This window comes from Chryseobacterium amylolyticum (genome assembly GCF_051011775.1).
In the GTDB taxonomy this organism is placed as follows: domain Bacteria; phylum Bacteroidota; class Bacteroidia; order Flavobacteriales; family Weeksellaceae; genus Chryseobacterium.
In genome coordinates, this window is record NZ_JBPCHX010000004.1 from 57,672 (window position 1) to 115,342 (window position 57,671).

Sequence of the window (57,671 nt, forward strand, 5' to 3'; positions counted from 1 at the left end):
TCAGAAACACTGATTAAAACTCTCTTTTTACTCATTTTACTTTCAATTTTTTACTTTTTACAGTTATTTCAAACTGTGTCCGGGTCTTTCACCTCCGGACTTACTTTTATTTTTTACTTAGATTTTTTGATAATGTAGCAATATATCAGTCTAGCAATGTAACAATACCTTCAACATTGGTAAAATTGGTACACTGGTACATTGTTATATTTATTAGTTTCCCAGAACCTTATTAATCGCTATCGGGAAAATTTCATATTCAATCTGATGAACTTTCTGAGCCAGTGTTTCAGGAGTATCATCTGCTGTTACTTGAAAAGATTTCTGAAGAATAGCTTCTCCTTCATCAATCCCTGGCGTTACAAAATGTACAGTCGCCCCACTCTCTACTTCTTTGGCTTCAATGACTGCATTGTGAACGTTCATTCCCCACATTCCTTTTCCTCCGAATTTCGGAAGCAAAGCGGGGTGAATATTGATTATTTTACCATTCCAGTTTTCACAGAATTCAGGCTTCAGAATGGATAAAAATCCTGCCAATACGATCAGATCCGTGTTTTGCGGGATTACTTTTGCCAATTCGCTGCTGAAATTCTTTCCTCTTGGGATGAGTATGTTTTCTATATTGTGATTCTTTGCTCTTTCCAATCCGAAACATTCTCTGTCAGCTACCACCAGAGTTACTTTTGCATTCTGGATTTCTCCTGAGTCAATAGTATCAAGGATTCTCTGCAGGTTGGTTCCTGAACCGGATACGAGTACAACGATGTTCTTCATTATTCAGATGTTAGATGTCAGATTAAAGATTACAGACTTACCGTCTGGTATCTAAGATCTGAAATCTGTTGTCATTTAAAATTTCAAATTGATTTTCTCTGCTCCTTCAGTGATTTCTCCTATTTCGTAAGCATCATCTAAAAGGTGTAATACTTTTTCAGCGTGTTCAGCGTCTACTACAACGATCATCCCAACTCCCATATTGAATGTTCCGTACATTTCCTCACGCGTTACTCCACCTCTTTTTTCAAGCTCAAGCATTACACTAGGAATTCTGATTTTTGAACCGTCGATAGATGCACAAAGACCTTCAGGAATAATTCTTGGAACGTTTTCATAAAGACCGCCTCCTGTAATGTGAGCAATTCCGCTTACTTTCACTTCTTCCAATACTTTATGAATATCTTTATAATATAGTCTTGTAGGAACTAAAAGGGTTTCATATAATGGTTTTCCTTCAAACTCTTCTTCAAAGTTCGGGAATACTTTTCTTACTAAAGAGAATCCGTTTGAGTGGAATCCTGAGCTTGGTAGTGCAATGATTTTATTACCTGCCTTAATGGTAGAACCATCAATAATCTGATCTTTTTCTACAATTCCTACACAGAACCCTGCCACATCATAATCTCCGGGCTGGTACATTCCCGGCATTTCAGCCGTTTCTCCACCGATCAGTGCACAGTTATTATCCTTACAGGCTTCCACCATTCCCAGAACAATTTCTGCAGCGATTTCTGAATCAAGCTTTCCGCAAGCCAGATAATCTAAGAAGAATAATGGTTTAGCACCATGGCAAAGAATATCGTTCGCACACATTGCAAAACAATCTACACCGATAGAATCATATTTTTGGGTATCTAAAGCTACTTTCAGCTTGGTTCCTACTCCATCTGTTCCTGATACAAGAACCGGGTTTTTGTATCCGCCGATTTCATAGAAAGCACCAAAACTTCCCAAGTGGTTCAGTACATTGGAATTGTGGGTTTCACCGACCGCTTTTTTGATCTTGTCAACCGTTTTGTATCCTTCTTCTTTGTCTACTCCTGCTGATTTGTAAGTGTTGCTCATGTCTGCTTAGATTTTTAGATTTCAGATCTCAGATCTCAGATTTCAGATGATACTTATCTTGTATCTGACATCTTGTGTCTTCTTATCTTTTAATATTTCAATTACTTTTATACTCAATTTTAGAAAACAAAAAAGCCGACAATCTTTTCAGATTATCGGCCGTTATTTTATCTCAGAATTTCAGAGTCCACAACTTTCCCTTTATGAGAAAAACATTGTTTATAGGAGGTCTGAATTTTCATCTCTTTTCTTTTTGCAAAAATAGTAATTTTAAATGAATATTCAAATTCTATTTTTCAAGGATGGTTTCAATAGCCGAAATCTTCTTAACTTTCTCTTTTAATTCATTGATTTTCTCTTCATTAGAAATTTTCTGAGTTTCTTTATCAAAGTTATCATTGAAGAAAGGAAGTGAAAAAGTATCCACCACATTTCCTCCGTGGAAAGGAAAACGTTTTGATGCAGCTTCCAAAACTCCTGCTCCGCCTCTGCCTCCCGGAGATGTAGACATCAATAGCATTGGCACTTCATTCCAAACCGTTCTGTCTTTGATTCTGGATACCCAGTCGAACACATTTTTGAATGCTGCAGAATACGTTCCGTTGTGTTCACCTAAAGAAACCAGTAATACATCGGCACCGTCAATTTTTGCTGCGAAATCATGAGCTTCCTGAGGAACACCGTTAGCCAGTTCTCTTTCATGTTTGTAGATAGGCATTTCGAAAGGATTTAAATCGATCACTTCTACTTCTGCATTTTCAAATAATGTTGATGCATAAGCTACCAACTGTTTGTTCATTGAAACTTCTGAGTTACTTCCTGCTATTGCTAAAATTTTCATATGTGAGGTTTATTTTTAAGATTACAAATTTAGTTTTTTATTTAAGATAAGACGGCAGTTCCATCGGTACTTCCATTAATAATACTTCAGTGTCTTCCACGGCTTCTATATTAAAGCTCTGAGTGTCCCAGATACCTAATCCGTCTCTTTCATTCAGAACACGGTCCCCTATTTTTGCACTTCCTTTCAGAACAAATGCATACACTCCGTTTCCTTTTTTGTTGAGCATATAATTTTTACCGTTTCCTTTTTTAAAGTTGGCCAGATTAAACCATGCATCCTGATGAATCCAGACTCCGTCATCATTTTTATTGGGAGATAAAATCTGCTGAAATCCGTTGATCTTTTCTCCTTCTTTAATACTTTTCTGATCATATCTTGGTTCAACATTAAGTTCTTTCGGGAAAACCCATATCTGGAGGAATTTTACTTCCTCATCTTTATTTTTATTGTACTCGCTGTGCATAACACCGGTTCCGGCGCTCATTACCTGGATTTCTCCTTTTCTGATCACCGCAGTAGTTCCCATGGAATCTTTATGTTCCAGGTCTCCTTCCAAAGGTATTGAAATAATTTCCATGTCCTTGTGCGGGTGTGTACCAAAACCCATTCCCTGAGAAACGGTGTCATCATTTAATACTCTTAAAACTCCAAAATGAGTTCTGTCTCTGTTTTGATAGTTGGCAAAACTGAATGTATGATAAGAATTTAACCATCCATGGTTGGCATGGCCTCTTGAGTCTGCTTTATGATATACTGTTTTCATTTCTGTGATTATTTATGATACAAATGTACGGCATGCAGGTGTTTAAATAGTTGATGTAGGTTAAGAAAGGAAATTTGGAGGTAAAAACAGCAAGAATGCGAAAAATAAAAGGGTTGTGAAAGCTAAAAAAATACACAAAGACGCGTTTTTTTCAGCTTTATAATGTTTTAAGGCGCGAGGAATTTATCTGCGATAAAATTTTATGCCCCATATTTTTTTCTAAAGATTGATGGATTGAACCCATTGTATGAATACGTGCAAACATCCGTGTTATCTGTGAAAACCTGCGGGAGATTATTAAGATCAAAAAACAAATAAGTATATGAAGGATAAATTTTAAGTTTTGGCTAAAGCCAATTGATGAATAATTAAGAAAAGCGGGCTAAAGCCCGCTCCTATTGATATTTAAAATTATTTAATTTTTAAAAATGTACCTGCTTGATTTCTTCTTCGATTTCCTTAGGGGTTTCATCTTCAGATTTAATAAAGATCATGGTAACTATAGCCCCAATGAGCATACAGACACCTCCTACTACCACATAATCCATGGCCTGCTTTCCAAAAATTCCGCTTACGACAGGACCTCCGAACAGACCATTGATGATCTGCGGAATCACAATAAAGAAGTTGAATATTCCCATATAAACGCCCATTTTTCTTTGTGGAATGACCTCAATAAGCATGGCATAAGGCATAGCCAAAATACTTGCCCAGGCAAAGCCTAATCCGATCATAGAGATCCATAAATTGTTGACATCTTTAATGAAATACATTGAAACCAGCCCCAACCCTCCACACAATAAAGCTAAAGCGTGTGTCTGCTTTTTACCAATAACTTTAGCAATTGGCGTCAATAAAAAGGCAAACGGAATTGCCCAGAGATTGTACATTCCAAAAAGTTTCCCGGTGAGATCTCCGGCATCATTAAATGCTTTGGAATGGGTATCTTCCGGAGAAAGACCAAAATGATGGGTGGCCAGTGCGCTGGTTGTAAAAACCCACATCGTAAATAAGGCAAACCATGAAAAGAACTGAACAATTCCCAGCTTTTTCATCTGCGGGGGGATTGCTGCAAAGTCTTTAAAAATATCTGAAAATTTAGATTCCTGTTTTTCTGCTTCTTTTCCATCTTCAAAATCAGCAAATTCCTGTGGAGAATATTCTCTGGTTGTGATGATGGTATACAGAATTGATATGATAAGCAATGCTGCACCGATGTAAAAGGAATAAATCACATTATCCGCGACAAATCCTGCCGGTGCTTCATTGGAAATCCCCATTCTTGTTAACCAATCCGGGAGATATGATCCTAACACCGCTCCGATTCCTATCAGAATGGTTTGCACTGAGAATCCTATTGTTCCCTGATGTTTCGGGAGCATATCTCCCACCAAAGCCCGGAAAGGCTCCATGGCAATATTCACCGAAGCATCCATCATGGCGAGAAATATTACGGCCAACAAAAGTGCATTGGCGGCAAACATCTGAGTAACAGAAGCTGCATTGGGAAGTAAAACCAATCCTATCGCACACAAGACAGCGCCAATCAGGAAATAGGGCTTTCTCCTACCCAGCGGACTCCATGTATTATCACCCATATGGCCGATAACAGGCTGAACAATGAGTCCTGTAATAGGAGCCACCAGCCAGAACCAGGATAATTCATGAACATCTGCTCCTAAGTTACCCAGAATACGGCTTGCATTTCCATTCTGTAATCCGAATGCCATCTGGATTCCCATAAATCCCATACTCATATTAATAATCTGGAGCATCGATAAGTCGGGTTTTATTCTTTTCCCTGCTGCTCCAGTATCATTTTTCCCCATCATTATTGCCATTATGATTTCAGTTTTTGAATTAATGCATCTTCAATAGGTGCTTTTTCTGTAACGACTTTATCTACTACGTCATTAGGAACCGTCACAGAAAGAACATATTGTTTTACCTTCCAGCTTCCGTTGATTTTCTCTACCACTCCGGAGCCTCTGCAGATCTTCATCTGGGTATCCAGTAATTCGTCAAACCACGCCAGTTTTCCATCTTTACTGAAATAAATATTTCTTTTAAGAGCTTTAAAGTTCCAGGTTTTCTTTTTGTCGAAGTAAGGTTTTGCCCAAACCATAAATGCTTTTTTATCCCAGATTTCGGTGGCATCTGTTCCGATGAAGGTCGATTCATCCGCAAACAGATTAAAATAGGCATTATAATCTGCCTTTGCCGCAGCTGCATTGAAGGTATCAAGCATGGTACTGATTTCCGATTTTTCTTTCTCAAATCCTGTTTTCGACTGTGCTGTAAGTAAAGAAAATCCCAGTAAAAAAAGGATCAGTGTATAAGCAGTCGTTAGTTTTTTCATATATAATAATTATTTTTCAAGTTCAATAATCAATGGAGTTTTTGCCGGAATGTTCATACTGTTTTGTAATGAAATCTCTTTTCCTGAAATAACGTCTTTTCCTTTTGTAAATCCGTTAAGTGATTCTGCAAACCTTTTCAAATCTAATGTCTGATCTTTTTTATTATTGATAACCACCATTACACTTTCTTTTTCATTGTATCGAAAATAAACAAAAACACCTTTCTGAGGAACATAATTTTTAGTTTTTCCACTATGAATTACCTCCTTACCTTTTCTCCAGTTCAATAATTTTTGAGTAAACCGTAAAAATTCTTTCTGTTTCTGAGTCAGAGTAGATGAATTGAAAGCATTCTGTTTATCTGACTTCCAGCCTCCAGGAAAATCTTTTCTTATATCTGCATCTCCTCTTTTTTTCTTATTTCCACGCATTCCTATTTCTGATCCGTAATAGATTTGTGGAATTCCTCTTACCGTTGAGATTAGTGCAAGTCCTATTTTGTAAGCTTCCGGACTCCCGTTAAAGATTTCATTCCATCTTTCGGTATCATGATTTTCAAAGAAGACCAAAGTATTATTGATATCCGGATACAGGAAATCGCTGGTAAAGGAGTCATAAATTCTGATCATCCCTTTATCCCAGCTTTCTTTTTCTTTAAGAGCTTTAGGCATATTTTCAAAGAGCATAAAATCCATCACCGATGGTAAGTTTGAATTATAATTTTCTATCGCTCCGATCTTTGAATTTTTCTGCCAGGCGGCAATCTGCGCAGCCGTATAAAGCCAGGTTTCTCCTACAATATTGAATTTCGGATATTCATCAGTAATTGCTTTAGCCCATTTTGCCATGGCTTCTTTATCATTGTAGGGATAAGTATCTACACGGAATCCTCCCAGTTCAGCATATTCGATCCACCAGATTGCATTTTGAATCAGGTATTTCAGGACCAGCGGATTTTTTTGATTGATATCAGGCATGGTCGTATCAAACCATCCGTCCAATGCATATTTTGTATCAATATCAGAGGCATTGGTATCAAACTGTGTGGTTGTTTTATAGTTGGAACGTTTAAATCCTTTTTCTCCTTCATCAAACCAGTGTATCCAGTCTTTGGAAGGCAGATCTTTGATCATCCAGTGTGATCCGCCCCAGTGATTGGTTACATAATCCATCACCAGCTTCATATTCCTTTTATTCAGCTCCTGGGATAATGTTTTATAATCTTCATTGGTTCCGTAGCGGCCATCAATTTTATACAGATCGGTTTGGGCATAGCCATGATAGGAGTATACTTTTTCGTTATCTTCATTCACAGGAGTAAGCCACACCGCTGTTGCACCCAGATTCTGAATATAATCAAGGTTGTTGATAATTCCGCGAAGATCTCCTCCATGTCTGCCATTGGGTAGGCTTCGGTTTGCCTTTTCAGTAAGTTCCGGTTTTGAATCATTCTTTTCATCGCCATTGGCAAAGCGGTCCGGCATGATCAGATACATGAAGTCTTTTGAAGTAAAAGACTCGCGGTTGGCAGATCCGGGATTCCTTTGTTTTAATTCATAGGTATATGATCCAAGATTCTTTTTATCTTTTTTAATATTGATAATAAACTTCGGGACGTTTATTTCATTGGTATCCACTGTAACAAAAACATAATTGGGATTATCCACTTTCCGGATGTCTTTGATCTGTACTCCATCTGAAAGCGCAATCTCGTGATTGGCTACTTCTTTCCCGTAAACAAGAATCTGAAGTTCAGGATTTTTCATCCCTTTCCACCAGAAAGCCGGCTCCACTCTTTCCAGATTTTTCTGGGAAAAAGCTAAAGAAGCTATCGAAAGGGCGAATGCTGCATATATTGTCTTCATATTAGTGTTCAATTTAGCATTAAATTTTCATATACACATTCAAAAATATGTAGGAAACCCTGTTTTTTGATCTTCAATCCTATGAAATGTCAAGATTAAACATCTTCATTTCGAATTCCACAAAGAATAATTAACTTTTTTACAAAAAATTCATATTTAAAATGAGTTTTAACTCCTTTTTATTTTTAGTTTTATAGAAAAAATGTTAGATTTCAGTAATATGTTCAAAACAGAGGGGCCGGATGTTGTTTACACCTGGACCATCCCTGTGTTTGCTGCTATTATTTTCATAGAAATGGCTTACAGCCACTTTAATAAGGAAAAAATCTATGAAACCAAAGATGTCGCAACAAACGTCCTGTTCGCCTTGCTTAATTACGGATTAGACATTATCATGAAAGGTTTTTCCTTATTCGTTATGATGTTTTTTTACCAGCACCGGCTTTTCGACTGGCAAGAGGGAATATGGTACTGGATTGCAGTATTCCTCGCCCAGGACTTTGCGTATTATGTTCATCATTATGTAGATCATCATTCCAGAGTTTTCTGGGCGGTACATATTACACATCATAATTCTGATTATTTCAACATCAGCACGGGATTCAGAAGTCCTGTCTTTCAGCCATTATACAGATATCTGTTTTTCTCTCCGTTAGCGTTTATGGGCTTTCATCCATGGCATATTCTGGTGGCTTATTCTTCCATACAGATTTATGGTACTTTTGTTCATACGCAATCCATTAAAAATATGGGATTTCTGGAATATATCCTTGTTACTCCGTCTCATCACAGGGTACATCATGCGTGTAATATCAAATATCTGGACCGTAATATGGGAATGGGCTTGATCATCTGGGATAAAATTTTCGGGACATTTGAAAAAGAAGATCCTGAAGTTCCTGTAAAATACGGTATTTATCCTAAAATGGAGTCAAAAGATCCGGCAACTACCTTATTCTATGAATGGCGGAGAATAGGAAAAGATCTCAGACAGCCGGGGATTTCTTTCAAAGATCGTATCAAGTACCTTTTTTATTCACCGGGATGGCGGCATGACGGAACCGGAAAAACGGTGAAACAGTATCAGAAAGAATATAAAGAAAAGAAAAAAGTTCAGATTCCGGTTCAGGTAAAAGAACAGTTATCCGCATCTGAGGAGCAATATCCCCAACTCATTCAACAGGCAGAGGATAAATAACTAAAAAATACCCCGGAACATTAAAAAATCAATGAACCGGGGCACCTTAGTGTATTTTAAAAATTATTTTACCGGCTTGATAGAAATTGCGAAACCGCCGCTTCTTGCCATTTTAAAATTAATTTTTGATTTACCTGTAATCTCTTTCTTGTAGATGTTATAGCTTTGAGGATTATCGATATAATCAGCGTCTTTTCCATCTTCATAGATTGTTGCTTCATATTTCTTTCCTTTATCCAGGAATGAGAAGTCTACTGTATAGTCACGTTTATTTTCATCGGTAATACCTCCCACAAACCAGTTTTCAGTACCTTTTGCTTTTCTTGCTGTCACCACATAATCACCAGGTTCAGCGGCCAGGATTTTTGTATCATCCCAATCTGCTGCCACATCCTTGATAAACTGGAATGCGTCCATATGTTTTTTGTAGTTCTCAGGAAGATCCGCAGCCATCTGAAGCGGCATATACATGGTTACATAAAGCGCCAGCTGTTTTACCAGTGTAGTTTTTACAAAACGGTTATCTCCGGGGAAGTAATAATCCAGCTTCGTCTGGAAAATTCCCGGTGTATAGTCCATAGAGCCTCCCATCCATCTTGTGAAAGGAAGAACCGTCTGGTGATCAGGCTTATTTCCTCCGAATGCTTCATACTCTGTTCCACGGGCTGCTTCTGCAGAAATATAGTTCGGATAGGTACGGCTTTCTCCTGTAGGACGTACAGATTCATGTGAGTTAACCATGATTTTATAGTCATTTGCTTTTTCAGCAATTCTATAATAATGATTAATGGTCCATTGAGAATAATGATGTTCTCCTCTAGGAATGATATCTCCTACGTATCCGGTTTTCACGGCGTCATATCCATATTTTTTCATTGTCTGGAACGCTTTGTCTGCCCATCTCTCATAGTTCGTTGCAGAACCTGAAGTTTCGTGGTGCATGATCAGCTTAATCCCTTTTGAATGGGCATATTCATTCAACATTTTGATATCAAAATCAGGGTAAGGTGTAATGAAATCGAAAACGAATTCTTTTGAATGTCCGAACCAGTCTTCCCAACCGATGTTCCAACCTTCGATCAGTAATCCCTGAAATCCGTTTTCTGCTGCAAAGTCAATATATTCCTTAACTTTAGTATTGTTGGCTGCATGTTTTCCGTTTGGAGTCAGCTTTGTAAAATCTGTTTTACCTAAATGAACATTTTCAGCAGTAGAATACGCCCACTGTGATTTTCCGATAATCATTTCCCACCAGACACCCATGTATTTTGTAGGATGAATGTAGGAAGTGTCGGTATATTTTGTAGGCTCATTAAGGTTAAAGATCATTTTGGAATCCATTACCTGCTCTGCTTTCGGCGCTACAATAATTGTTCTCCACGGAGTTACCGATGGGGTCTGAATATATCCTTTCGCTCCTTGTCTGTCAGCTGTTAAGTGGGTTTTGAATTTAAAATTCTGCGCATCTACTTCAAGATGAGAAGCCGGATAATCCAATACAGCTGCTTCAGCAACGTTGATATACAAAGGTTCTTTTCCTTCTTTTTTAAGCATCAACGGAGATTGAACTGCGTTTTTCACCAATGCCTGGGAGGCATTTGCATCATATGCTTTATCCCATTTTGCAGGAATCTCGGATACTTTTGTTTCCTGGTACTGATATTCCTGAGAGTCATAATCTGCCACGATCCACCATGCCTTCATATCGGTAGGAAAATCGATTTCAGAATCTTCTTCTCTGATCACAAAATAGTTAAGATTTTTTTGCTGCGGGAATTCATACCGGAATCCAAGCCCATCATTAAATAATCTGAACTTTACCACAATACTTCTGTCCGTAGAAGCCTGATTCAAGGTAACTGCCAGCTCATTATAATGGTTGATATAATTTTTCTTTTCCCCTAAAACCGGCTGCCAGGTTTCATTTTTGGAATCTCTTTTTTCATCTGTCTTTGCAAAACCGTTGTTCAGATCGTATTTTGCATCTTCTGGTTTGGCAATCTCAGAAGCGAATTTTATAGCTGTGTCTTTAAATAATCGCAATCCCAATTTAGAATCTTCAACCACTACCGCACCATTGTATTTCAGGTTGTAGTAAGGTATTCCTCCTTTCAGCTGGAAATTCATTTCGAACTTCCCATCCGGAGATTTTAAAGATTGGGCTTTCACACCTGTAAACATCATTGAGAGCAAAAGTGCTCCAACTGTAATTTTCTTCATAATGACTATTTATTAACTTAAAAAATAAAGTGCTGCGGTAAAGCAGCACTTTGCTTTATTTTTAGTTTAGTTTGATTTACAATTTAGTAACGGTTAATTTGTAGTATGCTGAATTGTGTAAATCCAGTTCAATTTTATAATTTCCTGCCTGCGAAACTTTATATGCAGGATCTCCTGTTACTGTATTCTCTGAACTTAAATAAGACTGAACAGCTGTTCCGGAAACCAAAGTCTGATCTGCATCTTTTGGCTGGAACTTCATTGCCCAATCATCATTGGCTCTGAATTTAAATACTCCGGTATTGGATAATGCAATTGAATTGATCACAAACGTTTTGGTTGCAGGATTGTATACAAAATCCGTATCCGATCCCCATCCCGTAGGTGTTGCATCCCCGATAACTCCGAAGTTTGCTAAAACTGAAGAATAGGTATTTGCAGCCCAATTTACCTTAATATAGTACGTTCCTGCAGCTGGCGCTTTTATATTATCTCCATCCGCTTTCAGTTTTCCTGTCTTGGTTCCATCATCACCTTTATTTCCCGGCCAGTCCTGGTTGATCGCAAATTTATATTTTCCATCCTCAGTACCAGCAACAGTATTGATCCAAATAAATCCTCTGTATTCGTCATTCTTTCCAGGAGAAAACAAATTCGGTGAGTTGGCCGGAGTCCAGTTTGCATAACCAGCTGCTCCAGCATAGCTACCAGGAACATTGATCTTAGGATATACCAAATCCGGATTTGGAGTATAAGGTGTTACTTTAAGCGCGATTACATTAGAGTAAAAAGCTGCTGATCCTACAGAGGTTTTCAATCTTACCTCGATATCGTTTACTACATCTGGAACTGCCCCGATAGAAAACATTGCGGCATTCATTGCTGCGTTAGTTACAACACCTGATGTCAAATCATTCGAAAAATCTATGACCGCACTTTTTTTGAAGCCATCACCTTTGATTCCGAATTCTACTTTTTGAGTAGGAACTACAGCAATATTGAAGGTGGGTTTGGTCCATGTAAAAGTGATTATGGCATCATTGGCATTAAGCTCATTAAGGATAACCGCGCTTTTATCAGCTGATATTTTACCTGCTGATGTTTCATTAATAACCGCCTGATCTTCATCTTTTTCACAGGAAAAAACTAGTAGTCCGGTAAAAACTAAGGCTAATATTTTGAACAAATTTTTCATTTTTAACAGGATTTTAAATTAATATCCAGGATTCTGAATCAGATTAGGATTGGCTACAATATCTTTCGCTGGGATCGGGAAAAGATTTCTATAGCTTTCTACGGCTTTACCATTTTTCACATTTCCTTTCCATGGCCATAAATAATCTCCTGTTGTAAACTTGTTGAAACGGATAAGATCACTTCTTCTGGTCATTTCCCAGGATAATTCTCTGGCTCTCTCATCTAAAATGAAATTCAGATTGATAGAAGAAACGTTTCCGCTTGTATCTCCATAAGCACGTTGTCTCAGCTGGTTAATATAACCAATTGCTGTTGCCTGATTACCGCCAGCGCCTCCTCTCAACACAGCTTCAGCATACATCAGATAGATGTCAGCTAAACGGTATAACGGGATATCAGCTTCAACCCAGTTGGTATGAGCACCAACAGATCCGTTACTTTTAACATTTTTAAATTTGATAAAAGCATAACCATCTGTGAATGATCCTAGATCATTAATTTCTAAATTCTGTCCGGCAGTAAAGAACCTTCCTCTTTTATCACTTCCATTAGTTGGAAACAGTCCAACAAATGCTTTTGTAGTTCTTAAGCCACTCCATCCGCCATTCACTCCAAAGTCAGCAGCTTTCATATCACCACCTATTGCAGCATGGACAAGATAAGTTGTCCCCCCATTGGTTTGTGTATTGATACCGTCAAAATTTACGCTTAAAATCTGCTCCGGGTTATTGATATTATTATCAGCAAGAAACAGATCATCATATTTCGGTTTTAAAGAATATCCTGCTGCAATCACTTTGTTACAGTATGTAATACAGTCTGTATTTCTTTGGGTTCCCGTATATACTTCTGCATTTAAATATAATTTTGCCAACAGTGCCCAAACAGCAGCTTTATCTGCTCTGCCATACTCATTTGTTTTAGGATCCTTTAACTCTCCTGCTATAGCAAGTAATTCAGACTCTATATAATTAAATAATGCTTTTCTTTCTATCCTTTGTGGCGGATTGACAGATCCCGGTAAGTATGATTCATCTACAAAAGGAACATTTCCGAACATGTCAATCGCATGGTAGTATGACTGGGCCCTCAGGAAACGTGCTTCTGCTCTCATCAATTTTGCCTGAGTCAGATTGTCTCCAGTAATATTATTGGATGCTAATTTTTCATCTGTAACATTTCTTAAGAACTCATTACAAAAAGCAATTTCTGTATATATTCTATAATACATGGCAGCAATAAACTCATTGGAAGCATCCCATGTCATCTTGTGCATAGTATGAAGATTTCCGTCATTCCATCCTATGACTGCTTCATCGGTTGTCACTACATTCAAAGTGTACATTAATCTTGTATACTGAGAAAAACCACCATTGATTCCATTAATATCACTATCCGGTTGATCTCCGTCTCCACTAATCTGACCTCCCATAGCAAGACCTCCGTAAAGTTTAGCCAAAACATTTTTATAGTTGGCAAAATCCTTATAAATACTGGCTGAAGTAACATCTGTAATAGGTTCTCTTTCAAGATCTTTAACACAAGAAGTTGCTGTCAATAAAAATACTGCTGAAAGTGGCAATACTATATTTTTAAGTTTAATTTTATTTAGTTTCATTGAATTCTTATTTAAAATTGGAAGTTAAAGCCTAAAGAGTAAATCCTAGGCATCTGATAATAACCATTGTCTATTCCACCAAAAACTTCAGGGTCTACTCCCGAATACTTAGTAATAACAAAAACATTCTGTGCCATTCCGTAGACTTTCAGATTGCTTCCTTTAGAAAAGACTTCACCAAAATTATAACCGATATTGATATTATCTAATCTCAGGAATGATGCATTCTCAACGTAAATATCTGATTTATACTGAGGAACAGAAAACTGATACTGTGGTGCTGTTGCAAATACGTTCTGAAGGTATTCATTTGTGGATGCTGACTGCAGCGAGCTGTTGGATGCAGCGTTATTATAAACATAATTTCCTAATACTGCTCTTGCACTTAATGCAAAATCCCAGTTTTTATGAGATACTTTGGTAGAGAAACCTAAAATGGCATCAGGTGTGGTAGATTTGTAATAATACATATCTTTTGTATTGATTACCCCATCTCCGTTTCTGTCTACATAAGCCCCGTCAACCGGTTTTCCATTGGTATCATAAACCTGCTGATACACCCAGAATGAATTTGGTGCATACCCTACTGCATGAGCCTGAATCCTGTTTCCGGAACCTCCTTCAATTCCTCCCACTTCCATATTGAATGATTCATCAGCCCTGTCTTTAAGCTTTGTAATTACAGGCTTGTAATGAGTAGCATTAAAACTTACTTCCCAGGTTGTATTTTGATTTTTAACCGGAATTACAGTAATACTTCCTTCAATCCCTTCGTTTTTCATATCTCCAACGTTCTGCCAGCTTGCATTACTTAAACCTCCTGCAGGTTCGTCAGCATATACAAGAAGGTCTTTGGTATCTTTTCTGAAAACATCTATCGACCCGGTAATTCGATTTTTATTAAAACCGAAATCTAATCCTAAGTTTTTGGTAGTAGTTGTTTCCCAGGTAAGGTTTGGATTATAGTTAGCAGGTCTGAACATAAAATAGAATTCATTTCCGAACTGGTAACCCGCTCCGGGATAACTAGGATTATAGGCTGCAAATGCCGGGTAGTTATTAGGTTTATTACCATTAATTCCCAACGCCGGCAGTTCCTGCTGTCCTGTTTTACCCCATCCTGCTCTTAGTTTTAATGTACTGATTGAGGAGATATTTTTGATGAAATTTTCTTCATTCAGCTTCCATGCTAATGAAACTCCCGGGAATACTCCCCATACATTATCTCTCGTTCCGTTAAAGAATCTTGAAGAACCATCTTTACGAACTGATCCTGAAATAATATATTTATTGGCTATAGTAAAAATAGCTCTTCCATAGAAGGAAATCAGAGTATTCTGTGTTTTAAAATCCAAATCAGGAGGTAGTGTTGTACCATTTCCTCTATAGGTTATCGCTCCAGGGATTGAAATATTAAAATCCTGGTAAGAATATCCTGCTGTAATATCTACACCTGTATTGATAGCATTGATATTTTTCACATAATTAAAGTAAGTTTCCAAAAGCTTGTTTTTCTTTTCCATAGAATAGAAATTTGAGCTTCCTTTATCTTCAAAACCCGCTCTCAGATTGCCATCTTTAAACTTGTGTCCCTCACTTTTTGTATAATCATATCCGGCATTTACATTAAAGTGAAGATCAGGAAGAAAGTGAAATTTATAATCTAACTGAATATTCCCCAATCCTCTGGTTACGGAAGAAACATCCCTGATACCATTAATCAGCCCAAGTGGATTTTTATTACCGTTTACATTATATCCTGTTGCAGATCCCGGATCCAGCCATTCATAATAGCCGCCATAATTAGAATTACCTGAGTATACCGGTTGTGTAGGGTCAAAATACGTAGCCGCCTTAATTACTTCTCCATCTACAAATCTGTTATCTGTAAATGTACCTTTTGCATTTACATTCACTGATAAATGATTGTCAAAGAATTTAGGATTTAAATTCAGCCCCACAGAAGTTCTGCGGAAAGAATTTGATTTTACAATACCATTCTGTTCGTTATACCCCAATGATAAACGGTATGGGAGACCTTTAATACCTCCGGAAAGAGCTACATTATTATCGGTACCCCAAGCTGCCTGGTAAATTTGATCCTGCCAGTCGGTATTGGCATTTCCAAGTTTCGTTTTATAACCAGCAGGCGCATATGTATTAACAAAATCCCTGAATTCCTGAGCATTTAATACATCCACCTTTCCCATTTTAGTAGAAACTGAAGTCACCGTTGAAAAGTTCAACTTGAACTTTCCTGCTGTCCCTTTCTTGGTTGTAACGAGGATCACACCATTAGAGGCCCTGTTACCATAAATTGCGGTGGCAGAAGCATCCTTAAGGATATCAAATGTTTCAATATCATTCGGATTAATTAATGATAAAGGATCTGACACCCCGTTCATTCCTACAAAGTCCTGAGGAACACCGTCAATTACAATCAAAGGAGAGTTCTCTCCACTTAAAGAAGAAGTACCCCTGATTCTGATTTTTGTACCCGAACCCGGCGCCCCACTGTTATTGGTAATCTGCACCCCTGGTGTTTTACCCTGTATAAGCTGCCCTGCAGACGTAGCTCCTCCGTTGAAGTCTTTCGCTGTAACAGAAGTTATGGAACCGGTAAGATCAGATTTTTTCTGCTTTCCATACCCGATCAGTACAACCTCATCAATTTTCTTCTCCTGAGGAACAGAGTCCTTTTTCTGCGCATGCATTACTGTACTGGCCAGTAAAAAAGCGGGCGCGATTTTTAATACTGTTGTAAAATTCTTCACAATCTTATTTTTTTTATAGTTTCGTTTTCAGTCATATTTTAGCCTAAAGCCAGGCTTGCAATTTAAAAAAAAATTAGAATTATTATAAATTTAATATAATTTTAGTTAAAATTATGTATATTACGAAACCCGTTTTAGCTAGTTTTTTAAGATACAATATTTTACAACGTCTTATGCTTTGCATACTATTTATTTCAATTTAGGAAAATGTTAAACAATTGTTTAACTTTATTTTAAGTTTAAGCTTTAAAATCTGCATTCTGTATCATAACACCACCACCAATAGCGGTATTCAACAGATATTCCTTATCTTTGCAGTCAAAACTTTACTATAAATGTCAAACAGAAAGATGATTACGGCAGCATTGCCTTATGCAAACGGTCCGGTTCATATAGGACATTTGGCAGGTGTTTATATTCCTGCGGATGTTTACGCAAGATTTCAGAGAAGATTAGGAAAAGATGTAGCGTTTATCTGTGGTTCAGATGAGCACGGGATTCCTATTACCATACGAGCCAAAAAAGAAGGGGTAACCCCTCAGGATATCGTTGACAAATATCACGGGATCATTAAAAAATCTTTTTCTGATCTGGGAATTTCATTTGATGAATATTCAAGAACAACGTCTAAAAAGCATTATGAAACCAGTCAGGATTTCTTCAAGGTTTTATATGAAAAAGGAAAATTCACTGAAGAAGTTTCTGAACAGTATTTTGATGAGCAGGCCGGCGAGTTCCTTGCTGACCGTTATATTGTAGGAACTTGTCCTAATTGCGGTAATGAAAACGCTTATGGAGACCAGTGTGAGAAATGTGGTACTACCCTTTCTCCTTCTGAGCTGATCAATCCGAAATCAATGCTTAGCGGCAATGTTCCTATCCTTAAAGAAACAAAAAACTGGTACCTGCCATTAAATGAATACGAAGATTTCTTAAACGAATGGATCATTGAAGGCCACAAAGATGACTGGAAACCCAACGTTTACGGACAGGTTAAATCATGGCTGAATGACGGTCTTAAGCCTCGTGCCATGACCAGAGACCTGAACTGGGGAGTTCCGGTTCCGCTTCCGAATGCTGAAGGAAAAGTATTATATGTATGGTTTGATGCTCCTATCGGGTATATCTCTTTCACCAAAGAATGGGCAGAGAAAAACGGAAAAGACTGGAAAGACTACTGGCAGAGTGAAGACAGCGATCTGGTACACTTTATCGGAAAGGATAATATCGTATTCCACTGTATTATTTTCCCTTCGATGATGAAGGCGCACGGTGATTATATTATGCCGGCTAATGTTCCTGCTTTTGAATTCCTGAATCTTGAGAACGATAAGATCTCAACATCAAGAAACTGGGCGGTATGGGCTCATGAATATGTGGAAGACTTCCCCGGACAGCAGGATGTATTGAGATATGCATTGCTTTCATCAGCACCGGAAACAAAAGATAATAACTTTACATGGAAAGATTTCCAGACTAAGAATAATTCTGAATTAGCTAATATTTTTGGTAACTTCATTAATCGTGTTGCTGTATTAATTAATAAAAACTTTGAAGGAAAAGTTCCTGAAGGAGATATTAATGCTCCCGAATTAGAAGAAATCAGTAAAAGAGCTGTTGAAATTAGAAACTTCCTTGAAAATTATGAATTCAGAAATGCTTTAACAGCATTCATGAATCTTGCAAGATTTGGAAACCAGTATTTACAGAATGAAGAACCCTGGAAAACTGTTAAAAATGATATTGAGAAAACCAAGAATACATTATTTATTGGAGCTCAGATTTCAGTTGCTCTAGCAAATTTAGCTGAACCATTCTTGCCTTTTACAGCTCAAAAGCTCTATGAAATTTTTAATGTTGAGCAAAAAGGATGGACTGAAATTGAAAACTCAAAAGTATTAATTGAAGCGGGTCACCCAATAATGGCTAATGCTCCAATTTTATTCTCTCAGATTTCAGACGACGTCATCGAAGCTCAGATCCAAAAGCTGGAAGACACAAAACAAAACAATAAAAAAACAAACCCTAACGCAAACCCTATGAAAGAGGAGATCACGTTTGAAGACTTTACTAAAATAGATCTTAGAACAGCAACGATTATTGAAGCTGAAAAAGTAGAAAAAGCAGATAAATTACTTAAGCTTACTGTAGATACAGGAGTAGATGTAAGAACTGTTGTTTCCGGTATTGCAGAAAGCTTCACACCTGAAGAGGTTATCGGGAAGCAGGTAATGATCCTTCTGAACCTTGCTCCAAGAAAGATCAGAGGAATTGAGTCTCAGGGAATGTTATTATTAACAACAAAACCAGACGGAAAATTATCTTTCGTAACACCGGACGACAGCAATGTTGAAAACGGGATTGAGATCGGATAATAAAATCCTTATAAAGATAACAGGCTGTTTCACTAGAAGCAGCCTTTCTTTTAAATAATAGTTATGGTCAATAAAAGTGTGTTAAGAAAACTTTCCAATCAGGAATTAGAGGGATATTTAAAAGAAGGCAACCGCTTTGTTCCTGAAGCCGTTCAGGTAGCTTTTGAAATTCTGGAAGAAAGAGAGCGTGTTTTCAGTGAGCAGGAAAAGACAGCTGTTCAGCAATTGATTCAGCACAAAAAGGAAGAAGAGGAAGCAAAACTTTCAGAAGAACATGAGCTTTGGAAAGACCATATTACTGAAGATGCAAATGCTATCAAACTTTTTCCTAGAGAACTTATTTTACTGATCGGCGGAATTTTTGGCACTGTTCCCGGAGCTTTATTATTAGGACTTAATTTTATTAAGCTTAAAAAATATGGAGCAGCAATTCTGACATTTATTTTCGGGGGTACCTTTTTGCCTTTTCAGAATTTTCTAGTTCCTCTTATCTACAAGGAAAGCACACAAGGCTTTTTTACTTACAGAAAAAGTCCGGAATTTTTCATGGCTGCTGTAGGTGCTTTACTTTTACTGGTATTCTGGGTATTATTTACACCAAAAAAGCTACCCTACAGAGCTGCTTCGTATATTTTCCCGGGTATTCTTTCTCTGATAATGTTAGCAATTATCATCAATTATCCCGAGTGGTTTTCCGGTTATTTTTTAGTAAGCTTTGCCAGGTAAGAATCTTCATCCTTCAAAACTCTTTCTATTTTAAAACCATTATTTGTGGCAGCATTTTTCAAAGTATTAAAGTCAAGATACAGCCAGGTAATCGGTTCTTCAGATTCACCTTTATAATGAACCACATAATCCAGTTCACCATAATATCCACCTGCAGGAATGTAGACACCGCCATCTTTATCACGGTCGAACATATAAAGGATATCCGTGCTGTCAATCAGGATCTGTCCTGTATCATTTAATAAGGTATGCAGCTTCTGAAGATAAGCATCAATTTTTGCCAGGCTTTCAAAAACCCCGGTACCGTTCATCAGCAATAAGATCGTATCAAAGGTTCCACCGGAAAAGTCAAGCATATTTTCACAAAATGCTTTTTTAATTCCTCTCAGCTTACAAACCTCAACAGATTTGGGTGAAATATCCAATGCCGTTACATCAAGATTTCTTTCATTCTGAAGGTATAACGAATGAGCACCTGCTCCTGCACCAATATCCAGAACCTTCCCTTCGGATAACTGCAGTGCTTTCTGCTCTATATCATTCATTTCTTCAAAATCCCGGAATAAATAATCCACAGGAAGCTCATCCAGCTCGGAAATTGACGTTTCAGTCTGCAAATCCTCCGGATTTTCATTGTAGTAGTAATCCCAGATCGCTCTGCCCATTAAATCTTTCATAAGTGCAAAGATAGGTCTTCAGGGTGCAAAGTTCAAAGTTTTTAATGTGGATTACGAGTTACAGGCTGAATCAAAGATTCATATTCAAATCCGGTTTCCGATATTCTTTGGAAACCGGATTTGAAATACTTATTTACATCAGGATTTTTACCTTCCTCATTTAAAATTCAAAAGTATAAGAAAGGTTGAATGTTCTTCCTCTTCCCTTGTAATTAAACAATTCCGGAAGTCCGTAAGTAGTGTATAGAACCTGGGAACGCTTGCTCCATATCGTCTGATAGTCTGTATTAAATATATTCTGGATTCCCAGATTGAATTTACCCCAATTGAACCTGTATCCTATCATCAGGTCTGAAGTATTGTAGCCTTCCACCACATTATTAAGCTCATCTTTCTGTTTGAAATTCTGCAGAGACTGGAATCTGAATGACCAGTTTTTAATGTTATAGCCGATGTAGGTTACCAGTTTTGAAGGAGAAGCATTATAAATCTCCTGTTTCTGCCATTCACCTTTGTTGTCTACTTCAGATCTGATCAAAAGCCCGCTCGCTCCAAAATACACTCCATTGTTTAAAGCATAGGAAACTTCAGCTTCAATTCCCATATTTCTTAATTTCAGATCATTTACAAGAATCTGGAACGTCTTTTTATCTACAGCAACAGTTTTATCAGAATTGCTCAGGAAACCGGCAACCTGTGCTCTTAAACCGCCTCTGTTGACACGGTATCCTACCTCAAACTGATTTGTTTTAATCGCCTGCAAAGGCTGTTCTTTCACATTGATACTGGATACGACATCCCAGTTGGTCCCTACAAGTTTATATTGACCGATCCCATAAAACTTAGCAGGATCTGCCAAGCTTGCTCCCTGGGAAAATGTTCCCCAAATCTGGTGCTGCTCATTAAACCGGTATAATAATCCGGCATTGGCCAATGTCACATTATAAGAGCTTTCACCACCTGGAATTGCAGATGCTGAACTTCCGTATCCCATGGCAACCTGCGTTTGCTGTTCCGAACCTACAAAATCATCCATTTTTACGTTGATATGCTGATAACGGATTCCTGCATTCAACTGCAGTTTTGGAAGAATGTTGTATTTTGCCTGAACATATCCTGCGTAGCTCTGCGAATGGTTGGTTGGATATCTTCCCAGACTGTATTTTGTTTCATTGACCAAACCTCCACTGGACATTGTTTTGGCAATATCGTAAACGGATTGTGTCCCTTCGAATTTTTCAAAATCAAAATCTGCTCCGTAGGTAATGTTCAGTCCGCGCCATGATTTTGATAATAAAGCTTTAATCCCGGAATAATAAGTATCCTGCTGAGATGAGGACATGTATGGTATTTTTCCTGTCTGTAAAGTAACATTTCCTGGAAATGGATAGAATCCTAATTTTTCGCCGCGGGTTGCCAGCTGTACATACAGGTCCTGTCCGCCTAAAATACCATTTCCGTTATAGGCGACTGTGGCCATATAACGTTCTGTACCTACATTTTTATCGGATGAGAAACCATCTTTCATTTCCAGTAAAGAAGGATTTTTTGTAGTGAAGGCACTTAAATTTTCACCCAAATATAAACTTCTGTCCCCATTAAATTTAGAATGGTAATACTGAACAGAAGCTGTTATTTTATGCTTATTGTTAAACTGATAGCCACCTGTTGCCAGGATATCAACTGACTGGTTATATTGAAGGTCTGTCTGGGTAATATCTGTAAACAGCTGTTTCTGATCTGCACCATATACTCCACCGTTCTGCTGATAAGCTATTCCCAGTCTTCCGAAGAACTTATCCCCTTTGGCGGCAATAGACTGAGCGGCACGGAAATCGTGGTCATCTTTCCCCATAAATCCTGTACGCACCCCAAGTTCTGTCTCTCCACTGATCCCTTTTTTGGAAGGTATCTTTGTGATAATATTGATAATTCCGCCGGTAGCATTACCTCCATAAATTGAACTTGCCCCTGAAAGCACCTCAATTCTTTCGATATTAAAAGGATCAATCGCATCCAGCTGACGGCTTATGGCACGGATACTGTTCAGAGAAACCCCATCAATCATTACGAGTGCAGAGCGTCCTCTCATATTCTGTCCGTAATTGGTTCTTCCCTGTGGGCCGATATCCATAGAGGGAATCAGGATTGACAACATTTCTTTGATAGGAACTCCGCTTTTGGCCTGCTCCCGGATCTTTTCTTTCTGTACTACCCAAACCGTTCCGGGAACTTCTGAAATCTTTGTAGGTTTTCTGGAGGCTACGATCACCACATCTTCAATACCTTTAGAGGCAATAGAATCTTTAACTGTCTGGGAAAACATCATTCCAGAAACTAAAAGACCTATGAACGCGTACTGCTTTTTCATTCTTTCTATTCAACGTTTATAATGCCGCAAAGATAATTCTTATTTAGAAAGAATAAAAATAAGAAGTGATGAAATTTTTCAGCTTTTTAAAAAGATGGATGGTGGAAGACGGGAGCTGGAGGTTATTTATGACCTGTAATTGATAGAAGTTACAATACTTTTTTTGAGATAACACAAACTATAAACCGTGTTTATCACTTCCCTCTTCCGGCATCCGGCTTCCCTGCCAAAATTGTAAAACCCCAGCCCAACAAAGGACCAGGATTTTACTGTGAAAAACAAGGTTATTTTTATACTGCAGGACCAGCTGCATCTTTTATTTCTTCCAATAATTTTTTTCTTTCACGAAGTCTCCTTCTGGCGATAACAGATTTACCGCCAAGAACTCTTATAAATCTTAAGTACTGGAAGCGTTCCCTGCCGAAATGATGGGTAAGCACATACACCAATACTCCGGTACCAGCCAGAATAATGTATCCAAACAGTTTTTTACCGGCTATAATAATCGCATTCAGTTGAATGGTTTTCATGTTGGAGACTACATGCTGCGGAGTAATCGTCATTCCATCCATATACACGGCAAGATCTCCAACTCCCATTACCTGAAAACGGTATTGAAACCAGGAATATATTGCTGAAAAAACACCCACCGCAAGGAATGTTCTCCAAACCAGTACAAGTCCGATTGCTGCCAGCATATCATCCATTTCAAGTTTATCCAGCGTATAAAACCAGACTGAGATAAACAGTGAACACATTCCGTAGCCTTTCAGAAGCATCGGTAGATACCAGTTGTCATAATTAAATTCAAGAACCATTGAAAAGTACATGATAATGGTATATCCCATCATGGCAGCAAAACCTGAAAAGATAAACATTTTCAAAGGTTTCTCTTTTTTAAACCAGAAAACAGCAATCACTCCGGCTATAATAATTCCGGGAATCATCATCATACTCAGCTTTGCATTGGTCACGGAGTCGTATCCTAAAACGCCTACTGCAAATGTATTCTGAATAGATGCGGTGCCTAAAAACATTCCCAGCCACAGTAGCATAAATAAACCGTGCTGTACATTGTTTTTTGAAAATATTTTAAAGGAAAGATAAGGTCTCTTTAATGTCAGCTGACGAATGGTAAGCAATGCAAAGCTTACAAACGCTGCAATGCCGGCATTGATGATATTGCCGGAGTTCAGCCAGTCCTGTTGTTTCCCAAAAGAAAATACGTACGCTGAAAACATAAACGTGGAAACAAAAAGCAGAATACTCAGCCAGTCGATATAATGTAAAGGAACTTTCAAAGCAAAATACTTGTCATGCATAAAAATCCAATGAATCAGTGCCAGTATCATACACAACACGGATGTCAGGATATAAAACTGCTGCCAGTTATAAGAAACAGCCACTTCAGCAGCATAATACGTTGCTACCTGATTCATCACCAGGACAAATGTATAAAACAGCCCGTAAAACATGCCCCGGTTTCCGATCATCATCATCAGCGGAAGAAAGAGTTCTATGGTAACCATCATTTTCATAAACCCGATAAGCAGAGAGGTAAATACGAAAACCATAGGCTGTAAGGTTGTTGCATTCACAAAGTTCAGAAATGCGAGAATTACCAGTAAAGCTACCATTTTATCTCTCACTTTGAACCTCATCTTCATTCTTAAAACGATGGGCATGCAGGCTCCCATTCCTATGGTGGTCGCATAATTGGCCCACATGAAATACTCCGTCATAGCACCGGTGCCACCTGTAAGATAACTGATATTCCCTGTATAAACTCCGCCGATAGGCATTACCACGGCAAGCAGCAATACAATCAGCAGGAGCTGTACGGGTTTCGGCACCCAGTCACTATATAATCCTTTGTTGTACATGATTTTTTAGGTAATAGATTTCAGATATCAGATGGCAGACTTTCAACGTTCAACCTAAGCTTTCCGTACACATATTGTCTGGAATCTGAGATCTTCCTTCTTTTAGTCTTTATTAATATTTACGTTCATATTCATTCCTGCACTCAGTTTATCCAGATCTTCTTTTTTATTGGAAGCCGTAAACTCTATCCTTACAGGAATTCTCTGCTGTACTTTAATGAAGTTTCCGGTAGAATTATCTGTCGGAACACTTGAATATCTTGATCCGGTAGCCGCTGAAACGGCAGTCACTACCCCTTCGAATTTTTTCCCGCCTAAAGCATCAGCAGTCATGGAAATCTTCTCACCGATTTTGATATTCGGCATCTGGCTTTCCAGGAAGTTGGCTGTTACCCATTTCTGACCGTTCAGAACGATTGTTGCCACCTGTTGTCCAGGCTGGATTAATTGTCCCTCAGAAATTGTTCTCCTTCCCATTACTCCATCATAAGGTGCGGTAATAACGGTATACGAAAGATTGATCTTTGCCATATCCAGTGCAGATTTCGTTCTTTTAATCTCTGCATCGTTTATTCCCAATCTGCTTTTCACCTCTGTAGTGGAAAGATTTGCGGATTGTTTTTGATTGACTAAAGTCTCATAAGCAGCCTTTTGTGCATCATATTCAGTTTTTACCTGATCGTACTGCTGTCTGGTTACCGCTTCTGCGGCCAGAAGGTTTTTGTATCTGTTCAAATTCTGTTCTGCGTTCCATAATCTTGCTTTTGCCCCTGCAATATTAGACTGCATAACGTTGATATTGTTGGAGACCGTATTAACAGAAGAGCTTGTTGCTGTTTTTTGAGCCATTGCATTCTGATAGGCTGCTTCAGCCTGCCCAAGCTGTGTAAGGATTTCACGGTCATCTAAAATTACCAGCGTATCCCCTTTCTTTACCCTTTGATGTTCAATAAATTTTATTTCTTTGATATAAGCAGAAACCCTGGTGTTGATAGGATTGATAAATTCTTCTACCTGAGCTGCTTCTGTATAGGTTTTGCTCCCGATATGGAAATAATCACGTATTAACCAGAATAATCCGAAACCGATCACCAGAAAAACGATGATATTGGAAATAATGGCTCTGATTTTATTGGTTTTATTTTTCTTTTTTTTATTCTCCGCATTAGATGCTGCAGGAGTTGGTGCCGTATTTTGAGTAGTTTGTTCCTTGTTTTCCATTGTGTTGATTTTCAGTTTTAAAATTAAAGTGTTCCTGTAGATTTCAAAAGGTTATAATACTGATACAGAACATTGATTTCTGCATTGGCATAATCAAGCTCTGACTGTAGTTTCTGGTTCTGGGCATCAATCATTTCTGCCTGTACAGCCAGCTGATTCAGGTATTTGGCTTCTGTAATCTTATAGTTTTCTTCTGCCAGTCTTTTAGCATCATTCAGGATATCGGCCTGCTGAATTGCTTCCTGATATTTGGTATAAGCTGCATTCACTCCCATATCCACATTCTGCTGTACCAGAGTCATTGCATCATTCGCCTGGTTCTTTTGCAGCTCACCTAATTTTACTTTTTCTTTCGTTTTATACAGCGCATCTATATTGTAGCTTAAAGAAACTCCTGTCTGCCAGCCTCCTGAATACATATCCAGAACAGGATTTCTTGTAGTGATCGGTCTTTGCAGTGTATATCCTCCGAATCCGGCAACGGTAGGCATATTATCCGTTTTAATAATCTCTATATTCTTATCTGCTACCGAAATATTTTTTTGAGCAGATTTCAGCAAAGGGTTGCTTTCATGCGCAAGGCTCATATAATAATCCATGCCTATTCCGGATTCTTTGTTCTCTAAGTTTTCTGTGGGAACAATTTCAGTGTCTGAAGGCAGTCCCAGAGCAATGTTTAAATTATAATTAAGGATTTTTTTATTGTTAGAAAGGGTCAGAATCCCCTGATCCAGATTTTTGATGGCCAGTTCTCCACGGATCACTTCATTTCTGGTCACCATTCCCTGCTGATAAAATTTCTGGATATTTTTAAGACGTTCCTGAGCCAGTTTTTTATTATTCTGAAACACTTCTTCCTGGTTCTGTATTTTATAGACATCTAGATAATTGGAAATCACCAGAAATTTAACATCCTGCTTGTTTTTTTCAAGATCAAGCTCGGAAAGCTGCTCACGGAGTCCCGCCAGTTCAATAGACTTATTCACCAACCCTCCTTTGAAAATCAGTTGTGTTGCCTGAACCGCATAAGAACTTCCGTAATGCGGCATCGGAATATTTGTAGCATTCGAAAAGTCTTTATCAATGGCTACTGCATCCCCTAAGTAGAACTGGCTTGTAGAAGCTGTAATTGATGGCAGTTTCTGAAGTTTTGCAACATGGGTATTCTGTTTTGCGATATCAATATTCTGAGCGGAAACTTTGAGCTGCTGATGATTCTGAACAGCGAGTTCCGCCACCTCATCTGCGGTCATCTGCCTGATCTGTTGTGAAAAAAACAGCGCAGGAAAAGCTGCTATCAAAAGTGATAGTGCTGTTTTTATTTTCTTTGTCATTTTACCTTGTTTTACAGATGCAAAGTTAGGTCAACAACAAAATCAATCAAATGTTTGATTTTTGGAAAAAGATGTTCAAATGTAAGATTTTAATTTTCGAACTGATGTCTGTATTGTGTAGGACTTACTTCCAGATGTTTCTTGAAAAAGTGAGAAAATGAGTATTGATCACTGAAGCCAAGGATAGATGAAATCTCCGACACCGGTTTGTTGGAAGAGTTTAAGAGAACTTTAGCTTCATTAATGACAATTAAAGCAATGATCTGACTTGCAGATTTACCTGTGATGGTCTTTACAACAGAAGAAAGATGTCTGGTTGTAATTGACTGCCTTTCGGCATAAAACTCAACGGTTCTTTCTGTAAGATGATGTTCAGCAAGATCGGTAAGAAATACAAATACAATTTCTTCCTGCCTGGACATCTGATTCATAGAACTGTTGTCTTCTTTTGAGATGATTCCCGCCATCTGATAACAGAAAACAGAGAAAAGATGTTCCACCATTTCTTTCTTATAGAGCATATCGGTATCAGAATCCAGGATATACTTCAGGAAGTTAACACTTTTCCAGACTACTTCCATTTCATCTTCAGGAAAAGGCACCCCTTTATTCATCTGCTGTCTGAAATACCGATAGGTAATCAGACGGTTAAACTTTAATGATAATGCTGAAATAAATTCCCTTTTATAGGAGACCATCCTTGACTGAAAGTCACCCGTCACTCCCACCACTTCATAGATGGTTTGGGGGTCGGTTACCATAAACATATTGGCAGAAACTTCCAGATCACTGAAATGCTGGCGGAGTTTTATGGTTCCGGATTTAATAAAGATAAAAGCAGGATTATCGGGACGAAAAGGCTTACCAACGGCTATTCGCTCGAAAATATTGCGTTCCGTAAAAATATCAACTCCGAACTTTTCTAAGGCAGACATAGGGCAAATGTAAGCAATCTTACCAGTGATTACAAAATTTTATTATTTTAGCATCAATCCAATTTTCTGTCAGTATGAGAAAGGTTGATCTATTATTTGCCGAATACAGTAAAAGCCATAGAAATCCTACCAACAAGTTCATTCACTGGATTTGTGTACCTCTGATTTTCTGGACGATTCTGGGGTTTGCCTCCCTGATTCCCGCACCTCATTTCTGTGCTTCCTATTTCGGATGCGTCAGTATTGTAAGCCTTATAGTGATTCTTCTGATTACTTTATTTTATATCAGGCTTTCTTTTAAGATCGCGGTAGTAATGCTTGCTGTAATGCTTGTTATGGAGCATTTCATTTATCTTACCAACATAAGTTTTGGAAAGCAATCCTGGGTAGTTTATCTGTCCGTATTCATCATTACCTGGATTTTTCAATGGATAGGCCACAAAATTGAAGGGCAAAAAACTTCTTTTCTCAAAGACCTTCAGTTTCTTCTGATAGGACCGATCTGGCTTTTAGGGTTTATTTTCAAAAAGGCAGGAATCAGATATTAATCTTCCAGGGCATAAACCGCAAAACTGGCCAGCCAATGGTCTCCCCCGTAATTCCCCTGGAAAAGCAGCGGCAAACCGTTAGCCAGGAATACATCTGCCTTCTTCCTGAAGCTTTTCTTCAGCGGATGATTGGCCGGAAGGGCTTTTGAAATCCCTTTCATACACCATGCTTTGGAAAAAGACAATCCCACCAGGTGAACCGTTTGGTAATCACTCAGGTCACTTACCACCGGAATTTTTTCAATATTCTCCAGACTTCTTTTTTCATAGAAAGCATTCAGCCACTGTACAAATTCCTTTTGAGGAAGTACTCTGCGCATCAGGTCTGCAATCTCAAGACTTGGAGAAAAGAAATCTGAGCCGTCCGGCTCCAGATAAGCGGGTGTTTTCTGATCTTTTAAGAAAAAGTATTTCGCTTTTTCCATCAGCTGATTTTCGAATTCTTTATCTTTATTGGCTCTTGCCCAATCTATAGCAAAAGCCATAGCAAATGCGGTATTCGGATGGACTCCGGTTCTGTTGGGATAAGTTTGTTTTGGAAGGTATGTTTTCCACGATTTGAGAATCTGATCTGTTAATGGTTTCAGATTCCTGTGCCATGTTTTAGCTTTCGGATGATCCCAGTTGGTGAGTTCTTCATCCAGTTTTAATATCCACGCCCAGCCGTAAGTTCTCTCGAAGGTCCCTGTCAGCTGAAATTTTGTAAAATAATCTGCTTCCGTCTGCAGCTTATCTTTCTGAAATGATTCATCCAGAATTTTTTCAATATCCTTAGCACTGGAGAGATTAGGTTTTGTTTTCAAAAGTCTTGCCAGCATCCAATGTCCGTGAACGGAGCTATGCCAGTCGAAACATCCATAAAAACTGGGATGGAGATCTTTAGGTGTCAAAGGAACTTCGCCCGCATTATTGATTATATGTGCCGTTTTATTAGGATATTCCTGATTGATGCAGTGAAGAGGTTTATCGGAAAGCTTCATTGCCATTTCGTCTGTAAGTTTCGGAACTTCCTGGGCATACATCAGAAATGGAGAAAACACAAATGCTAAAAGACTTTTTTTCATGAATTAAAAATAGAAATAATTTACAGTTTCAGCAATTTTTCCAATCGGTTTTAAAAGTTTTTTGTTCTGAATGTATGTCCAATTTGCAGTATAACTATTTTTAAGCACAATTTTTGATGATATCATCAGAAACTAAGCTATGAAAAACATTATTCTTTTTTTATCCACCCTTCTCCTGATCAGTTGCAGTAAATCCGGCAATGATAAATTTGAAGCGAAAGCTGACCTGATGGAAGTTATTCCTGAAGAGAAAGTTACAGCATTATCTTCTCCGGCTCCTGTTATTTCTGAGAAAACCGACAAAAATGAATCCAGCACAGAAAGCTATACCCGCAAAAAAGCCGATACTATTTCCAAAAAAATTATTAAAAACGGAGATATGAAGATTCAGGTGGGTGATATTAAAAAAGCGCAAAATCAGGTCAATGAAATTATCAGGAAAAACAATGCCTATATCCAGAAAGAAGAATACCAGAATACGGATATGGATGATAACCTTACACTGATTATCCGTGTACCTCACAAAAATTTTGATGCTCTTATCAATTCATTTTCAGATGGTATTGGATCTGTTCTGTCTAAAAATGTTTCATCTGATGATGTGACCGAGGAATATACCGATGTTGCCCTAAAGCTGACCAACAAAAAGATATATCTTGAAAAATACCGGGATATGCTTAAAAAGGCTTCCACAACGAAAGATATGCTGGAAATCCAGGAAAAGATCCGGGAACTGGAAGATGAAATTGACATTGCTGAAGGCAGACTTCGTTTTATTGATGACAGAGTAAATTACAGTACCCTGAATTTAAACCTATATAAAGAAAAAGTGAGAAGCTCAGCCACCTCTAAAATTGGCTTCGGAAGCCGGTTTATTGATTCTCTGACTGAAGGCTGGAACAGTTTTGTAAGCTTCCTGCTGGGAATGGTTTCACTGTGGCCGTTCTTTCTGATCATTCCTGTCATAGTTTTCTTTTGGAGGAAATGGAAGGAAAATAAAAAACAGAAAAGTTCATAAACTAAGAATCCGGGCATCTCCGATGCCCGGATTCTTACTGCATAATCAACAATTTACCTATTAAAATAGTCCTTTACTGTTTCCAGTACTTTCTCATCTGCCATTTTCTGTGAAGTTCCTAACGTAATTTTTAAATCTCTGAACTGTGCTGTATCATGCAGAAAATGTTTCAGTTCTTCCTGCATTACTCCGGGACCTGTAATATAGAGTTCCTGGGAATTGGTCAGCAGATGTTCAATTTCTTTAAAAAACTTGTTTCTGTTGGTGATTTCAGCATTATTTCCTGCATTTTCACTGGAATTACCATGCTGAATCTCCGCTTTTACAGGCTTACAAAGGGTAAATTCAGAAGTATTCTGTCCATCGTGATTTCTGGCTACAATGGCTTTCTCTGTATCAATCCAGATACCTGCTAATTTTTTATCAGACATAATCATATAATTTTAAGTGATGCCAGATAAAAAAACAAGAATAATGCAACAGCCGTGTTAAGGGCTGTTAAATGTTAATATCATATTATTTCCCCAGCACAAATACTGCAGGGATTTTATGAAGTTCCGGCTTTTGCTTCTGCCAGTCTTTTATTGATTTTGTTTTAATAAATTCATGTTCCGGGTCATTAATATTGGCAGCAATACACAGTTTGGTATTCGGTGACAAAAATTTACATAAATCTTCAAAAAGCTGGTTGTTCCGGTAAGGCGTTTCCATGAAAATCTGAGAATATCCTGTTTTCTGTACAAGACCTTCAAGATTCAGGATCTGTTTCTTTTTTTCTCCTTTATCAATAGGAAGATAGCCATGGAAAGTGAATTCCTGCCCGTTGAATCCACTGGAAATCAGAGCCAGAATAATAGATGACGGCCCCGAAACAGGAACTACCCTGATATTTTTCTCATGACACCATTTAACGATCAGGTTTCCGGGATCAGCGATACAAGGTAACCCTGCTTCTGATAACAATCCGAAGTCCTGCCCTTTCAGCATCAGTTCCTGAGCTTCTTTAATATCTGCATTTTCCGTGTATTTATCTAACAGAAATAACTTCAGATCGGCCTGCTTTTTTTCAGGAGCAAAAAATTTAACAACCTTTCTCGCCGTCTTTTCATTTTCCACGAAGAAATAATCCGTTTGCATGATATAATCCTTCAAAACAGGTGAAAAGTGGTTGATAGAAGTATTTTCTGATAAGTAAGCAGGGAGTAAGAAAAGCATTGTATTATTTTTTAGTTCTTTCGTTTAATGAGGGTTGTGGGAAATATTTTGTAAGATCCATGGAAAAGGTAACAGAGGTAATTTTCCAGGTTCCGTTGATCTTCATCAGTGTCCAGATCTCTTTTCCCCAGTTTTCCATTTTACCGTCATACCAGAAACTGTAGTCAAAATTGGCAGAAGCAATTGATCCGTCTTCTATGATCTTAATATTGTCAAATTTTTCTTCAGATTTATCATCTTTAAAGCTTTTGATAAAAGCCTTATAATCATCGGCAAAGTAGTAATCCGCTTTAGGGTTTTTCTCAAGACGTTTTGTCTGGGTCCTGTCTTTGTAGATTCCGGTCCAGAGTACGGGTTCCTGAAACAAAGAAAGATATTTGGCTTCATCACGGGACTTAATGCATCCCATAAAGTCATCCATTACCTTACGGATCTCTGTTTCATCTTTAGTTTGGGCAAAACAGAAATTAAAGCTTACTAAAAGCAGCAGCAATAATTTTTTCATGGTTAATATTTTAGTATTTGGTTCTTAATGGCATCACATCCCTGATCCAGAAGCTGGAAAACATTTTCGAAATCTTTCATATCTCCCCAATACGGATCAGGAACCTCAGCATTTTCATGATCTCCCAGTACTTCTAAAAACAACGCTACTTTCTTTCGCTCTTCTTCGTTTTTGGTTTTAGAAACCACGTCTTCGAACACATCAATATCCATGCAGTAGATTTTATCAAATGTTTCAAAATCTCTTCGGGTAATGGGTCTTGATTTCTGTTTTGAGATATCAATATTATGGTTTGCAGCAGTTTTAACAGCTCTTTTATCCGGATGCTCTCCTTCGTGCAATGAAATGGTTCCGGCTGAGTCAATCACAAAGCTTTCCGGCACTTTTGTTTTCATGATTCCTTCTGCCAGAGGACTTCTGCATATATTTCCCAGACAAACCATTAATATTTTCATAGGTCAGTATTTATAAAAAGACTTTTAACGACAAAACTAAATAAAAAATGAAGAATACAACGATCCTTCATTTTAATTATTTTTAAGCTCAGCTATTTACTGTTTGATTCTTTCAGTAAGATCTTTTACGTATTTCTTGATTTCTTTATCAATTTTCGATACGTCTTTGATGGTATCACAAGCATACATTACTGTTGAGTGGTCTTTTCCTCCCATTTCCTCACCGATTTTAGTAAATGTGGAATTGGTGAATTCTTTTGAGAAATACATGGCAAGCTGTCTTGGCAATGCGATCTCTCTTTTTCTTGTTTTTGAAAGCAGCTGCTCTTTTTTGATTCCGAAATAATCACAAACCACTTCCTGGATATAAGGAATATTGATGACTTTTTTCTGGTTGGCAGCAATTCTGTTAATGGTTTCTTTCAGCAATTCAAGACTCAGGTCTCTCTTATATACTGTAGAATAAGCGATCACTGAGTTAATTACCCCTATCAGCTCTCTTACATTGGTTTTGGCTTCAGCAGCAAGGAAGTCAAGCATATCTCCCGGAAGAACAATTCCGTCTCTGCTTAGTTTATCTTCAATAATCTGCCTTCTTGTAGAAAGATCCGGAGATTTGATTTCTGCAGAAAGTCCCCATTTGAAACGGGAAACAATTCTGTCCTGAATATCCATGATGTCTGCAGGCGCCTTATCTGAAGTAAGGATAATCTGTTTTCCGTTCTGATGCAGGTGATCAAAAATATGGAAGAAGCTGTCCTGCGTAGCTGATTTTCCTGATAGGAACTGGATATCATCAATAATCAGTACATCTACCATCTGGTAGAAATTCGCAAACTCAGTCTGCTTGTGTGCTTTGGCAGCAGAGATAAACTGCTGGATAAACTTTTCAGATGATAAATAAAGTACTACTTTATCAGGGAACTGATTTTTTACTTCAAGGCCAACAGCCTGTCCCAGGTGGGTTTTTCCAACTCCGTAACCTCCATATAGGAATAATGGGTTGAAAGCGGTTGCTCCAGGTCTTTTTGCAATGGATCTGGCAACAGTCGCTGCAAATTTATTGCTTTCTCCTTCTACATAACTATCAAAAGAGTAGTCAGGTTTCAGGTTAGAATCTATGTTTACTTTTCTTATTCCAGGAACCACAAATGGGTTTACAATATTGGCAGAGAATCCCTGCGGCATTGTTTCCTGTGTTTTCGGAGTAGGAACGCTCTGTCCTTTGATGTTCATGGTAACCGGCTTTTCTTCGCCTTTGGGTCTGTTTTCCATTACAGAATACCATAATTTCACTCCTTTTCCAATATTTTTCTTCAGGGCAGCAGAAAGTAAGGACAGGTAATTATCCTCTATATATTCCTTGTAAAAATCGCTCGGTACGATCAACGTAAGGTTATTGGCCACCAATGAAAGCGGCTGAACCTTATCGAATAGCATATCGAAAGATTTTTCAAGTTTTTTAAGGTCAGAATTGTCTTCAGCAGCGTTCAGGTTATCGCGCATAAACTGAAGGCATTTCTGCCAAATCATCATTAAATTGTCATCCATTTTTTAAGCCCCGATTATTCTTTGTTTGTACTGTGTTTAGAAGGAAGACAAAGGTCTAATTTTTTCTTTTCAAAAAAAAATATTGCAGGTATTGATTATTTAAAAATATATTTGTATGTATAATTTAACACCTAAAATGATACACACAACACACTCAATACGAGTACGTTACGCAGAGACAGACCCGATGAAATACGTATACTACGGAAACTATGCAACGTACTTCGAAGTGGCGAGAGTTGAGCTCTTCAGAAGCATAGGAATCTCATACGATGAAATTGAAAACCAAGGAATTTGGCTTCCCGTTTCGGACTACAAAATTAAGTATATCCGACCTGCTTTGTATGATCAGAAATTAGAAATTCATACCTATGTCAAAAAAATTCCGGGAGTAAGAATTGAATTTGAATATGAAATTTACAATGAAGAGCATATTAAAATAACAGAAGCATCCACTACCCTTTTCTTTCTTGATGCCAAAACCAATAAGGTGATTAAGTGTCCGGAATTTCTGATGGAGCTCATTGAGAAAAACTGGAAAGAAAGGTAACAGGGGTTTTGAGCTTGAGATTGACAGGGTTTGAGGATTTGAGAGTTTAAGGATAATGTCCTGAATTTAACGTTATGGATAACCCGCAACAAAGACAACCCGCACCCCCCACCCCGTACGCAACTCGCAACAAAAGAAGCCCGTAACACCCACTCTATTTATGAATTAATTCGCACCTTTGTACCTTTATTTTAATTATCCCTTATATTATATACTATGAAGATTGCTTTTTTGGGACCCCATGCCAGTTTTACGCAGCTTGCCGCTGCACAGCTTTTTCCTGATGATGAATTATTGCCACAAGCCAGCATTCTGGATTGTTTCAATGCTGTTGAAAACGGAGAAGCAGTAAAGGCGGTTGTGCCATTGGAAAACTCTATTGAAGGAACCGTTTCTATGACGCTGGATTATTTATACAAGACCCCGTCTATTAAAATCGAAGCAGAAGCAGTAATGCCGATTGCCCATCATCTGATGATTCATCCGGAAAATTCCATTGAGGATATTGAAAGAATATATTCACACCCACAGGCCCTCGCGCAGAGCTTTCATTTTCTGGATACCCATTATAAGGAAATTCCCAAGCAGGACTTTTCCTCTACTGCTGCTGCAGCCAAGTTTGTTTCCGAAACCCCGGATACTCCTATTGCCGCAGTAGCCAATCAGTTTGCAGCCAATTTGTACGGTTTGAAAATTGTGAACCGTAATATTCAGGATTTTGAGCAGAACCATACCCGCTTTATCATTATTTCCAAAGAACAGAACAAATATCAGAATGATCAGCTGGAAACCTTGGGTGAAAAATCAGGAATGCTCATTACACTTCCGGAAGATCATCCCGGCGGGCTTCATCAGGTTTTATCCGTGTTTGCGTGGAGGAAGATGAACCTGAGCAAAATTGAATCCAGAACACTAAAAACCGGATTGGGAAATTATTTCTTTTTTATCAATGTTGAAGGCCCATGGCAAGAAGTCTTACACGGGAATGCGCTAAAAGAACTTGAATCAATTAATGCCAACGTTGATTTTCTTGGAAATTATAAGGAATTTCTCCTGGAAAGCTAAGAAAAAAACAATAAATAGGTTTAAAAAACACTGTCATTAAGGCAGTGTTTTTTTATTATCTGCTATTAAAAACACGAGAAATTAAAAAAATATTACCATAAATCACCCTACCGACCACTTGTTCTGGATCACGAAAAAATAACCCACACATTGGGGAGAATTATTTTTCGCTAAAACACTCATAAACAGGAGATTAATTTAAAAAGAAATATAATAAGTCGTAATTAAATTATGTAGTAATTTTAACTAAAAAATAAACATATGTTTAAATATATTGTATTGTTTTAATGTTAAAATTATAAATTTCACAATGCTGGGTATAATTTTTATTGTATATTTGCTTAGCAACTAATTAAAAATCTTGATCATGAAAACTAAACTTTACAGCTTAATGTTAGCATGCGCAACTTTACCTTTATTTTCCCAAGTAGGTATCAATACAGCAACCCCTTCTGCAACTTTAGATGTTAACGGAACCCTGAAAGTTCGTGATACCCCCGCTGCTACATCATTACCCGGATATCAGGTTTTAGCAATCAATCAGGGAAGTACTCAGGTTTATACTGTGGATCCGTCGCTATTAATAGCGGCATCAGGAACCAATACTTCCGTATATGCAGCGAAAAAAACAACAGGAATAAGCCTTCTGAGCATAGGAGCCTTTCCGGCAGCATTTCAGCCCGTAAACTTTGTAGCAGCCGACAGGAATATTGGAAGCGCAGCTTTATTTACAGACTCTGATGGTGCATATAACATTCCAACGACGGGAGTGTATGCGGTAGGATACGCATTCAGATATGGAACAGGATTGCAGGCTTCATTGTTATCAGGGACTCCGGGAATCGGAATCGCGAGAACCAGAGCAGGTGTTTCTACGATAATAGATAGCCGTCCTTTCAGTGGCGTTAACCTTGCCCTGGCAGTTAACCTAACACTTTCTGATTCCAGCATCAACTCTTTGTATTCATTCCAGGCTGGTGACAAAGTATCTTTCGGACTTACAGACGCTGGGGTATTCACTGTAGGATTGTTAGGTTCAAGTATTACATCATTCTATATTTACAAAGTATCAAACTAGTAAAAACATATTGTTAGTTATCTATACCATTTAACCCATCGCTGCACCGTGATGGGTTAATTTTTTGAATAACATATCAGACATTTCCTTTATATTTGATAAAACTAATGAAATGAGTGAGTTTGTTGTGGTTATAATTCTTATCATTATCTTCATCATTTTCAATAATCTGAATACCAAAATCAGGAAATTGGAAAAGGAGATCTCAGATCTTAATTATAAAATCGGCAAGGGAACTGCCAGTCCTGAAGTTACACAAAAGAAAACTCCATCTGAAGAAACGGTCATTTCGCCAATACCACCTCAACAGGTTGATCATGAAGGCGCAAAACATATAGAAGAGCCTCCAACGCCTCCCGGAAAAGACTGGCTGGCTCCCGTTTTTGATTTCCTGAAACAGAATGCACTTACTGTTATTGGTATTTTCACCCTTGTTTTGGGAATTGGTTATTTTGTAAAGTATGCGATCGATAAAAACTGGATCGGTGAAGCTGCAAGAGCTGGTATAGGTTTTTGTACCGGAGCAGGCATCATCATGACCGGACATTTCCTTCGAAAAAATTACAAAGCTTTTTCCTCTATTATTACAGGAGGCGGAATTGCCGTTTTATATTTCACAGCCACTATTGCCTTCCGGGAATATCATCTCTTTACCCAAAACACAGCTTTTGCCATAACTATCCTGATTACAGCTGCCTCTATCATTTTATCATATTATTATAAAAGCGAGGTGCTGATTATTTTCTCTCTGATAGGAGGTTTTGCGGCTCCTTTAATGATCAGTACGGGACAAAGCAATTACCTGTTCCTCTTTATTTATCTCACGCTACTAAATACCGGAATGCTGGTAGCCTCTTTCCTCCAGCATTGGAAAAGTGTGGGCTGGACAGCTTATATTTTCACAACCGGTTATCTTTTCTCCTGGACCCATGAAAGTCCGGAGCTTTTAAGCATTACTTTTTATCTGATCAGTTATGTGGTATTCTATATTTTCGCACTGCATGATTACTTCAGAAAAAATATCCTTTCAACCTCTGATATTGCCATTCTTGCTCTTGCTAATTTTTCAAGTGTTCTTGGGCTGATCTATATTTTTAAGACCCTTGGATATGAAACTCCCATTATTTTCCCGCTTATTTTTGCTGCAGCCAATTCCATCCTGCTGTTCAGAGAATATGCACAGAAGAATTTCGGAATTGCCTATTCCGTATTTGCAGGACTGGTGACAAGCCTTATAACGATTGCCGTTGCAATTCAGTTTAAAACCCACCTCATCACCAGTATCTGGGCAATAGAAAGTACCCTGCTTCTTTTCATCTGGAAAAAAACCGGCCATAAGATTTTCAAGACCTTCTTTTATATTCTGTTTCCATTAGTAATGATTGCCCAGATGATAACTTGGACCGAATATTTTGGAACAAAAGATTTTAACATCATATTCAATCCTCCGTTTATTACCAGCTCGTTTACTATAATTTCCATAATGATCAATTTGTATTTATTAAGGGATGAAACAAAAGAGCCGGAGGAAAAAGACAATAACTTTTTTGAAGATCTCATCACTGTAATCAGCTATGGTGCTATTTATATTACCTTCCTGCTTGAGATTACCTATCATATTTCGGAAATGCATTGGTCAGCAGTTACCACTGCAGGGCTGTTATTCAGTATCTGTTATGTTTTTATATTACTGCTTTTCAGAAAACCGTTGGGTATCAGAAATGACATTCAGAATATGCTGATCTACCTGCTTCTTTTACTTGCAGTTCTCACTATTTCCGTATCCACTCCGGCAGTAGTTACAGTTATTTTATCAAAAAAACTGTATTCCGGATTTTATTTGCTGCATCTGCTGCAATGGATACCTTTTATATATGTTTACAGCAAAATCATTCCTTCTTCGGAGTTTCACAAACGTCAGATTTCTTACTGGATACTTTCTTTGGCTCTTATCGTACTGGTAAGCTGCGAACTGCATCATTCCTATGTTTTGTTGATTTCAAATGACATCACTAAATCTTATGAAGCGAATAAGCATTTCAATATTCTTTATCTTCCTGTCATATGGACAATCCTTGCCAGTATTTTTATTTATACCGGTTTAAAAAGGAATATCCGGGAGTATAACAAAATTGGTTTTGCGCTGGTAGGCCTGATGGTATTGAAGCTGTACGGCTATGATGTCTGGCAAATGGATAATATTTCAAGAATCAGCGCCTTTATTGCTCTTGGAGTCATTTTATTGATAAGCTCTTTTGCTTTCCAGCGCCTGAAAAATATCATCAGAAATATGGTAGATAAGAAAGACAGCAATGATGAAAACGAAGAAGCTGCCGACTAAGAATCAGGATAAAAGTTTTTATTTCTAAATAAAATGTAAAACAATATAAGATTTCATTCAGATTTTATAAAAAATAACTATATTTATCACGTTTTTAACAGTTACATATTCTGATTATGAAAAAAATACTCTATTCTTTTTTAATACTATCCTCTGTTACTTTATTGGCACAGCAAAAAAATCCTGCTGTAAAGTTTGCAGTGGCTGACAATGCTATCGGAACAGTAGAATTATTCAACACAAGAAAGAACCTGCTGCAGGTTTCAAAAGTATACAATACCCCGGCAAGCCTTCCACAAAGTTTAAAAAAATACAGCTCTGTTTTTACCAAAGGGATCACTGAGTATAAGTTCAAGAACGGAGAGAATCCATTGGATAAAATGGCATTATCTGAAATCAATGTACAATACAACATCCCGGCGGATAATCCCGTGTTTATTGAAGGTTATGAATTTACAGACACCGGCACACTAATCTATCCGCAAATCAGGAAAAAAACGGAGGTAAAAGATTATAATGGTAAAAAAACATTATTCATTTATACAACTGAATAATTCAATATTAAATAAGAAGGATGCTGTTTTAGAGCATCCTTTTTTATTAGTATTTATTGTTCCATTTTTTCCTGAGCTCTTCGTAGATTTTCTTTTCTGTAGAATTATTCCCGGGCTCATATAATTTTATATTTCTGATTTCTTCAGGAAGAAAGTCCTGTTCTACAAAATTCCCCTCATAAGAATGGGCATATTTATAGTCTTTTCCGTAATCAAGATCCTTCATCAGTTTCGTAGGAGCATTTCTCAGATGAAGCGGCACGGGCAGATTTCCTGTCTGTTTCACCAGAGCCAGCGCTTCATTAATCGCCATATAAGCAGAATTACTTTTAGGGGAAACCGCCAGATATATAGCTGTTTCACTTAGTATAATCCTCGCCTCCGGGTTTCCGATCACATTAATTGCCTGAAAACAGTTGTTGGCGACCACCAATGCATTCGGATTAGCTAATCCAACATCTTCAGCCGCAAGTATAAGCATTCTCCGGGCTATAAACTTGATATCTTCTCCCCCGGCAATCATCCTTGCCAGCCAGTAAACCGCACCATTGGGATCTCCTCCACGCATGGATTTGATGAAGGCCGAAATAATATCATAATGCTGCTCACCGTTTTTATCATAGAGTGCCATGGTCTCCTGAAGAACTTCAAGAACATCTGAATTAAGGATTTCTTTTGTGTCAGAGTTTTTATATTGATTAAGAACCAATTCCACGGAATTGATCAGCTTCCTGGCATCTCCTCCCGAATACTGAATGAATGCTTCTTTTTCCAGGATTTTAAAACCGGTACCTTCATCTTTGTTGTACCTTTCCGAAGCAATATCAATGAGTTCTTCCAGTTTTTCATAGCTCAAAGCTTTTAAAATGTAAACCTGACTTCTTGAAAGCAGCGCTGAAACAACTTCGAAGCTCGGATTTTCCGTAGTTGCACCGATCAGTACAATCCATCCCTTTTCTACCGCATGCAATAATGAGTCCTGCTGAGATTTATTGAACCTGTGAATTTCATCTATAAATAAGATCGGTGACTTTCCGGAGAACAGATTCTGCTTTTTGGCATCTTCAATCACCTCACGTACATCTTTCACTCCGGAGGAAACAGCAGAAAGCTTATAAAATTTCCTCCCCGACTGTTCTGAAATAATTTCAGCCAGCGTGGTTTTTCCGGTTCCCGGCGGCCCCCAGAATATCAGCGAGTTCAGGGTATTATTTTCGATCATTTTCCTGATGGTTCCTTTATCGCCGGTAAGGTGCTCCTGCCCCAATACATCGTTCAGGGTTTTGGGTCTTAATTTTTCAGCTAATGGGATATTTTGATTCAAAGTAATTCTATTTTTTAAGATCAATGTCCCGGATTTCCGATCTCCGAAACTTATAACAAAATTAAACTAATTTTCATTTTTTTACCCTATTTTTGCATTGTTTTGAAACTTACATTCAATAAAATCATTACATTTCCACTGGTAATTTTGATCAAATTTTACCAATGGTTCATCTCGCCTTTACTTCCCAAAAACTGCCGTTACGAACCTACCTGCTCTCATTATATGATTGAGTCTCTTCAGGTACATGGTGTCTTTAAAGGTTTCTGGCTGGGATTTAAAAGGATTTTAAGATGCCATCCATGGGGAGGAAGCGGCTATGATCCTGTTCCCCCTAAACATAAATGTCAATAATCAAACTATTAAATCAATAGAAAAATGAATACTTTTTTTTTCAGAATTTACTTTGTGCTGTTTGCATTGATCACCCAATGCCTCTTTGCACAGGAATACCCTGGGGGTTTATCTGACGGAACTTTAGATATCAATGGAAACAACATTCCCGTAAAAATCTATTCCACCACGGAGATGGGAGACCTTACGGCTTTTCCTGACAGGGAATCGGATAAGAACCAGTCTTTTGTTGTCATCTTAAATGAATCAAATTTTGAGCCTGAATATTACAATTACGGCGCTTCAACTTTAGCCAAATATAAGGATTCAAAGTATCAGTTTTTCGATAAAAACTTTAAGCTTATTGATACTTCTGTTACCAGGGATAATATTTCAAAATTCAAATATGCTGTAAAATCAGTGAAACCTATTACTGATTCTGATAAGGTAGAGCTTAAAACTCCGTTTAAAATATGGGATCCTTCAAAAGGAATTCATATCGGATCCTTTACCCTTCACTTTTATAGTTTGATGTTTGTTTTTGCATTCGGATTCGGATATGTTTTAATGACAAGAATCTTTAAAATCGACAACGTTAACCAAAAATATCTTGAACCTCTTTTCACATGGACATTGATCGGGACTATTCTTGGAGCAAGATTAGGACACGTTATCTTTTATCAGCCGGAATTATTTAAAGAAGATTTCTGGAGTGTATTTTTACCGATAAGTACAAAAAACGGTTTAAAATTCACAGGATTTTCAGGTCTGGCAAGTCACGGTGCTACAATCGCTTTGATTTTTACAACATTATATTATTCATTTAAAGTCATCAGAAAAAATCCGTTCTGGGTATATGACAGATTAGGTATTGTAGTGGCTTTGGGAGGTGCATTTGTAAGAATGGGGAACTTTTTCAATTCTGAAATCGTAGGTAAGCCAGCTGATCCCAACTCTCCGTTCGCTTTACTTTTCCCACAACAAAGCAGTGAATATGGTCTTACCGTTCCGCGTTATCCAAGTCAGTTATTTGAAGCAGTAGGGTATATTCTTCTTTTCATTTTATTATGGATATTGTACAGAAAAACGGATAAAAAATATCAGCAGGGCTGGTTATTCGGTTTGTTTTTCATCATTCTTTGGGCGATCAGATTCTTTGTGGAATTTCTTAAAGAGCCACAGGGAGATGAATTCATCCAGATTGGCAGTCTGAATACAGGCCAGGTCCTTTCCATACCTTTTATGATTGCAGGAGTTGTGATTATGCTTGTTTCCAAGAAGTTTACAATCACACCGGAAGAAAACGCAAAACCGGAATAGGTTCATCAGATTAAAAAGTAAACCAGCTGAAAAGCAAAAAGGCAAATTTGTAAAATACAGATTTGCCTTTTTATTTATCTTATTTTGCTGTTTACTTTTTCTTCCCGTGTCTTATAAATTTCTTGCTGCTTTCCTGTTCAGCTCTTCAAAAACACTTCCCAATGCATCAATAACATCAGTGGGAAGCATAGATTCTTTTGAATGCTTTTCTGAAGCAATCTCCGCAGCCCTGCCATGCAGCCAGACACCCAGAATACAGGTGTGTTCTTCAGAATATTTCTGGGCTGAAAGTGAAGTCAGGATTCCGGTAAGAATATCTCCGCTTCCTCCTTTGGCAAGCCCCGCATTCCCGGTAATATTGTAAAAAACATTTCCCTGTGGAGTAATAACCTGGGTATGGTGATCTTTTAACACAATATAAATATCCAGTTCTTTTGCTTTTTCTCTTGCAAGCTCAAGCCTTTTGAAAGAATCTGCAGTACTTCCGAAAAGCCTTTCAAACTCTTTGGGATGGGGTGTAATGATTGATCTTTTAGGAATTAATTTCAGATTTCCCGAATCTTTTGAAATGATATTCAAAGCATCTGCATCCAGGATTAATGGCCGTTTACAGCTTTTCAAAAAGCTCAGAAAACCTTTTTCTGTTTCCTGATGAGTTCCCAACCCGGGACCTACACCACAGACAAAATCATCTTCAATCTCAAAATTAAATATAAACTTCTCACCTCCTTGTAAAAACATTGCTTCAGGACATGAAGTCTGCAAAATCTCATATCCGCATTCCGGTGCCAGAGCAAAGGTTAATCCCGCTCCGGTTTTCAAGGCTGATTTTACGGCCAGCACTGCGGCACCTATTTTTCCGTAACTTCCTGCTGCGATAACTGCCTTGCCATAGCTTCCTTTGTGGGAAAAATCCTGTCTCGGAACAAATATTGGTTCTATCAGCTGATCATCAATTACAGAATATACAGCATCAGTGGTGTCTGCGTAAGTTTTACTTAAATCAATATCCAGCACTTCTACTTTTCCGGTATATTTTCCGGTTTCAGGATGCAAAAAAGTGCGTTTCCAGCATTGAAAAGTCAGCGTATAATCAGCTTTCATAATGACAGGATTATTGTCAAACATTCTATCTGCAGACAGCCCGGAAGGAATATCAATGGATATTTTAATATTCTTTTTGGTATTCAGCTGCTCAACAAGCGTTTTGTATTCTCCTTCCAGCGGTCTTGATAATCCTGTCCCGAAAAGGGCATCTACAATAATCGTTTTATCATCAAAGCTATAGTGTTCATCTGGATCAAATTTCCTGACTGAAATTCCTGACAAATCACGGAGCCTTTTAAGATTAACAGAAGCATCTTCAGAAAATTTTCTTTTGGAATCGCTAACGAATACATCTATATCAAAACCTTTCAGATAGAGTATCCTTGCGACAGCCAACCCATCCCCTCCGTTATTTCCGTTACCACAAAATACGGCCAGTTTTTTATGGTTTTTACAATGTTCAGAAATCCAGTGAGCCACAGCCATTGAAGCTCTTTCCATCAGCTGGATGGAAGAAACCGGCTCATGGGAAATGGTAAACTGATCCCAGCTGCGTATCTGTTCTGCGGTAAAAATTTTCATAGACAAATCAAACTTTTAAGCAAATTACAAAAGATTTTCCATTATGATATCACGGTTATTAATAAAAATAAGGAGCCTTCATTAATGAATTAAAGTATCTGTATAAAGCTAAAATATTCATTAAAATGAAATGGCATGAAATCATCATAAAATTCAATATTTTGGGAATAAAAAACTATAAAATGTAGTGTTTTTTACATTTTTTAATCATATTTTTGTGTATATACTAATTAAAAAAATATAAATTATGGGATTTGTAAAAGAATTTAAAGAGTTTGCCTTTAAGGGTAATGTTCTCGATCTTGCTGTCGGTGTGATCATTGGGGCAGCATTTGGTAAAATTGTTTCGTCTTTGGTAGAAGATGTAATCACTCCTCTGATATTAAACCCGGCATTAAAAGCGGCCGGCGCAGAAAACATTGCAAAGCTTACATGGAATGGGGTTGCTTATGGGAATTTCCTTTCAGCAGTAATCAGTTTCCTTTGTATTGCCATGGTTCTTTTCTGGATTATCAAACTGGCTAATAAAGTCAACAAAAAAGAAGCTCCGGCTCCGGCAGGACCTACGGAAGATCAAAAATTGCTGACGGAAATCAGAGATTTATTGAAAAGCAGAAATATCTAGTCTATAACAGCAGTTTTAAAATAAAAAAAGCACCCCGGTTAGTAAACCGGGGTGCTTTTTTTATCATCTATTTCAAATTATTGAATCTGTAAGATACTTGAAATCTGCTCTGCCAGGGAAAGCCCTATTCTATCCTGTGCTTCAAGAGTAGAAGCTCCGGTGTGAGGAGTAAGCGAAATCTTCGGGTGAGTAAGAATTTCTTTGGAAGGTGTTGGTTCATTAATGAAAACATCTAACCCGGCAAATCTTACTTTACCTGAATCCAAAGCCTGAATCAAAGCCGCTTCATCGATAACTCCCCCTCTGGAACAGTTCACGACAGCCACTCCGTCTTTCATGATCTCAAACTCATTCTGGCCAATCATATAACCATCCTTCTGTGCAGGAACGTGTAAAGTAATGAAGTCAGAATGCTTCAAAACATCCTGTAAAGGTTCTGTTTCTATATCAACATTGATAAACTGATTGTTGTAAAACTTCACTTTGATACTTGCCCTACCTACATTGTTATCAGCAGCAACCACTCTCATCCCAAGCCCTAAAGCAATTCTTGCCACTTCCTGGCCGATTCTTCCCATCCCTACAATACCGATGGTTTTTCCTCTCAGTTCGATTCCCGGAGCATATGCTTTTTTAAGAGCAGCAAATTCAGTATCTCCTACTACAGGCATTTTTCTGTTGGAATCCTGAAGGAATCTCACTCCGGAAAACAAATGAGCGAAAACAAGCTCAGCCACAGATTCCGAAGAAGCAGAAGGTGTATTGATCACATGAATTCCTTTTTCCCTTGCGTAATCTACATCGATATTATCCATACCTACCCCACCTCTTCCAATAATGTCGATGGACGGGCATCCGTCAATAATATCTTTTCTTACCTGTGTAGCACTTCTTACCAGCAGGGTGCGGATTTTGTGCTCATTAATATAATCTACCAAAAACTCCTGCGGAACTTTTGTAGTGATAACCTCAAAGCCTTTTTCTGTCAATGCATCTATTCCTGATTGATCAAGGCCGTCGTTTGCTAAAACTTTCATAAAATATCAAGTATATTAAAAAATGAAAGATTTAAAAATTAAAGGAACTGGTTCCCATGTAATTTTTAAATCTTTGAATTATATTTTTATTCGCCGTCTTCTTTGAATACTTCAATGGTCACTTGTTTTTCTACCAGATCCGTAAATCTTCCTTTATACCTTGTAGCTCTTACCAGGTGGTTATCTATCCAGTGATAATTTCCCCCTCTCGGTTTTCCGCAAAGCACGCTGTGGTATTTGAAGCCATGCTTATCCAGCCAGTCGATTGTGATTTGTTTCAGATTTTCGGTTCTTGAAGTAAAAAAGCAGATCTGATGCCCTTCATCATACCACCTGTTGATCGTTTCCAGTGCATCAGGGTATGGTTCGCAGGTAACCATTCTTTCCGGTTCTTCGTTGGGAACGTCATCAGTAATGGTTCCGTCGATATCTATTAAGTAATTTTTTATTCCATCCTTTAGAATAGGACTAATGTGTTCAATGTATTCTAATTCCATTACTAAATATTAAGTAACAAAGTTAACGTTTTTAGAACTATCAGGCACATTAATCTTAGTTTAAGTTAAAATTTTACTATAAAAAATAATATTCAGAGAATAATATCAATAATTTATTCATTATTTCACTCAAAATAGTTAAAATTTTTCGTTTTGAATTTCTTTTTAATAAAGTGAATCAGGATTGCAGACAAACAAATCGGAAAATTGATAATTTTACTCTGTTACTTTTTGTGTTTTCTTTCATCTTGTTATCATTATTATAAAAAGCATGATGTTTAGCTAAAAATTTCCAAAATACATTTATTACCCTTACATTTGTAGGAATGGAAGAATTTGTCGTTTTAGTAAATCCTGAAGATCGGGTTTTAGGGCTGATGGAAAAGCAGCAGGCTCACATCAATGGTCTGCTGCACCGTGCTTTTTCTGTATTTCTTTTCAACAGCAAAGGAGAAATGCTTCTGCAGAAAAGGGCTTCAGGAAAGTATCATTCTCCTAATCAATGGACCAATGCCGTATGTTCACACCCAAGAGAAGGGGAAACTTATCAGCAAGGAGCAGCGCGCAGGCTGAAAGAAGAACTGGGAATCGAGACAGAACTTTCAGAAAAATTCAATTTTATTTACAAGGCGGATGTAGGCGGCGGCCTTTGGGAGCACGAGCTGGATCATGTGTTTGTAGGAAATCATGAAGCGGGTTTCAATTTAAATAAAGAGGAAGTGGATGCTGTAAGATTCATTTCTATGGAAGATCTGGATAAAGAAATTTCCGAGCATCCTGAAAACTTTACGGCATGGTTTAAAATCATCCTTGAAGAATATAAACACCATTTTTAATGATGAAAAAGATATTGTTTTTTTCTGCTCTTTTGACGGGAAGCCTTTTTTTTGCACAGAAAGCAAAGGTCTACGAAAATTCCAGTTATTCTATTAATGTTCCTGAAGGCTGGAAGTCTACCAACGACAGTGAAATAGTTAATATTTTCCCTACGAGTCAGATAGGTGCAATTACCATTTCGGAGTATCACGATCTTCCCCTTCCAAAAGAGGAAGTGAAAAAATTTATGCTGGCACTTTATCAATCACAAGACCAGGAGAGCAAAGTAAAGGAAAAAAAGAGCCAGAAAGGATATACAGAATACCTGTATGAACATTTTGACGAAAAAGAAAAGCTGTTCTGGGTAACCAAAGCTTTCCAGAAAGACAAAAACTTATATTTGGTTTCCATCAATTGTGGCCAGAAATTCTGGAACGGAAACTATATGACCCTATTCAATGAGACTTTTAACAGTTTTAAAATAAAGAAATAAAAATTAAATATGAAGAAAACAGCCTTGTACGACAAACATGTTTCTTTGGGAGCTAAGATCGTACCTTTCGCAGGTTTTGAAATGCCTGTTCAATATTCAGGGGTTACAGAAGAGCATTTTGCCGTAAGAGAAAAAGCAGGATTATTTGATGTTTCCCACATGGGACAGTTTTTCATCGAAGGGCCGGGTTCAAAAGACCTTTTACAATTTGTAACCACTAATAATGTAGATGCGCTTGAAAACGGAAAAGCTCAGTACTCCTGCCTGCCGAACGAAAACGGAGGAATTGTGGATGACCTTATCGTTTACAAAATGGAAGATGACAAATATTTCGTGGTGGTAAATGCATCCAATATTGATAAGGACTGGAATCATATTTCAAAATACAATACTTTCGGGGCTAAAATGACCAATGCTTCTGATGAAATGTCTTTATTGGCAGTTCAGGGGCCTAAAGCTACTGAGATTCTTCAAAAACTTACCGATGTCAATCTTTCCGAAATTCCTTACTACCATTTTACTGTTGGAAGTGTTGCGGGAGAAAATGATGTGATCATTTCAAATACAGGATATACAGGAAGCGGAGGTTTTGAGATTTATTTCAAAAACGAAAGTGCTGAGAAACTTTGGGATGCAGTAATGGAAGCTGGTAAAGAAGAAGGAATTATTCCTTGTGGACTGGCTGCCAGAGATACATTAAGATTAGAAAAAGGGTTTTGTCTTTACGGAAATGACATTGATGATACAACGTCTCCGATTGAAGCTGGTTTAGGGTGGATCACCAAGTTTGATAAAGACTTCGTTTCCAAAGATGTTTTCGCAAAGCAGAAAGAAGAAGGAGTTTCCAGAAAATTAGTTGGTTTCGAACTGACAGACAAAGGCGTTCCAAGACATGACTATCCTGTGGTAGATGCTGAAGGAAACGTGATCGGAAAAGTAACTTCCGGAACACAATCTCCAATGAAAAAGGTAGGTTTAGGTCTTGCTTATGTGGACAAACCTCATTTCAAATTAGGATCTGAAATCTTCATCCAGGTAAGAAACAAGAATATCCCTGCAAAAGTGGTGAAAACTCCTTTTGTATAATCTGTTCAGAATATAAAAAAAGAGGCTGTGATTTTTCACAGCCTCTTTTTTGGTTTAATAGCAGATGCAGCAGGTCTTTCTGTCAGAGGTACAGACATCTCCTGCTCCCGGTGTATTGGAAATTACACCTCCGGCAGGTCCGCATAAAATACTGCAGATAGGTAAAGAAGCAACACCTCCGTTAGCTTCTTTCATTTCTGATCTGTTAAGCTTTTTTGCTTTTGAAAAGTTTGTTTTCATATTGTACATTTTTGGTAATCGCAAATATAGCCATTCAAAAACAACTAACAATCAAATACTTACAAAAAAATATACAATCTAAATATAAAAATATCCGGCACAATAATAAAATCATTAAATCGGACAGTTTTCTTTAAGGCTGCTTATTCAATTACCCCAAAGAACTTCTGCAGTTCTTCAACATTTTTCTTATCATTTCCTACAAAAATTTCCTTATCTGTCATAAAAACAGGTCTTTTTAAAAAGGTATAATGATCCAGAAGCAATTCTTTAAAGTCTTTTTCTGTCAGAGACTTTACATCCAGGCCTCTCAGTTTGATCTGTGTAGATTTTTTACTGAATAATGCTTCGTACGATTTTGTTTTTTTATGCATTTCGGCCAATTCCTCTTTCGTGATCGGCTCTTTTTTGATTTCGCGAAGTTCCCAGCCGGTAAGGTCGAATTGGGCTAAAATTTTTCTGCAGGTATCGCATGTATTGAGATAAAATACTTTCTTCATTACGTTTTCTAAATCTGTTATTGTTAAAATTCCCTTTCATTGAAAGTTTCGTCTTTCAAAAGTAGGATTTAATCCAAAACTTTGGAAATTATTAAATAACTTTATTCAAATTTTTAAAGATGCAGAACAAGCCTATTACTTTTCAGTTTATTTCGGAGCCTTCAGATGTTAATTACGGAGGAAATGTACATGGAGGAAGTGTGATGAAATGGATCGACCAGGCCGGTTATGCATGTGCCACCACATGGAGTGGTAATTATTCCGTCACAGTGTATGTGGGCGGAATCCGTTTTTATGATCCTATCAAAATCGGGGAAGTCGTAAAAGTTGATGCCCAGGTGATTTACACCGGGACTTCAAGCATGCATATCGCCATTAATGTTTTTTCAAGAAACCTGAAACAGCCTAATTTTGAGAAAAAAACCCATTGTATCATTGTTTTTGTTGCTGTGGATGAAAATGGTAAAAAACTCCCAGTACCTAAGTGGACTCCGGAAACAGAGGAAGAAAAGCAGCTTGAAATGTATGCCAAACGCCTGATGGAGCTGAGAACACAGATTGAAGATGAAATGAAACCTTTTTTATAGAAGAATCAGAAAGGTTTTCAGGGAAAAAGTCTGCAAAATTTAGTGTGGGTATGTGTTCTGTGGTTTGATAATATAAAAGAATAAGATTCATTACCTCCATTCTGAATTCATAGACCTGCTTTTTCATATTATATTGCACAAGAAATTAAGATTAACTAATTTAGTATCAGTCCATTTAAAATATAATATGAAAAATATCCTTACAATCACAGCGGTTCTGTTGATGGCTTTTCTTCAGGCACAAACCCATAGGTTCATTTATGAACTTCAGTATAAAATGGATTCTACCGGGGCCGGATATGAAAAAGTGAATATGATCCTGGATATCACCCCGAAAGAGGTAAAGTTCTATGGAAAAGATCTCGCCATCAGAGACTCACTGAATAAAAAATTCGGGACGAACTTCAGCTATACTGATATGACCGGACAGGTGGTTAAAAGAAAGATCAATTCTTTTGATAATGAAAATTTCATCAACATTAAAAATGGATATTATACATTTAAAACTACGGATAAGATTAATTGGGCGATCGCTGATGTGATTAAAAAGGTAGAAAATTATACTTTACAAAAAGCAACTACAAAATTCGGAGGGAGAAGCTGGACGGCCTGGTTCTGTAAAGATATTCCATTTAATGAAGGGCCATTTAAACTGCGTGGGTTACCCGGTTTGATCTTTGAGCTGTCAGATGCTAAGAAAAATTTCATTTATACTCTCGTTAAAAGCAGAGAACTTCCGGAAATCTCCTCTACTTCAGATTTCCTGGAATCCAGCTTTGGTAATAAAGCAATTCCTATTAATGAGAAGCAAAAACATAAGCTGCTTATGGAGTTTTATAATGACCCTTTTGCCTTTGAAAGAAATAATATCAGCAAATCCAATAATGACCTTAGAATTAATATCAACGGAAAGGAAATTCATAATGTGGATGAACTGAATACTCAGACCAAAAGCATGCAGGAGGTCATCAGAAAATATAATAACCCGGTTGAAATCGATAAGGCGATGCATTATCCGGTATATTAAAACTATGGTTATTTTTAAGTTTGGGCTAAAGCCAATGGGATTTAAAATTTATTTGGCTGGGCTAAAGCCCACCCCTATTGATATAGTCAAACAAGGGTAAAATTTAACAAACAACATCTTTTATCTTTTATCTTTTATCTTTTATCTTTTTAGCATAATTCATATATTTGCATCATCAAAAGGAAATGGTGTTCTTCCTTACCCAACCGCTTTACAAAAGCTGATGACGCCTGATTAAAAGATTATTAACAAATAACTAATCAGGATTATTATGTCAAAAACTCAAAGAACACTTGGTAAAAAAGCAATTTTTCAGACTCATTTTTTCTTCAGAAAATTTCCGGCACTGCCTTATATTTTAAAATGGCTCTTCATCAGTATGATTACTGGAGCATTAGTGGGAACCGCTTCTGCAGGATTTCTTCAGTCTTTGGAATGGGCTACCAATTTCAGAGAAAATCATCTCTGGCTGATAGCTTTTCTTCCTGTTGCCGGATTTCTGATAGGACTGCTTTATTATTACTTCGGGAAAGATGTTGAAGCCGGAAACAACCTGTTGATTGATACAATCCATGAGCCCAAAGGCATCATTCCGTTTAAAATGGCTCCTTTTGTTTATCTGGGAACCATTGCAACGCATTTCTTTGGGGGTTCTGCAGGCCGTGAAGGAACAGCTCTTCAAATGGCAGGTGCTATTGCAGATCTGCTTACGAAACCTTTTAAACTCGACCGAAATGATCGAAAAGTATTGATTATTTCAGCGATAGCCGCCGGATTCGGCTCTGTTTTCGGAACTCCTCTGGCAGGTGCGGTTTTCGGTCTTGAAGTTTTTCTCATTGGGAGAATCCGTTACAATGCTATTTTTCCTGCATTTGCTTCGGCCATTCTTGCTGATCTGGTAACCAATCTCTGGAATGTAAAACATACCCATTATCATATTGATTTCATACCAAAACTGGAATTCCTGCCCATTCTTTACAGTATCCTGGCAGGTATTGCTTTTGGAATCTGTGCAGCAGCTTTCAGTAAAATCATCCATGGGATGGGGTCTTTTTTCAGATCAAAAATTAAATATCCCCCATTCCGACCTTTCATAGGGGGAACTATTATTGCAATTGCTGTTTTTGCGATGGGTACAACCCGCTATATCGGATTAGGAGTTCCCGTTATCCTGGAATCTTTTGAAAAACAGCTTCCATTGTATGATTTTGCTTTAAAAATGATTTTTACCATTGTCACGCTTTCTGCGGGATTCAAGGGGGGTGAAGTTACCCCGCTGTTCTTTATCGGAGCTGCTTTAGGCAGTGCTTTATCTCTTTTTATTCCTTTACCTTTCGGGTTATTGGCCGGGATGGGATTCGTTGCCGTATTTGCCGGAGCCACCAATACGCCTTTGGCCTGTATGCTGATGGGAATTGAGTTGTTTGGAGCAGAATGTGGCGTATATGCAGCCATTGCCTGTGTTGCCTCTTATCTTCTTTCCGGTCACAACAGCATTTATACAAAGCAGAAGATCGGAGAAGCAAAAAACAGAAGATATGAAAGCCAGCAGGACAGATCGATTTCTGATTTTTTATAAGGGGCTGCGGGTTTCGAGGTGCGGGTGCCTGTCATTTTTTGTTGCCTGTTGCAGGATGCCGGTTTTTATTCTTTCTTAGTCGTCTGCCTATAACCTTTAAATTTTGAAGCGAATAACCACGAATCCCGAAACTCGGAAGCTTACCACCTGAACCTTTCCATTCTCAGATTCTCCCTCTCTCAGACTCACTCCGCTTCCCATTTTCAACTATAATTCGTAATTTTACGCCATGTTCGATTACAGATTAAAAGTTTTCCATACGGTAGCTTCCCGGTTAAGTTTCACTAAGGCTTCAGAAGAGCTTCACATTTCACAGCCTGCTGTTACCAAGCATATTAAAGAAATTGAAACCCAGGTAGGCGCCAAATTATTTGACCGTAAAGGAACTTCTATTCAACTGACCCAAAGCGGTAAAATTTTGTATGAGCATGCTGAAAAGATAAGAAATATCTACCGTGACATGGAGTTTGAAATCAGTCAGATCAATCAGCAGCATAAGGGAAAACTGATTATCGGAGCAAGCACAACGGTTGCACAGTATATTTTACCTGAAATTCTGGCCAAATTTAATTCTTATTATAGAGATATCAAGATTGAACTGCTTACCGGAAATACGGAAACGATCTCAACACTTTTAAAAGAAGAAAAAATTGATCTCGGTATTATTGAAGGAGAATCACAGTCTTCTTATTTTGAATACAGGACTTTCAAACCGGATGAAATTGTTTTGGCAGCGAAATCCGATCATCCTCTTGCCCATAAAACGTTACACTTAAAAGATCTCTATCAGCTGGATCTCATCTTCAGGGAACAGGGTTCCGGAACGCTGGAGTTTATACAAAACAGGCTTAAAGAGAAAGAAATCAATATCAATGAACTGAACACCGTTATGCAGCTGGGAAGCAGTGAAAGTATTAAAAATTACCTTCTTCATTCGGAGTGTATGGCATTTCTTTCCATCAGCACGATATTGAATGAACTTAAAAATAATATCCTCACCGTCATTGATATTAAGTACTTCAGTATTGAAAGGGATTTTCATTTTATTCTTCCTAAAGGAGAACAGTCTGAACTGATTAAGCTTTTCCTGAGATTTGCAGAGCAATAAGCAAAGATATAACTTTTAGTTATCCGACATAACAAAATACAATTTACTTTGTAATACTTTATTCCGGACTTTTGGTGCAGATTTTAAAAGTTCGCATTATGAAAAATTTCATTCAGAATGAAATGACCCGGAAAGTATTCTTTATAGTTTTGGCTGTCTTATGCCTTACACCGCTTATATCTTCTCCAATTGCTCTTGCTTTGGGATTTGCCCTGGCTGTTTTTATAGGAAATCCTTTTGAAAAACATCTTCATCAATATATTCATCTGCTGCTGCAGATCTCAATTGTAGGACTCGGATTCGGATTAAAGCTGGATGAAGCTCTTAACGCGGGAAAAACGGGCCTGATGCTGACTATTGTAAGTATTGTTACCGTAATGGTTTTGGGATATTTTCTGGGAAAAATATTTAAACTGGAAAGACCCCTGTCTTATCTTTTGTCTGCAGGAACAGCTATATGTGGCGGAAGTGCCATCGCAGCGGTATCTCCCATTATTAAACCAAGCACAAAACAGATTTCCCTTGCACTGGCGATTGTTTTTACCTTAAATTCAATTGCGTTGTTTGTATATCCTGCGATAGGGCATCTGCTGAATCTTTCACAGGAGCAGTTCGGGCTTTGGTGTGCCGTGGGAATTCATGATACAAGTTCTGTAGTAGGAGCCGCAAGTAAATATGGCGATGAGGCTCTGAAAATAGCAACGACAGTGAAGCTTGCCCGTGCATTGTGGATTATCCCGGTTTCACTGATTACAATGTTTATTTTTAAAAGTAAAGGCACTAAAATAAAGATTCCATGGTTTATTGGCTACTTTATTGTGGCTATTCTTTTGAATACGTATTTCCCGGTTCTTGATCGTTTCAGTACTTCAGTCACTGTTCTGGCAAAATCCGGACTGAACCTGACCCTGTTTTTCATTGGTTCTACCCTTTCCCTTCAGACCCTGAAATCTATAGGATTAAAACCATTATTAACCGCAGTACTCCTTTGGGTTACGATAAGTGCCGGCAGTCTTCTTTACATTATCCGTTAAAAAGAGCAGCACCCTTTTGAAACCAAAAGGGTGCTGCATATTAAATGTGGAAATGTTTATTTCATATTGAAATAATTTCTTTAGATAGCAGCTTCACCACAAGTATAAACCTGAGGACAAGCGATATATTGTACGCAATACCAAGGTCCTGTTACTGATCCTGAGCAGCTGCATCCGCAAAGAGATAGATCAGGATTTCCGCTTATTCCTCCAGTAATGTTTTTCAGATCCTGCTTTCTTAATTTTTTAGCATTTTTCATAATGTTCATGAGATTTAGTTGATTAAACAATTATAGTTTTAGTTACTTTCCAAAGTTAAACAAATATTAATTACACGCAACAAAAATTAGCATAAAAATTAATAATTTACTGATTTTAATGTAATTATTACATCTAAAATAAGGAACAGCTTTTTCTTTTTTTTTAAACAGTTTAATTTATTCCGTAAATTCAAGATCCCTGTCGTGGGTTTCTGAAATGGTAAGTGAGGAATAAAATGCCAGCCCGAATACTACCACTCCTACTATGGCAGCACTTTCCACCACCGGGAAATGAGCTTTAAGAGAATCAAAAGCCAGAATCATAACAGGAACAAGGCCTCTCACCATGTTCGGAACAGTTGTCGTTGCTGTATTTCTGATATTGGTCCCAAACTGTTCTGCTGCCAATGTCACAAACATAGCCCAATATCCTGTACCGAATCCCAGCCAGACACAAAACAGATAATATTTGGTTTCCGTATTCGTATTCCCGAACAGCATGACGGCGACGCCAATCAGTGTAAAGATCAGCATGTAAAAGATGGCCATTTTGCGGGATTTTAATGCATGAGAAATGAAACCGCTCAGCAGATCACCTACAGAAATACCTACGTAAGCCCACATAATTGCTTTTCCGGGGTTGATATCCTTTATTCCTAATTCAGGGGCAAACTGGTTAGCTAAAACAGCCAGAATCCCTATGCAATACCACGTAGGTAATCCTACTGCAATACATTTTAGATACCTTATCAATCGGTCTTTATTGGTAAAGAAGGAGAGAAAATTTCCTTTTGAGACATTTTTATGCTCAATATTCTTGTAAATCCCTGATTCTGAGACGCTGATTCTCAGTATCAATAACATGATTCCCATGATCCCACCAATAATGTAAGAAATGTTCCAGCCACCAGCCAGCTCTACAGTAAGCTGGGCAACAACAGCGCCCATTAATCCGAAGCCGGCAACAACTGAGGTTCCGATCGCTCTTAAATTCTTCGGCAGGCTTTCAGAAACCAGTGTAATTCCTGCTCCAAGCTCTCCGGCAAGGCCAATACCAGCAATAAACCTTAAACCGGCATATTGGTACACTAAATGTTCTTTTGGAAAATAAGGCAGAAAACCACAGGCAATATTGGCTAAAGAATACACCAGAATAGACCCGAAGAGTACGGAAAGCCTCCCTTTCTTGTCTCCGAAAATTCCCCAGAAAACACCTCCGAGAAGAAGCCCTACCATCTGGCAGTTCAGAATAAAGGTTCCGTCTGCATCCGGATTAAGGCCCAATGCCTTTAAGCTGGGTATCCTGACAATTCCAAACAAAAGGAGATCATAGATGTCTACAAAATAGCCGAGGGCTGATATAATAACGGGAATAGAAAAAATGTACTTTAATTTTGAAGACATGGACAGTTCTTGCATTTTTAAGTTTTGATAAAAATAAAAAACCTTTCAATTTCTTGAAAGGTTTTTATCAAATATCTTTTTCTGAGTATTATCTGGCAATATTCACGGCTCTCGTTTCTCTGATCACTGTTACTTTTACCTGTCCCGGATAAGTCAGTTCATTCTGGATTTTCTCAGAGATATCGTAAGAAAGCTGGGAAGCTACTTCATCGTTTACTTTTCCGCTTTCCACCATTACTCTCAGTTCTCTACCCGCCTGGATTGCATAGGCACTGGATACTCCATCGAAGCTTAATGCTGCAGATTCAAGGTCTTTCAATCTCTGGATATAAGATTCCAGCACCTGTCTTCTTGCTCCCGGTCTTGCTCCTGAGATTGCATCGGCAACCTGAATGATCGGGGATAATAATGATTTCATTTCAATTTCGTCGTGGTGCGCTCCGATTGCGTTAACAACTTCCGGATTTTCACCGTATTTCTCAGCCCACTGCATACCTAAAAGGGCGTGTGGTAATTCTGATTCCTGCTCAGGAACTTTACCGATATCGTGTAAAAGACCTGCTCTTTTTGCTAATTTTACGTTTAATCCTAATTCAGCAGCCATCGTTGCAGCGATATTCGC

The 57,671-nt window shown here is 37.9% G+C and carries 54 protein-coding genes and 1 riboswitch (2 of these 55 cut by a window edge); of the genes, 21 read left to right on the forward strand and 33 right to left on the reverse strand.

The genetic code is table 11. The features are described from left to right. From purH to ACR1PO_RS12250, 8 genes are all read right to left on the reverse strand, one after another. Positions 1 to 35, reverse strand: partial view of a bifunctional phosphoribosylaminoimidazolecarboxamide formyltransferase/IMP cyclohydrolase gene (purH, locus tag ACR1PO_RS12215; RefSeq protein ID WP_433986930.1) — the start only. Its footprint begins 1,483 nt before the window's first position; 35 of the gene's 1,518 nt are visible here — the first part of the coding sequence; it begins with the start codon at positions 33 to 35; its stop codon lies off the left edge, out of view. Between the two features lie 178 nt (positions 36 to 213). Beyond that, complete coding sequence (gene purN / locus ACR1PO_RS12220; RefSeq protein ID WP_332385517.1) at positions 214 to 777, reverse strand: phosphoribosylglycinamide formyltransferase; 564 nt, start codon at positions 775 to 777, stop codon at positions 214 to 216. 75 nt (positions 778 to 852) lie between these two features. Next, the gene (gene purM / locus ACR1PO_RS12225; protein ID WP_433986931.1) at positions 853 to 1,845 is read right to left on the reverse strand and encodes a phosphoribosylformylglycinamidine cyclo-ligase; all 993 of its coding nucleotides are present in this window, start codon (positions 1,843 to 1,845) and stop codon (positions 853 to 855) included. A 289-nt stretch (positions 1,846 to 2,134) separates the two neighbouring features. Next, positions 2,135 to 2,686 carry an NADPH-dependent FMN reductase gene (locus ACR1PO_RS12230; RefSeq protein ID WP_332385519.1) on the reverse strand — a complete coding sequence of 184 codons (552 nt, stop codon included), beginning with the start codon at positions 2,684 to 2,686 and terminating at the stop codon, positions 2,135 to 2,137. Between the two features lie 37 nt (positions 2,687 to 2,723). After that, positions 2,724 to 3,452: a pirin family protein gene (locus tag ACR1PO_RS12235; RefSeq protein ID WP_232723141.1), complete on the reverse strand. Its 729-nt coding sequence runs from the start codon at positions 3,450 to 3,452 to the stop codon at positions 2,724 to 2,726. A 422-nt stretch (positions 3,453 to 3,874) separates the two neighbouring features. Beyond that, a complete protein-coding gene (locus ACR1PO_RS12240) occupies positions 3,875 to 5,293 on the reverse strand; it encodes an MFS transporter (protein ID WP_433986932.1) in 1,419 nt (472 codons plus the stop codon). Then, positions 5,293 to 5,811: a nuclear transport factor 2 family protein gene (locus tag ACR1PO_RS12245; protein WP_332385520.1), complete on the reverse strand. Its 519-nt coding sequence runs from the start codon at positions 5,809 to 5,811 to the stop codon at positions 5,293 to 5,295. The genes ACR1PO_RS12240 and ACR1PO_RS12245 overlap by 1 nt, the downstream gene beginning before the upstream one ends. Before the next feature lie 9 nt (positions 5,812 to 5,820). Next, positions 5,821 to 7,677, reverse strand: a complete 1,857-nt coding sequence (locus tag ACR1PO_RS12250; protein ID WP_433986933.1) for a glycoside hydrolase family 13 protein — start codon at positions 7,675 to 7,677, stop codon at positions 5,821 to 5,823. A 202-nt stretch (positions 7,678 to 7,879) separates the two neighbouring features. Here ACR1PO_RS12250 and ACR1PO_RS12255 point away from each other — a divergent pair, with 202 nt between their 5' ends. Beyond that, on the forward strand, positions 7,880 to 8,875 hold the full coding sequence (locus tag ACR1PO_RS12255; protein WP_433986934.1) for a sterol desaturase family protein: 996 nt from the start codon (positions 7,880 to 7,882) through the stop codon (positions 8,873 to 8,875). A gap of 63 nt (positions 8,876 to 8,938) precedes the next feature. Here ACR1PO_RS12255 and ACR1PO_RS12260 read toward each other — a convergent pair whose 3' ends face one another. The 4 genes from ACR1PO_RS12260 to ACR1PO_RS12275 all read right to left on the reverse strand — a co-directional run bounded on the left by ACR1PO_RS12260 (position 8,939) and on the right by ACR1PO_RS12275 (position 16,684). After that, positions 8,939 to 11,095, reverse strand: a complete 2,157-nt coding sequence (locus tag ACR1PO_RS12260) for a glycoside hydrolase family 97 protein (RefSeq protein ID WP_433986935.1) — start codon at positions 11,093 to 11,095, stop codon at positions 8,939 to 8,941. Positions 11,096 to 11,171: 76 nt separating this feature from the next. Further along, positions 11,172 to 12,290, reverse strand: coding sequence for a SusE domain-containing protein (locus ACR1PO_RS12265; RefSeq protein WP_433986936.1), 1,119 nt, complete (start codon positions 12,288 to 12,290; stop codon positions 11,172 to 11,174). 18 nt (positions 12,291 to 12,308) lie between these two features. Then, positions 12,309 to 13,910, reverse strand: coding sequence for a RagB/SusD family nutrient uptake outer membrane protein (locus ACR1PO_RS12270; RefSeq protein ID WP_433986937.1), 1,602 nt, complete (start codon positions 13,908 to 13,910; stop codon positions 12,309 to 12,311). 11 nt (positions 13,911 to 13,921) lie between these two features. Continuing rightward, positions 13,922 to 16,684, reverse strand: coding sequence for a SusC/RagA family TonB-linked outer membrane protein (locus ACR1PO_RS12275; RefSeq protein ID WP_433986938.1), 2,763 nt, complete (start codon positions 16,682 to 16,684; stop codon positions 13,922 to 13,924). Positions 16,685 to 17,019: 335 nt separating this feature from the next. Here ACR1PO_RS12275 and metG point away from each other — a divergent pair, with 335 nt between their 5' ends. Further along, positions 17,020 to 19,059, forward strand: coding sequence for a methionine--tRNA ligase (gene metG / locus ACR1PO_RS12280; RefSeq protein ID WP_433986939.1), 2,040 nt, complete (start codon positions 17,020 to 17,022; stop codon positions 19,057 to 19,059). A 63-nt stretch (positions 19,060 to 19,122) separates the two neighbouring features. Continuing rightward, a complete protein-coding gene (locus ACR1PO_RS12285) occupies positions 19,123 to 19,785 on the forward strand; it encodes a hypothetical protein (RefSeq protein WP_433986940.1) in 663 nt (220 codons plus the stop codon). Here the strand turns inward: ACR1PO_RS12285 and ACR1PO_RS12290 are convergent. The 6 genes from ACR1PO_RS12290 to ACR1PO_RS12315 form a co-directional block, all read right to left on the reverse strand. Then, a complete protein-coding gene (locus tag ACR1PO_RS12290) occupies positions 19,758 to 20,462 on the reverse strand; it encodes a class I SAM-dependent methyltransferase (protein WP_433986941.1) in 705 nt (234 codons plus the stop codon). The two genes, ACR1PO_RS12285 and ACR1PO_RS12290, sit on opposite strands and share 28 nt — an antisense overlap. Before the next feature lie 160 nt (positions 20,463 to 20,622). Next, the gene (locus tag ACR1PO_RS12295) at positions 20,623 to 22,833 is read right to left on the reverse strand and encodes a TonB-dependent receptor (protein ID WP_433986942.1); all 2,211 of its coding nucleotides are present in this window, start codon (positions 22,831 to 22,833) and stop codon (positions 20,623 to 20,625) included. Positions 22,834 to 23,123: 290 nt separating this feature from the next. Continuing rightward, positions 23,124 to 24,716, reverse strand: coding sequence for an MFS transporter (locus tag ACR1PO_RS12300; RefSeq protein ID WP_433986943.1), 1,593 nt, complete (start codon positions 24,714 to 24,716; stop codon positions 23,124 to 23,126). Positions 24,717 to 24,818: 102 nt separating this feature from the next. Further along, positions 24,819 to 25,937 carry an HlyD family secretion protein gene (locus ACR1PO_RS12305; protein ID WP_433986944.1) on the reverse strand — a complete coding sequence of 373 codons (1,119 nt, stop codon included), beginning with the start codon at positions 25,935 to 25,937 and terminating at the stop codon, positions 24,819 to 24,821. A gap of 23 nt (positions 25,938 to 25,960) precedes the next feature. Further along, positions 25,961 to 27,271, reverse strand: coding sequence for a TolC family protein (locus tag ACR1PO_RS12310; RefSeq protein ID WP_433986945.1), 1,311 nt, complete (start codon positions 27,269 to 27,271; stop codon positions 25,961 to 25,963). Between the two features lie 89 nt (positions 27,272 to 27,360). Next, a complete protein-coding gene (locus tag ACR1PO_RS12315) occupies positions 27,361 to 28,206 on the reverse strand; it encodes a helix-turn-helix domain-containing protein (protein ID WP_002980460.1) in 846 nt (281 codons plus the stop codon). A gap of 74 nt (positions 28,207 to 28,280) precedes the next feature. Between ACR1PO_RS12315 and ACR1PO_RS12320 the strand changes: the two genes are divergently transcribed. Next, a complete protein-coding gene (locus tag ACR1PO_RS12320) occupies positions 28,281 to 28,754 on the forward strand; it encodes an Mpo1 family 2-hydroxy fatty acid dioxygenase (protein WP_433986946.1) in 474 nt (157 codons plus the stop codon). Here ACR1PO_RS12320 and ACR1PO_RS12325 read toward each other — a convergent pair. Beyond that, positions 28,751 to 29,818 (reverse strand): DUF2891 domain-containing protein, encoded by a 1,068-nt coding sequence (locus ACR1PO_RS12325; RefSeq protein ID WP_433986947.1) that lies wholly within the window; start codon positions 29,816 to 29,818, stop codon positions 28,751 to 28,753. The two genes, ACR1PO_RS12320 and ACR1PO_RS12325, sit on opposite strands and share 4 nt — an antisense overlap. 139 nt (positions 29,819 to 29,957) lie before the next feature. Here ACR1PO_RS12325 and ACR1PO_RS12330 point away from each other — a divergent pair, with 139 nt between their 5' ends. Beyond that, a complete protein-coding gene (locus ACR1PO_RS12330) occupies positions 29,958 to 30,836 on the forward strand; it encodes a DUF4349 domain-containing protein (protein WP_433986948.1) in 879 nt (292 codons plus the stop codon). Between the two features lie 53 nt (positions 30,837 to 30,889). Here ACR1PO_RS12330 and ACR1PO_RS12335 read toward each other — a convergent pair whose 3' ends face one another. The 5 genes from ACR1PO_RS12335 to dnaA form a co-directional block, all read right to left on the reverse strand. After that, the gene (locus ACR1PO_RS12335) at positions 30,890 to 31,267 is read right to left on the reverse strand and encodes a hypothetical protein (RefSeq protein WP_433986949.1); all 378 of its coding nucleotides are present in this window, start codon (positions 31,265 to 31,267) and stop codon (positions 30,890 to 30,892) included. Positions 31,268 to 31,352: 85 nt separating this feature from the next. Continuing rightward, complete coding sequence (locus ACR1PO_RS12340) at positions 31,353 to 32,051, reverse strand: SAM-dependent methyltransferase (protein WP_433986950.1); 699 nt, start codon at positions 32,049 to 32,051, stop codon at positions 31,353 to 31,355. A gap of 4 nt (positions 32,052 to 32,055) precedes the next feature. Then, the gene (locus ACR1PO_RS12345; protein WP_433986951.1) at positions 32,056 to 32,556 is read right to left on the reverse strand and encodes a Cif family virulence factor; all 501 of its coding nucleotides are present in this window, start codon (positions 32,554 to 32,556) and stop codon (positions 32,056 to 32,058) included. A gap of 2 nt (positions 32,557 to 32,558) precedes the next feature. Further along, positions 32,559 to 33,011, reverse strand: coding sequence for a low molecular weight protein-tyrosine-phosphatase (locus ACR1PO_RS12350; protein WP_332388473.1), 453 nt, complete (start codon positions 33,009 to 33,011; stop codon positions 32,559 to 32,561). Positions 33,012 to 33,107: 96 nt separating this feature from the next. Further along, on the reverse strand, positions 33,108 to 34,562 hold the full coding sequence (gene dnaA / locus ACR1PO_RS12355; RefSeq protein WP_002980474.1) for a chromosomal replication initiator protein DnaA: 1,455 nt from the start codon (positions 34,560 to 34,562) through the stop codon (positions 33,108 to 33,110). A 136-nt stretch (positions 34,563 to 34,698) separates the two neighbouring features. Here dnaA and ACR1PO_RS12360 point away from each other — a divergent pair, with 136 nt between their 5' ends. The 5 genes from ACR1PO_RS12360 to ACR1PO_RS12380 all read left to right on the forward strand — a co-directional run bounded on the left by ACR1PO_RS12360 (position 34,699) and on the right by ACR1PO_RS12380 (position 40,150). After that, positions 34,699 to 35,112 (forward strand): acyl-CoA thioesterase, encoded by a 414-nt coding sequence (locus ACR1PO_RS12360; protein ID WP_332388522.1) that lies wholly within the window; start codon positions 34,699 to 34,701, stop codon positions 35,110 to 35,112. 216 nt (positions 35,113 to 35,328) lie between these two features. Then, positions 35,329 to 36,177, forward strand: a complete 849-nt coding sequence (gene pheA / locus ACR1PO_RS12365) for a prephenate dehydratase (RefSeq protein ID WP_332388474.1) — start codon at positions 35,329 to 35,331, stop codon at positions 36,175 to 36,177. Between the two features lie 367 nt (positions 36,178 to 36,544). Continuing rightward, on the forward strand, positions 36,545 to 37,255 hold the full coding sequence (locus tag ACR1PO_RS12370) for a hypothetical protein (RefSeq protein WP_332388475.1): 711 nt from the start codon (positions 36,545 to 36,547) through the stop codon (positions 37,253 to 37,255). Between the two features lie 112 nt (positions 37,256 to 37,367). Continuing rightward, positions 37,368 to 39,596: a DUF2339 domain-containing protein gene (locus ACR1PO_RS12375; protein WP_433986952.1), complete on the forward strand. Its 2,229-nt coding sequence runs from the start codon at positions 37,368 to 37,370 to the stop codon at positions 39,594 to 39,596. Between the two features lie 116 nt (positions 39,597 to 39,712). After that, positions 39,713 to 40,150, forward strand: coding sequence for a hypothetical protein (locus tag ACR1PO_RS12380; RefSeq protein WP_433986953.1), 438 nt, complete (start codon positions 39,713 to 39,715; stop codon positions 40,148 to 40,150). Between the two features lie 46 nt (positions 40,151 to 40,196). On the opposite strand, the gene ACR1PO_RS12385 is transcribed toward ACR1PO_RS12380, so the two are convergent. Continuing rightward, entirely contained in the window at positions 40,197 to 41,474 is a 1,278-nt protein-coding gene (locus ACR1PO_RS12385; RefSeq protein ID WP_332388479.1) for a replication-associated recombination protein A, read from the reverse strand. A 102-nt stretch (positions 41,475 to 41,576) separates the two neighbouring features. Between ACR1PO_RS12385 and yidD the strand changes: the two genes are divergently transcribed. Both yidD and lgt read left to right on the forward strand, forming a co-directional pair. Next, a complete protein-coding gene (gene yidD, locus ACR1PO_RS12390; RefSeq protein WP_034695943.1) occupies positions 41,577 to 41,828 on the forward strand; it encodes a membrane protein insertion efficiency factor YidD in 252 nt (83 codons plus the stop codon). Positions 41,829 to 42,278: 450 nt separating this feature from the next. Further along, positions 42,279 to 43,127, forward strand: coding sequence for a prolipoprotein diacylglyceryl transferase (gene lgt / locus ACR1PO_RS12395; protein ID WP_433987172.1), 849 nt, complete (start codon positions 42,279 to 42,281; stop codon positions 43,125 to 43,127). Between the two features lie 111 nt (positions 43,128 to 43,238). Here lgt and ACR1PO_RS12400 read toward each other — a convergent pair whose 3' ends face one another. Beyond that, positions 43,239 to 44,756: an NAD(P)H-hydrate dehydratase gene (locus ACR1PO_RS12400; RefSeq protein WP_433986954.1), complete on the reverse strand. Its 1,518-nt coding sequence runs from the start codon at positions 44,754 to 44,756 to the stop codon at positions 43,239 to 43,241. Positions 44,757 to 45,003: 247 nt separating this feature from the next. On the opposite strand from ACR1PO_RS12400, the gene mscL reads away from it, so the two are divergent. Continuing rightward, positions 45,004 to 45,381: a large conductance mechanosensitive channel protein MscL gene (mscL, locus tag ACR1PO_RS12405; protein ID WP_142725646.1), complete on the forward strand. Its 378-nt coding sequence runs from the start codon at positions 45,004 to 45,006 to the stop codon at positions 45,379 to 45,381. Positions 45,382 to 45,458: 77 nt separating this feature from the next. On the opposite strand, the gene ACR1PO_RS12410 is transcribed toward mscL, so the two are convergent. Together ACR1PO_RS12410 and ACR1PO_RS12415 are read right to left on the reverse strand one after the other, a co-directional pair. After that, the gene (locus ACR1PO_RS12410; protein ID WP_433986955.1) at positions 45,459 to 46,418 is read right to left on the reverse strand and encodes a D-2-hydroxyacid dehydrogenase; all 960 of its coding nucleotides are present in this window, start codon (positions 46,416 to 46,418) and stop codon (positions 45,459 to 45,461) included. A gap of 86 nt (positions 46,419 to 46,504) precedes the next feature. After that, the gene (locus ACR1PO_RS12415; RefSeq protein WP_002980498.1) at positions 46,505 to 46,915 is read right to left on the reverse strand and encodes an LNS2 domain-containing protein; all 411 of its coding nucleotides are present in this window, start codon (positions 46,913 to 46,915) and stop codon (positions 46,505 to 46,507) included. 326 nt (positions 46,916 to 47,241) lie between these two features. Between ACR1PO_RS12415 and idi the strand changes: the two genes are divergently transcribed. Genes idi through gcvT form a run of 3 tightly spaced genes read left to right on the forward strand, consistent with a single transcriptional unit; the run spans position 47,242 to position 49,310 of the window. Then, positions 47,242 to 47,751 carry an isopentenyl-diphosphate Delta-isomerase gene (gene idi, locus ACR1PO_RS12420; protein ID WP_332388481.1) on the forward strand — a complete coding sequence of 170 codons (510 nt, stop codon included), beginning with the start codon at positions 47,242 to 47,244 and terminating at the stop codon, positions 47,749 to 47,751. Further along, positions 47,751 to 48,224 carry a hypothetical protein gene (locus ACR1PO_RS12425; RefSeq protein WP_332388482.1) on the forward strand — a complete coding sequence of 158 codons (474 nt, stop codon included), beginning with the start codon at positions 47,751 to 47,753 and terminating at the stop codon, positions 48,222 to 48,224. Before idi ends, ACR1PO_RS12425 begins: the two co-directional genes overlap by 1 nt. Before the next feature lie 9 nt (positions 48,225 to 48,233). Beyond that, complete coding sequence (gene gcvT, locus ACR1PO_RS12430) at positions 48,234 to 49,310, forward strand: glycine cleavage system aminomethyltransferase GcvT (RefSeq protein WP_433986956.1); 1,077 nt, start codon at positions 48,234 to 48,236, stop codon at positions 49,308 to 49,310. Between the two features lie 54 nt (positions 49,311 to 49,364). Here the strand turns inward: gcvT and ACR1PO_RS12435 are convergent, their stop codons facing one another. After that, the gene (locus ACR1PO_RS12435) at positions 49,365 to 49,550 is read right to left on the reverse strand and encodes a hypothetical protein (RefSeq protein WP_332388484.1); all 186 of its coding nucleotides are present in this window, start codon (positions 49,548 to 49,550) and stop codon (positions 49,365 to 49,367) included. A gap of 143 nt (positions 49,551 to 49,693) precedes the next feature. Continuing rightward, positions 49,694 to 50,050: an arsenate reductase family protein gene (locus ACR1PO_RS12440; RefSeq protein ID WP_332388485.1), complete on the reverse strand. Its 357-nt coding sequence runs from the start codon at positions 50,048 to 50,050 to the stop codon at positions 49,694 to 49,696. 119 nt (positions 50,051 to 50,169) lie between these two features. On the opposite strand from ACR1PO_RS12440, the gene ACR1PO_RS12445 reads away from it, so the two are divergent. The 5 genes from ACR1PO_RS12445 (at position 50,170) to ACR1PO_RS12465 (ending at position 55,385) form a co-directional block, all read left to right on the forward strand. Then, the gene (locus tag ACR1PO_RS12445; protein WP_002980508.1) at positions 50,170 to 50,637 is read left to right on the forward strand and encodes an acyl-CoA thioesterase; all 468 of its coding nucleotides are present in this window, start codon (positions 50,170 to 50,172) and stop codon (positions 50,635 to 50,637) included. Positions 50,638 to 50,824: 187 nt separating this feature from the next. Beyond that, a complete protein-coding gene (locus ACR1PO_RS12450; RefSeq protein ID WP_433986957.1) occupies positions 50,825 to 51,664 on the forward strand; it encodes a GLPGLI family protein in 840 nt (279 codons plus the stop codon). A 172-nt stretch (positions 51,665 to 51,836) separates the two neighbouring features. Beyond that, positions 51,837 to 51,904: riboswitch (Fluoride riboswitch) on the forward strand. A 31-nt stretch (positions 51,905 to 51,935) separates the two neighbouring features. Continuing rightward, positions 51,936 to 53,243, forward strand: coding sequence for a voltage-gated chloride channel family protein (locus ACR1PO_RS12455; RefSeq protein WP_433986958.1), 1,308 nt, complete (start codon positions 51,936 to 51,938; stop codon positions 53,241 to 53,243). 229 nt (positions 53,244 to 53,472) lie between these two features. Then, on the forward strand, positions 53,473 to 54,351 hold the full coding sequence (locus ACR1PO_RS12460; protein WP_332388488.1) for a LysR family transcriptional regulator: 879 nt from the start codon (positions 53,473 to 53,475) through the stop codon (positions 54,349 to 54,351). 98 nt (positions 54,352 to 54,449) lie between these two features. Continuing rightward, the gene (locus ACR1PO_RS12465; protein ID WP_332388489.1) at positions 54,450 to 55,385 is read left to right on the forward strand and encodes a YeiH family protein; all 936 of its coding nucleotides are present in this window, start codon (positions 54,450 to 54,452) and stop codon (positions 55,383 to 55,385) included. Between the two features lie 80 nt (positions 55,386 to 55,465). Here ACR1PO_RS12465 and ACR1PO_RS12470 read toward each other — a convergent pair whose 3' ends face one another. The 3 genes from ACR1PO_RS12470 to rny all read right to left on the reverse strand — a co-directional run. Next, positions 55,466 to 55,645 (reverse strand): hypothetical protein, encoded by a 180-nt coding sequence (locus ACR1PO_RS12470; RefSeq protein WP_209785223.1) that lies wholly within the window; start codon positions 55,643 to 55,645, stop codon positions 55,466 to 55,468. Between the two features lie 177 nt (positions 55,646 to 55,822). Then, positions 55,823 to 57,064, reverse strand: a complete 1,242-nt coding sequence (locus ACR1PO_RS12475; RefSeq protein ID WP_332388490.1) for an MFS transporter — start codon at positions 57,062 to 57,064, stop codon at positions 55,823 to 55,825. Positions 57,065 to 57,137: 73 nt separating this feature from the next. Continuing rightward, positions 57,138 to 57,671 carry the final stretch of a ribonuclease Y gene (gene rny, locus ACR1PO_RS12480; protein ID WP_332388491.1) on the reverse strand. It continues 1,032 nt past the right edge of the window, so 534 of the gene's 1,566 nt are visible here — the last part of the coding sequence; the start codon falls outside the window, past its right edge; it ends in the stop codon at positions 57,138 to 57,140.

What these genes read in the sequence shown, in the direction of transcription:
- ACR1PO_RS12315 (WP_002980460.1), bottom strand. Translation starts at nt 28,206, where the DNA reads ATGTCTGCCTTAGAAAAGTTCGGAGTTGATATTTTTACGGAACGCAAT.
- ACR1PO_RS12465 (WP_332388489.1), top strand. Translation starts at nt 54,450, where the DNA reads ATGAAAAATTTCATTCAGAATGAAATGACCCGGAAAGTATTCTTTATA.
- ACR1PO_RS12345 (WP_433986951.1), bottom strand. Translation starts at nt 32,556, where the DNA reads ATGAAAAAATTATTGCTGCTGCTTTTAGTAAGCTTTAATTTCTGTTTT.
- ACR1PO_RS12260 (WP_433986935.1), bottom strand. Translation starts at nt 11,095, where the DNA reads ATGAAGAAAATTACAGTTGGAGCACTTTTGCTCTCAATGATGTTTACA.
- mscL (WP_142725646.1), top strand. Translation starts at nt 45,004, where the DNA reads ATGGGATTTGTAAAAGAATTTAAAGAGTTTGCCTTTAAGGGTAATGTT.
- ACR1PO_RS12295 (WP_433986942.1), bottom strand. Translation starts at nt 22,833, where the DNA reads ATGAAAAAGCAGTACGCGTTCATAGGTCTTTTAGTTTCTGGAATGATG.
- ACR1PO_RS12450 (WP_433986957.1), top strand. Translation starts at nt 50,825, where the DNA reads ATGAAAAATATCCTTACAATCACAGCGGTTCTGTTGATGGCTTTTCTT.
- ACR1PO_RS12305 (WP_433986944.1), bottom strand. Translation starts at nt 25,937, where the DNA reads ATGGAAAACAAGGAACAAACTACTCAAAATACGGCACCAACTCCTGCA.
- ACR1PO_RS12255 (WP_433986934.1), top strand. Translation starts at nt 7,880, where the DNA reads ATGTTAGATTTCAGTAATATGTTCAAAACAGAGGGGCCGGATGTTGTT.
- ACR1PO_RS12230 (WP_332385519.1), bottom strand. Translation starts at nt 2,686, where the DNA reads ATGAAAATTTTAGCAATAGCAGGAAGTAACTCAGAAGTTTCAATGAAC.
- ACR1PO_RS12400 (WP_433986954.1), bottom strand. Translation starts at nt 44,756, where the DNA reads ATGAAAATTTTTACCGCAGAACAGATACGCAGCTGGGATCAGTTTACC.
- ACR1PO_RS12270 (WP_433986937.1), bottom strand. Translation starts at nt 13,910, where the DNA reads ATGAAACTAAATAAAATTAAACTTAAAAATATAGTATTGCCACTTTCA.
- ACR1PO_RS12415 (WP_002980498.1), bottom strand. Translation starts at nt 46,915, where the DNA reads ATGGAATTAGAATACATTGAACACATTAGTCCTATTCTAAAGGATGGA.
- ACR1PO_RS12285 (WP_433986940.1), top strand. Translation starts at nt 19,123, where the DNA reads ATGGTCAATAAAAGTGTGTTAAGAAAACTTTCCAATCAGGAATTAGAG.
- ACR1PO_RS12410 (WP_433986955.1), bottom strand. Translation starts at nt 46,418, where the DNA reads ATGAAAGTTTTAGCAAACGACGGCCTTGATCAATCAGGAATAGATGCA.
- ACR1PO_RS12370 (WP_332388475.1), top strand. Translation starts at nt 36,545, where the DNA reads ATGAAAACTAAACTTTACAGCTTAATGTTAGCATGCGCAACTTTACCT.
- ACR1PO_RS12340 (WP_433986950.1), bottom strand. Translation starts at nt 32,051, where the DNA reads ATGCTTTTCTTACTCCCTGCTTACTTATCAGAAAATACTTCTATCAAC.
- ACR1PO_RS12245 (WP_332385520.1), bottom strand. Translation starts at nt 5,811, where the DNA reads ATGAAAAAACTAACGACTGCTTATACACTGATCCTTTTTTTACTGGGA.
- pheA (WP_332388474.1), top strand. Translation starts at nt 35,329, where the DNA reads ATGAAGATTGCTTTTTTGGGACCCCATGCCAGTTTTACGCAGCTTGCC.
- ACR1PO_RS12440 (WP_332388485.1), bottom strand. Translation starts at nt 50,050, where the DNA reads ATGAAGAAAGTATTTTATCTCAATACATGCGATACCTGCAGAAAAATT.
- ACR1PO_RS12470 (WP_209785223.1), bottom strand. Translation starts at nt 55,645, where the DNA reads ATGAAAAATGCTAAAAAATTAAGAAAGCAGGATCTGAAAAACATTACT.
- ACR1PO_RS12380 (WP_433986953.1), top strand. Translation starts at nt 39,713, where the DNA reads ATGAAAAAAATACTCTATTCTTTTTTAATACTATCCTCTGTTACTTTA.
- ACR1PO_RS12330 (WP_433986948.1), top strand. Translation starts at nt 29,958, where the DNA reads ATGAAAAACATTATTCTTTTTTTATCCACCCTTCTCCTGATCAGTTGC.
- dnaA (WP_002980474.1), bottom strand. Translation starts at nt 34,562, where the DNA reads ATGGATGACAATTTAATGATGATTTGGCAGAAATGCCTTCAGTTTATG.
- ACR1PO_RS12235 (WP_232723141.1), bottom strand. Translation starts at nt 3,452, where the DNA reads ATGAAAACAGTATATCATAAAGCAGACTCAAGAGGCCATGCCAACCAT.
- idi (WP_332388481.1), top strand. Translation starts at nt 47,242, where the DNA reads ATGGAAGAATTTGTCGTTTTAGTAAATCCTGAAGATCGGGTTTTAGGG.
- ACR1PO_RS12240 (WP_433986932.1), bottom strand. Translation starts at nt 5,293, where the DNA reads ATGGCAATAATGATGGGGAAAAATGATACTGGAGCAGCAGGGAAAAGA.
- ACR1PO_RS12325 (WP_433986947.1), bottom strand. Translation starts at nt 29,818, where the DNA reads ATGAAAAAAAGTCTTTTAGCATTTGTGTTTTCTCCATTTCTGATGTAT.
- ACR1PO_RS12360 (WP_332388522.1), top strand. Translation starts at nt 34,699, where the DNA reads ATGATACACACAACACACTCAATACGAGTACGTTACGCAGAGACAGAC.
- ACR1PO_RS12455 (WP_433986958.1), top strand. Translation starts at nt 51,936, where the DNA reads ATGTCAAAAACTCAAAGAACACTTGGTAAAAAAGCAATTTTTCAGACT.
- purN (WP_332385517.1), bottom strand. Translation starts at nt 777, where the DNA reads ATGAAGAACATCGTTGTACTCGTATCCGGTTCAGGAACCAACCTGCAG.
- ACR1PO_RS12335 (WP_433986949.1), bottom strand. Translation starts at nt 31,267, where the DNA reads ATGTCTGATAAAAAATTAGCAGGTATCTGGATTGATACAGAGAAAGCC.
- ACR1PO_RS12300 (WP_433986943.1), bottom strand. Translation starts at nt 24,716, where the DNA reads ATGTACAACAAAGGATTATATAGTGACTGGGTGCCGAAACCCGTACAG.
- ACR1PO_RS12460 (WP_332388488.1), top strand. Translation starts at nt 53,473, where the DNA reads ATGTTCGATTACAGATTAAAAGTTTTCCATACGGTAGCTTCCCGGTTA.
- purM (WP_433986931.1), bottom strand. Translation starts at nt 1,845, where the DNA reads ATGAGCAACACTTACAAATCAGCAGGAGTAGACAAAGAAGAAGGATAC.
- ACR1PO_RS12290 (WP_433986941.1), bottom strand. Translation starts at nt 20,462, where the DNA reads ATGAAAGATTTAATGGGCAGAGCGATCTGGGATTACTACTACAATGAA.
- ACR1PO_RS12445 (WP_002980508.1), top strand. Translation starts at nt 50,170, where the DNA reads ATGCAGAACAAGCCTATTACTTTTCAGTTTATTTCGGAGCCTTCAGAT.
- ACR1PO_RS12435 (WP_332388484.1), bottom strand. Translation starts at nt 49,550, where the DNA reads ATGAAAACAAACTTTTCAAAAGCAAAAAAGCTTAACAGATCAGAAATG.
- ACR1PO_RS12425 (WP_332388482.1), top strand. Translation starts at nt 47,751, where the DNA reads ATGATGAAAAAGATATTGTTTTTTTCTGCTCTTTTGACGGGAAGCCTT.
- ACR1PO_RS12310 (WP_433986945.1), bottom strand. Translation starts at nt 27,271, where the DNA reads ATGACAAAGAAAATAAAAACAGCACTATCACTTTTGATAGCAGCTTTT.
- metG (WP_433986939.1), top strand. Translation starts at nt 17,020, where the DNA reads ATGTCAAACAGAAAGATGATTACGGCAGCATTGCCTTATGCAAACGGT.
- ACR1PO_RS12250 (WP_433986933.1), bottom strand. Translation starts at nt 7,677, where the DNA reads ATGAAGACAATATATGCAGCATTCGCCCTTTCGATAGCTTCTTTAGCT.
- ACR1PO_RS12265 (WP_433986936.1), bottom strand. Translation starts at nt 12,290, where the DNA reads ATGAAAAATTTGTTCAAAATATTAGCCTTAGTTTTTACCGGACTACTA.
- ACR1PO_RS12475 (WP_332388490.1), bottom strand. Translation starts at nt 57,064, where the DNA reads ATGCAAGAACTGTCCATGTCTTCAAAATTAAAGTACATTTTTTCTATT.
- ACR1PO_RS12350 (WP_332388473.1), bottom strand. Translation starts at nt 33,011, where the DNA reads ATGAAAATATTAATGGTTTGTCTGGGAAATATATGCAGAAGTCCTCTG.
- ACR1PO_RS12320 (WP_433986946.1), top strand. Translation starts at nt 28,281, where the DNA reads ATGAGAAAGGTTGATCTATTATTTGCCGAATACAGTAAAAGCCATAGA.
- ACR1PO_RS12375 (WP_433986952.1), top strand. Translation starts at nt 37,368, where the DNA reads ATGAGTGAGTTTGTTGTGGTTATAATTCTTATCATTATCTTCATCATT.
- gcvT (WP_433986956.1), top strand. Translation starts at nt 48,234, where the DNA reads ATGAAGAAAACAGCCTTGTACGACAAACATGTTTCTTTGGGAGCTAAG.